Origin of the sequence: Polynucleobacter sp. GWA2_45_21 (assembly GCF_001830325.1) — a bacterium.
Lineage (GTDB): Bacteria > Pseudomonadota > Gammaproteobacteria > Burkholderiales > Burkholderiaceae > Polynucleobacter.
This window is the reverse complement of the sequence record NZ_MHZG01000011.1, coordinates 112,793-170,463: the sequence shown is the minus strand read 5'-3', so window position 1 is coordinate 170,463 and position 57,671 is coordinate 112,793. Positions and strand designations below refer to the sequence as shown.

Here is a 57,671-nt window from a genome sequence, read left to right as displayed (position 1 = left end):
TATTTTGACCCTCTTGGTATTACCAGTAATATATGGGTGGTTCAGAGGTCGAGCGTTGACCCAGATGGCAAAGGCCTAAGGCTATATAGAAAGCAGTGAAATTCATGAGTGAAAATACAAAACAGCCACACATTCTGATTTCGAATGATGATGGCTATCTTGCTCCTGGTCTTTTGGCTCTAGTCAACGCCATTCGCCCATTGGGGCGGGTCACTGTAATTGCTCCCGAGCAAAATCATAGTGGCGCATCAAACTCTTTAACACTCTCACGACCACTATCGATTCATCGCGTAGCTGGTGGTGAGCGAGACGGCTTTTTATTCATTAATGGCACCCCAACTGATTGCGTTCATATCGCGATGACTGGGTTCTTAGATGAAAAACCAGACCTCGTAGTTTCTGGGATTAATCAAGGCGAGAACATGGGTGAAGATACTTTGTACTCAGGCACTGTAGCTGCCGCAATTGAAGGCGTCATGTTTGGTGTTCCTGGTATTGCATTCTCACAAATTGATAAGGGCTGGAATCGCATTGAAGATGCTGCAAAAGCTGCGCACGATATCGTCGCGCAAATGCTGGCGTCTAAGATGGCGCACAGTGAAGGCCCTGCAACTTTGCTGAACGTGAACATCCCAAATCGTCCTTATGCTGATTTATATCGTTGGCGTGTCACTCGCTTGGGTAATCGCCATCACTCACAACCAGTGGTTATGCAAAAAAGTCCACGTGGTGATGACATTTATTGGATCGGTGCTGCCGGACATGCAAAAGATAGTTCTGAGGGCACTGACTTTCATGCAATTGATGAGGGTTGCATCTCGATCACGCCAATGCAATTGGATTTAACGCATCATGCCCGTTTGGCTGCCATGCGAGCTAACGGCTGGACTCGCGGTTGAGGTCATCGGCAGAACGTAATGCCGGTCATCGGCAAGCGCTAGCTGCGAAGGTCCTCGCTGCAGGGGTCAAACACGGCAAAACCTTGGAAGCGATTGCTACGGTTCCTCGCCATGCATTTATGGATGCAGGGATGCATCCCCAGGCCTATGAAGATACTGCTTTGCCCATCGGTCACTCACAGACGATTTCGAAGCCGTCGGTAGTTGCTCGCATGATTGAGCTTTTACATAAGCCAAAACAACAGTTGGGCAAAGTATTAGAAATCGGTACTGGTTGTGGATATCAAGCAGCGGTACTCAGTTTGCTATCTGATGAAGTCTATTCAATTGAGCGCATTCGTCCTTTGCACGATATGGCCAGAGAGAAGCTGCGCCCATTTCGGATTAAAAACCTGCGCCTCATTTATGGGGATGGGATCTTAGGTCTACCCCAGGCTGCCCCTTTTGACGGAATTATCCTGGCTGCAGCTGGATTAGGTATTCCTGACGCCTTATTGGACCAATTGGCTATTGGCGGCCGCCTTGTGGCCCCGGTTGCCAAGAATGAGAAAGAACAGCAATTGATTATGGTTGAGCGGATGAGCTCCCAGCGCTATCAAAGAACGGTTCTGGACGAGGTCTTTTTTGTCCCCTTACAATCAGGGGTAGTATGAAAATTCCTATGAAAATGCTATCTAAATATCTCTTATTGCTTCTTGCAATGACTTCTTTGCTGCTCAATGTGGGTTGCTCAACCACCCCTAGGGCTAAGCCGGCGAATGTTGTTGATCGAAGTGGTGGTGGAAATGAACCAGCTCCACCTGGCTACTATCGCGTTAAGCGTGGCGACACCTTAGCCCGCATTGCTTTAGATAATGGGCAGTCCCCACGTGATTTAGCGCAGTGGAATAACTTATCTAATCCCAACTTAATTGAGGTGGGCGATCTTATTTTGGTTAAGCCTCCAGCTAATAGCAGAATGACTGTTAAGCCAATTCCGAAAACGGCTAGTGATGCCCCAAAAGCGGATGCACCAAAGGTCGATGCTGCCAAAGAAGCTCCCAAAGAAGTCGTTGCAGAGCCAGGCATTCGTTTGTCATGGCCAGCTAAGGGCAAAGTCACTGAAGAGTTCAGTGAAAAAACCAAAGGGATTGATATTGCTGGTAAGTTAGGTGAGCCGATTACCGCAGCATCAGACGGTAAGGTGGTCTATGCAGGCAATAGCTTGCGTGGTTATGGCAACTTGGTCATCATCAAACACGACAACACCTATCTCACAGCCTACGCCCATAATCGAACACTCTCAGTAAAAGAAGGTGATCCGGTGAAGAAGGGTCAGAAGATTGCCGAGATGGGTGATACCGATACGAATTCAGTAAAACTCCACTTTGAATTACGTGTGAATGGCAAGCCAGTAAACCCAACGCCATACTTGCAGTAATTGCTCGTGATCAATTGCTAGTAATTTAAGTATGGCAACGGTTCTCGTCTTCGATATTGAAACCATTCCTGATGTAGCAGGATTGCGTCGCCTCAATGACTATCCCGATACCTTATCTGACAGTGAAGTTGCAGCTAAAGCAATGGCAGAGCGGGCCGAGAAAACTGGTAGTGAGTTTCTGCCGCTGTATCTGCAGCGTATCTGCGCGATCTCCTGCGTCATCCGTAGAACCACCAAGGATGGCTCACCCCAAATTAAGGTCGGCACACTAGGCAATGCGCAAGATGATGAGAAGGTATTGATTCAGACCTTCTTTGAGCTTGTTGAAAAATACACTCCTCAGTTAGTGTCTTGGAATGGCAGTGGTTTTGACCTGCCAGTTTTGCACTACCGCGCATTAGCAAATCATGTACAAGCTCCTCGCTATTGGGAGATGGGAGAGAGCCAAGAAAACGATAGCCGTGAATTTAAGTGGAACAACTACATCAGTCGTTATCACATGCGCCATCTCGACTTGATGGATCTCTTGGCTAAATTTAATGGTCGTGCCAATGCGCCTTTAGATGGATTAGCAAAACTTTGTGGTTTTCCAGGCAAGATGGGCATGGATGGCAGTCAAGTATGGCCGGCCTATCAAGAAGGCAGGATTGACGAGATTCGCCGCTATTGTGAAACCGATGTGGTGAACACCTATCTGATGTACTGCCGCTTTCAGTTGATGCGTGGCGGCTTCTCATTAGAAGAGTACAAAGAAGAAATCACTTTCGTTAAAGCCTATTTAGAAAAAGAATCTAAAGAGCCACATGGTGAGCAGTGGCAGGAGTATCTCTTGGATTTCGCCCCCGATGCGTAGAGGTGAAAAGCCAGTCCACATCGTTGTGACTGAGCCCGTACGAGTTGACTCCCTTGATCTAGATGCCCAAGGCATTGCGCGCTTAGCGCCCAATGAGGAAGAGCTCAATCAAGGTCAAAGTGGCAAGGTCATTTTTATTCAGGGGGCACTGCCAACTGAGCTTGTCACTTATGTCATCACGCGTGACAAAGTCCGCTTTAGTAAAGCCAAAGTACTCGATATCCTCAAGCCTGCTGTATTTAGAGCGGAACCTAAATGTAAAGCCTTTGGTGTTTGCGGTGGTTGCACGATGCAGCACTTGGATATCAGGGCGCAGGTTGCCATGAAGCAGCGCGTGCTTGAGGATGATCTCAAGCACATAGCTAAAGTAGCCCCTGAAGAAATTCTTCGACCCATGGGTGGGCCTGCCTGGGAGTACCGTCATCGCGCGCGCTTAAGTGCGGTTAATCGCTCTATCAAAAAAGGCACCGTGCTGATTGGATTTCATGAGGGTAAGAGTGGCTATGTTGCTGACATGACTGCTTGTGAGATTTTGCCTAAGCATGTATCTGATTTATTGCCCGAGATGCGTAAATTGGTAATGGCTCTTTCCATTGTCGATCGTATGCCACAAATCGAGATTGCTGTAGGTGAGCCTGAAGATCCCAATTCAGAAGACCCTAAAAAGTTAAAGCCAGTCACTGCATTGGTATTCAGGAATCTTCTGCCACTAACGCCTGCAGATGAACAGTTGCTCAGAGATTTTGCAGATGCGCATCAAGTCTGGATATGGCTACAACCCAAGGGTATAGAAACGGTTGCGCCGTTCTATCCTTTAACGGGCAAGCTTTGCTACCGTCTGCCTGAGTTTGAAATCGAGATGCCATTTAAGCCAGCGGATTTCACGCAGGTGAATCATATGATGAACCGGGCTTTGGTCAGTAGGGCGATTCGCTTGCTGGAAGTGAAGTCAAGTGATTGTGTGCTCGACTTATTCTGTGGCATTGGTAATTTCACATTACCGCTGGCAAGAAGGGCAAGCAAAGTTCTAGGTATTGAGGGTTTAGAAAGTCTCACAACTAGGGCTAAGGCTAACGCTGAGCATAATCAGCTCGCAGATAAAGTCAGTTTCATGCAAAGCAATTTATTCGAAGTGAGCACGGAAACGATCGCTTCATGGGGCAAAGCTGAGCGCTGGCTAATGGATCCCCCGCGTGAGGGCGCTATGGAGATTTGCCAGGCCCTAGCTCAACTCCATGAGCAAGGCAGTGATCTGCCGCCGCAACGCATTGTGTATGTCTCCTGTAATCCCAAGACCTTAGCTAGAGATACGGACATTCTCTGTCATCAGGCAGGCTATGTTCTCAAGAGTGCGGGCATCGTTAATATGTTTCCCCATACCTCCCATGTAGAGTCAATGGCAGTGTTTGAAAGATCCCAGTAATTCAATGATTTAAAAGATTGGCAAATCAACATATTGAAGCAAAGAAAAAGGCACCCGCAGGTGCCTTTTTTATTAAAACTAATTTCTTAGTCTCTGTCGCCGCCCATAATGCCCAATAGTGCGAGCAAGTTGGTGAAGACGTTGTATACGTCAAGGTAGATAGCTAAAGTAGCCATCACGTAGTTAGTTTCACCACCGTTGATGATGCGCTGAACATCAACCAAGATAAAGGCAGAGAAGATTCCGATGGCTAAGACCATCACAGTCAACATCAAGGCTGGTAACTGCAACCAGATATTGGCTAATGAGGCTACGATCAAGAGCAGTACACCTACCATCAACCATTTACCCATGCCAGAGAAGTCGCTTTTGCTCACGGTAGCAATGGAGGCCATTACGGCAAAAATCGCCGCAGTGCCGCCAAAGGCCAGCATGATCAAAGTAGCGCCATTGCTGTAGCTATTGAGTGTGTAACCCACTAGACCGGACATCATGATGCCCATAAAGAAGGTGAAACCTAGTAGGAGCAGAACACCTAAGCCGCTGTCCTTATTTTTCTGAATAGCCCAGAAAAAACCAAAAGCGATTGCCATGAAGACGATGAAACCCATGAAAGGGTTGCTCGCCATAAAGTTGAGTCCAAAAGCAACGCCAAGCCATGCGCCAATGACGGTAGGAACCATTGAGAGCGCCAATAGGGCGTAGGTATTGCGCAGAACGCGGTTGCGTATCTGTGGTGTGCTGATCGAGCTTGTTTGCCCAAAGCCGTAAGAGTTGAGATCACTCATATTGACTCCTTTTTGATAGTAAATACACGAGCCCACAAGGGGCTGTTGACAGTAAGTATAGACAAAATGGGGTAATTTCAAGCCCCCCATGAAAGAGACTACAAATCAAAGGGTTATGCCCTGTAAATTCAAGGGCTTAGCAAGGCTAGGATCAGGGTAAATACGGTCAGCCGATGTATAATTCGGGGGTCGCTGAATTCCTGGCGCCTTGTAGGAATTGGGGAGAGGCTTCTCTCTGGGTCCAAATTGGCAGTAATTCAGCAAAATCTTTGAAATCACTATTGGAGTTTTACATGGCTATTGAACGCACCCTTTCTATTATCAAACCTGATGCTGTTGCAAAAAACGTGATCGGTAAGATCTACGACCGTTTCGAATCTGCTGGTTTGAAGATTGTTGCGTCCAGAATGGCGCATTTGTCACAAGCTGAAGCTGAGCAGTTCTACGCTGTGCACGCTGCACGTCCTTTCTTTAAGGATTTGGTGAGCTTCATGATTTCTGGTCCTGTCATGATTCAGGTATTGGAAGGCGAAGGCGCGATTGCTAAGAACCGCGACTTGATGGGTGCTACTGATCCTAAGAAGGCCGACAAAGGCACTATCCGTGCTGATTTTGCTGACAGCATTGATGCAAACGCTGTTCATGGCTCTGATGCTCCTGAAACTGCTGCTGTCGAAGTTGCATTCTTCTTCGCTGGCATGAACGTTTTCAATCGTTAATTCACGATTGCTAACGAACAACCTATTTAATACATAAGTAGGCGCATTGACCTCCCCGCGCGTAAATCTCTTAGATTTTGACGCTGACCAAATGGCAGCGTATGTCGCGGGGTTGAATGAAAAGCCCTTTAGGGCCAAGCAGCTCATGCAGTGGATACACCAGCGTGGTGTTTCTGACATCAATGACATGAGTGACTTAGCAAAAAGCTTTAGAGCAACCCTGCTCGATAAAGCAGAAGTCCTTTCTCTCCCAGTAATTAAAGATGAGCATGCAGCAGACGGCACCCGCAAGTGGTTGCTGGACGTTGGTGCTGGTAATGCTGTGGAGTCTGTATTTATTCCTGAGGATGATCGTGGCACCTTGTGCATTTCATCTCAGGCTGGTTGTGCGGTTAATTGCCGCTTTTGCTCAACAGGGCATCAAGGCTTCTCCCGCAATCTCACCGCCGGCGAAATCATTGGTCAACTCTGGTTTGCTGAACATTTACTCCGCACAGATCCGAATGCCGTTCGTCGTATTGAAAAATATCCAACGCCTGGCTGGGAACACACAGGTCGTGTGATTTCCAATGTGGTCTTAATGGGTATGGGTGAGCCATTACTCAACTACGACAACGTTGTCACTGCTTTGCGTTTAATGCTTGATGACAGAGCCTACGGTTTATCGCGTCGCCGTGTGACCGTATCCACTTCTGGCGTTGTGCCGATGATTGATCGCTTGGCACAAGATTGTCCAGTGGCATTGGCAGTGTCGCTACATGCACCGAATGACAAACTGCGCGATCAGCTTGTTCCGCTCAATCAAAAATATCCTTTAAGAGAATTGCTTGCTGCCTGTGAACGGTATTTGCCGTTTGCCCCAAGGGATTTCTTAACCTTTGAATACTGCATGCTCGATGGTGTGAATGACTCGGATATTCAGGCCAAAGAGTTGGTGCGCTTATTGGCAAACATCAAATGCAAGATTAATCTCATTCCATTTAATCCATTCCCAGAATCTGGATTGAAGCGTTCAACTGCTCAACGTGTTCATGCATTCGCCAGCATTTTGTTAGATGCAGGCATGGTAGCTACAGTTCGTAAAACCCGTGGTGATGATATTGCTGCAGCTTGTGGCCAGTTAGCTGGTGATGTAGTTGATCGCACTAGAGTGCGCGAGCGTGCAGTGCATGACAAGCAGATTAATCTCGATCAAGATGGTGATATTGAAAGTCTTGATGATGAAGAAGATGAACAAGAGTATCAGCCTGAGCACTCAGTACAGTGGCTCAAAAGATTAGACGACTGATTTCATCAAACAAGTCCAATGAGTAATTCATCTAATAATCTTCCAAAGCTGCCCTTAGGCCCATCGCCTAAGAGAGCTACACGTCAGGCAAATATTGCCTGGAAAACGAACATCATTACTGTAGGTGGCGATGCGCCAGTACGCGTTCAATCCATGACCAACACCGATACTGCTGATGCGCTTGCTACTGCAATTCAGGTGAAAGAGTTGGCACGTGCCGGCTCAGAGATGGTACGCATTACGGTAGACACACCGGCCGCAGCAGAAGCAGTGCCCTATATTCGTGAGCAGTTGGATAAGATGGATGTCTTGGTGCCATTGATTGGTGACTTCCATTACAACGGCCACACTTTGTTAAATGACTACCCAGAGTGCGCTAAAGCTTTATCTAAGTACCGCATTAATCCCGGCAACGTCGGTAAAGGTGCCAAACGCGACCCGCAATTTGCGCAAATGATCGAAGCTGCTTGTAAATATGACAAGCCAATTCGGATTGGCGTGAACTGGGGCAGCTTAGATCAAGACTTACTAGCCAGCATCATGGATGCCAACGCGGCATTACCGGTTCCCAAAACTGCGCAGGAAGTCATGATTGAGGCATTGATTCAGTCGGCATTGCAGTCAGCTGAAAAAGCTGTGGAGTTCGGCATGAACCCCAATCAAATTTTGTTGTCTTGCAAGGTCAGCAATGTGCAAGATTTAGTGGCCGTGTATCGCGATCTCTCTCGTCGTTCAGATTACCCTTTACATTTAGGTCTCACCGAAGCAGGGATGGGAAGCAAAGGTATTGTGTCTTCAACGGCAGCTATGGGAATCTTGTTGCAAGAGGGTATTGGTGACACGATTCGAGTCTCACTCACTCCTGATCCAGGGGCGCCACGTGAGAATGAAATTATTGTTGCGCAAGAAATATTGCAAACCATGGGATTGCGTAATTTCACGCCGATGGTGATTGCATGTCCTGGTTGCGGAAGAACAACCAGCACCACCTTCCAAGAATTGGCTGCCAATATTCAATCCTATCTGCGTCAGCAAATGCCAGTCTGGAAAAAAACCCATCCTGGTGTTGAGGCAATGAACGTCGCGGTTATGGGTTGTATCGTGAATGGCCCAGGCGAAAGTAAGCACGCTAATATCGGCATCTCATTACCTGGAACTGGAGAGACGCCTGCTGCACCTGTCTTTGTTGATGGCGTCAAAGTAAAGACTCTGCGTGGCGATAACATTGCCCAAGAATTTCAGGTGATTGTGGATGAGTACGTGAATCAGAATTACACCCCTAAGTAAGAGCAAAACCCAGTAAGAATAAAAAACAAGAACAATAAAAAGAACTACAAAGCAAACGTACAACATGACAGACCAGATCAACTCCTCTAAAGCTCAAAAGATCCAAAAAATTAATGGCGTTCGCGGCATGAATGATCTCTTGCCAGCCGATGCTGCGCAGTGGACGCATCTTGAGCATGTTTTACGTGACCTCACTCGCGCCTATGGGTATGAGTTTTTGCGCACACCGATTGTTGAGGCAACTGCAGTGTTTCAGCGTGGCATTGGTGAGGTAACTGATATCGTTGAAAAAGAAATGTATTCCTTTGAGGATCGCCTCAATGGTGAGCAACTCACATTGCGACCAGAAGGTACTGCTGCTGTAGTTCGTTCTGTAGTTGAAAACAATTTGCTGTACGAAGGACCAAAGCGTCTTTGGTATACAGGGCCGATGTTTCGTCATGAGCGCCCACAACGCGGCCGCTATCGCCAGTTTCATCAATTTGGTATTGAGGCGATGGGTTTTGCCGGACCGGATATTGATGCAGAAATTATTTTGATGGGTCAACGTCTGTGGGACGAGCTTGGATTGAAGGGCGTTCGTCTAGAGATCAATTCTTTAGGGCAAGCCCCTGAGCGTGCTGAGCATCGTGCTGCTTTGGTGATGTACTTTGAAAAAAACAAAGAACAGCTTGATGAAGATTCACAGCGTCGCTTACTCACTAATCCCTTACGCATCTTGGATTCTAAGAATCCAGCAATGCAAGATTTGATTGAGGGTGCTCCGAAATTATTGGATTTCTTGGGTGAAGAGTCACTGAAGCATTTCGAGGCGGTTCAGGCTTTGCTCAGGGCAAATAACATTCCTTGCAAGATCAATCCTCGCTTAGTGCGTGGCTTGGATTACTACAACCTGACTGTTTTTGAGTGGATCACCGAAGAGTTGGGTGCGCAGGGCACGATTGCTGGCGGTGGTCGTTACGACCCCTTAATTGAGCGCATGGGTGGTAAAGCTACCCCGGCCTGTGGATGGGCAATGGGGATGGAACGTGTCCTTGAACTCATGAAGGTATCTGATTCATTGCCAGAGCCTCAGGCTCAATGCGATGTCTTTATGATTCACCAAGGCGGTGAGACCCTGACATCGGCCATGATTATTGCCGAACGCTTGCGCAATGCCGGTATCGACGTCATCCTCTTTTGCCCTCCAGATGGTCAAACTGCCAGCTTTAAGTCCCAAATGAAGAAAGCGGATGTCAGCGGGGCGGCCTATGCAGTCATTATTGGGCCAGATGAACTGGTTAAGAATGAGGCTCAGCTCAAGGACTTACGAGGTACTGGCGAGCAGAAGGCAGTAGCCCTGGATAGCGTGGTCGAAGCGGTAATTGATGCCATAGTTGGCGCCACCGAATAGAATTAAGACATTAATGATTAATACTGTATTTATTAGCCTGGATTGACATGCCTTTAGACCTAGAAGAACAAGAACAATTAGATCAACTTAAAGCATTTTGGCAAAAGTATCGCAACCTGATTACTGCTGTAATCACCGCTGCCTTATTTGCCTACGCAGCCTATAGTGGATATCAATGGTGGCGCACAAGTCAGGCCGCTTCTGCATCTCAACTTTACGAAACGATGGTGACTGCAATTGGTAAGGGCGATAAAGATCAAACCTTACGTGCCGCTGATGATTTGCAAAAACAGTATTCAGGTACGCCTTATGCGGCAATGTCGAGTTTAGTGGCTGCAAAGATTGCTTCTGATGCTGGCGATTCTGCCAAAGCGACGGAGTATTTGCGCTGGGCTGCCAAGAACTCATCTGACCAGGGCTACTTAGCTTTAGCTAAGTTACGCTTAAGCGCTCAATTAATTGAGCTGGGTACAGAAAAAGATCTTGCTGAAGCCGATGCGATTCTAAAGGATAAGCCTGTCGCAGGCTTTGAGGCATTGTGGCTAGAGCGACGTGGCGACTGGTATTTGGCGCAGAAGAATACCGCTGATGCACGTAAGAGTTATGAAGCTGCATGGAAGCAGTTGAATGATGCAAAAGAATTCCCTGAAGAGGCTCGCCGCCTTTTGAAGGTTAAATTAGACGCCGTCGGAGGAGTTGCTCAGTGATGATGGATTGCAAACGCGTCGCAAAACTAGCAAGTACAGCCCTTGTATTGGGTTCTGTAGCAGTTGCTTTGGTAGCCTGCTCTGGTAGCTCGCGTGTACGCAAACCGGCTGAGCTTGTAACAGTGAGTAACCAGTTTGAATTGGCGCCAGTATGGTCAACCAGTGTTGGCTCATCTGAGCCATTTAACTTTGACCCTGCGGTGGTGGGTGATGCAGTCTATGCAGCATCTCATCGCGGCAATCTTGTCAAAATTGATTTAATGACTGGCAACAAGCTCTGGGAAGTCTCTGTACCTGATCGCCTTTCTATCGGACCTGGGTCTGATGGACGCACTACTGCAGTTGTCACTACTAAAGGTGTTGTCTACGCTTATGACGATACTGGCAAGCCAAGCTGGAATGTCAATGTTGCTAGTGAAGTACTCTCCGAGCCAGTTGTTGCCGGTGGAGTTGTCATCATTCGTACCTTGGATAACCGTTTTATTGGTCTAGATGCCCAGACTGGTGCAAGGAAGTGGACTTATCAACGTCAACAATCAGCCTTATCTTTGCGTGTTGGGTATGGCATGCTCGCAATTGGCAATGAGGTAATCGTGACTGGATTTGCTGGCGGTCGTTTCGGCATGATTGCAATTGCCAATGGCGGTTTAGTTTGGGAGACTCCGGTTTCATTTCCTAAAGGGTTTTCTGAAATTGAACGTCTGAATGACGTGACTTCCAAGCCGAGCATGGTAGGGGAGACTATTTGCGCTGTCTCTTATCAGGGCCGTATTGGTTGCGCTCAGGCACGTACGGGTAATTTATTATGGTTTAAAGATTACTCAAGCTTTACCGGTACAGCACAAAGTCCCGACCTTGTTTTTTCTTCGAATGAAAAATCCTATGTCACTGCATTTGCTGTAAAGGATGGCTCTCAGCTTTGGGAAAACACACAGCTAACTTTTAGAGATGTTGGCGAACCTTTGGCCGTTGGCAAGGTTCTCCTCTTAGGTGATGCACAAGGCTATGTGCATGCACTATCACAAGCGAGTGGTGAAATGCTGGCACGCATTCGTCATGACAGCAGTCCAATCACAGCTGCACCGATTGCGGTGAACGGCCTCATCTTGGTTCAGTCTCAAGGTGGAAAACTAGCGGCGTACAGTCCAAAATGAATCCAGTAATTACTATTGTCGGTCGTCCTAACGTTGGTAAATCGACGCTCTTTAATCGCTTAACGCGTTCACGCGATGCCTTGGTTGCGGACTTCTCGGGTTTAACTCGCGATCGTCACTACGGCAAAGGTCGCATCGGTGAGCGCGCATTTATTTGCGTAGACACCGGTGGTTTTGAGCCAGTAGCGAAAACCGGCATTGTTGCCGAGATGGCTAAGCAAACTAAACAAGCGGTTGCTGAATCTGACATCGTGATTTTCTTGGTGGATGGTCGTTTGGGTATGGCGCCTCAAGACCGCGTGATTGCTGATTTCTTGCGCAAGACTGGTAGACCAGTCATTCTTGCGGTTAACAAAACAGAAGGTATGCAAGCTGGCGTGGTCACGGCAGACTTTCATGAATTAGGTTTAGGTGAGCCATTCCCGATTTCATCTGCTCATGGTGATGGTGTGCGTGGTTTGATTGATGACGCCTTGGATTCTTTAGACGTTCCAGAGCCTGAGCCAGAAGAGCTAGAAAACGATCCTAATCGTCCAATGAAAATTGCGGTAGTGGGTCGTCCTAACGTTGGTAAATCCACTCTGATTAATAAATTGATCGGTGAAGAACGTGTTATTGCATTTGATATGCCAGGCACTACACGTGATGCGATTGAGGTTCCTTTTGAGCGTAACGGTAAGCCATACATCCTGGTGGATACCGCTGGTTTGCGCCGTCGTGGCAAAGTATTTGAAGCGATCGAGAAGTTCTCGGTTGTTAAAACATTGCAAGCGATTGCTGATTGCAATGTCGTGATCTTGATGCTTGATGCTCAGCAAGATATTTCAGAGCAAGATGCGCATATCGCTGGATTTATTGTGGAAGCAGGGCGTGCATTGGTTGTCGCCGTGAATAAGTGGGATGGTTTAGATGCTTACGTTAAAGAGCGTGCACGTTTAGAGATTGCTCAAAAACTGCGCTTCCTCGATTTTGCAAACGTACACCCCATCTCTGCGAAAAAAGGCACTGGCCTTAAAGAGTTATTTAAAGACGTTGATCTTGCCTATGCTGCAGCCATGGCGAAATTACCAACTCCAAAACTCACTCGTATTTTGCAAGAGGCAATTGAGCATCAACAGCCTAAGCGAGTTGGTATGGGTCGTCCAAAATTACGTTATGCCCACCAGGGCGGTATGAATCCTCCAATTGTGGTGATTCATGGAACATCCTTGAGCGGTGTCACTGATAGCTATAAACGTTACTTAGAAGGCCGCTTTAGGGATGTTTTCAAGTTACGCGGCACGCCATTGCGTATTCAGATGAATACCGCCAAAAACCCCTACGTTGATGCGGACAAAGGTAAAAAAGGCAAAAAGAAGTAAAAAGTTAAAAATAGCGGTACAGTTTTGATATGGTTTTAGTTGGGGGCTTGATTTTTCAATATCAGACCCCTTATGTAGGAGGTAGACAGTAGTAGTGTGCAGTAGAGAATTTAATAAAAAAGCAAGACTCCCAAAAAAGAAGCAGCGAATAAAAATCAATAAGGAGCAGTATGAATAACAGCAAAATCCAATTACTACAGGATCCATTTCTGAATGCCTTGCGCAAAGAGCATGTCCCCGTATCCATCTATCTTGTTAATGGCATCAAGCTGCAAGGCAATATTGAATCATTTGATCAGTATGTAGTCTTGTTGCGTAATACCGTAACGCAGATGGTCTACAAGCACGCCATTTCTACAATCGTCCCTGCACGTGCAGTGGAGTTCCGTACGGAAGAAGTTAGCTCTGTATAAAACAGGTGTAGATGCGGCGCGTGCCGTTCTGGTTGGGGTTGATACGGGCCGCGAGGATTTTGCGGACAGCATGGCTGAACTCAGCCTACTTGCCGATAGTGCCGGCTCTATACCTACTGCTAGTGTGATTGCTCGGAAGGGCAAAACAGATCCCGCTTTATTTATTGGATCTGGCAAAGCAAATGAAGTCAAAAAAGTGATGGAAGAGCAAGGTGCTGAATTAGTCATCTTTAACCATCCCTTATCCCCAACTCAGCAACGCAACCTTGAGCGTCATATTGGTTTTCATGTGATGGACCGTACGGGCCTGATCTTGGATATCTTTAGCCAAAGAGCACAAAGCCATATTGGTAAAACGCAGGTAGAGCTAGCCCAAGTACGTTATCGCATGTCTAGATTGGTGCGAGCTTGGAGCCACCTGGAGCGTCAACGGGGCGGTATTGGTGTTCGTGGCGGCCCTGGCGAAACCCAGATGGAGCTCGATAGACGTATGTTGGCAACCAAAGCTAAGCGCTTGGAAACGGAGTTGGAGAAGCTCCAGCGCCAGCAAAGAACCCAAAGAAGAGCCCGTAATCGCAAAGATGTCTTTTCAGTATCTTTAGTTGGATATACCAATGCGGGTAAATCTACGCTATTTAATGCCCTTACAAAAGCAGGGACTTATGCCGCCGACCAGCTGTTTGCGACGCTAGATACCACCTCCCGGAAAGTGCATTTGGATGGAGTGGGGTCTATTGTGGTCTCCGATACGGTCGGCTTTATCCGTGAATTACCCCATCAATTGGTGGAGGCATTCAGGGCTACTTTGGATGAAACCATCCATGCGGACTTGATTTTGCATGTTATTGACGCCTGCAGCCCCGTAGCTAGGGAGCAAAAGGCTGAAGTAGAGGCGGTTTTGAGGGAGATTGGGGCCGATGACATCCCTCGAATTGAGGTCATGAACAAGATTGACCAGATGCCCCAGACCTTTACGGAAGGGGCTGTCTTAGTCCGAGATTCTGAGGGAATCCCGAGCCAGGTTTTCCTTTCCGCCAAGACTGGCCTTGGCCTTGATTTATTGCGTTCAGCACTGGCTGAATACTCCCAAATGACTGATAGAATAAGGGTCGAGCAGAATCGCGCTAAGGTCCAAATGGATCCAGACGAGTTTTTAGCTCCTTTACCCGAACGACCAGAGACTTCCGAATTTAACCCTATTCCTAACCGAAAATATTCACCAAACGATGCGTAAATTTCTTGAGCTGTTCTCGGTCAATGATCCAGGCTGGGGCAATAGTCACCCAGGTAGCGGATCTAAAGATGCGAAAGAGGGTCAAAGCTCTGACCAAAACCCTAAAGTCGATCCGGCCAATTCGGAGGCTGATAAGCCCGTTGAAACTCAACCGCAGAATCGGCCTGCACGACCAGATGGTCCTCCAGACTTAGATGAGCTATGGCGTGACTTTAATGATCGTCTAGGTGGTTTATTTGGTGGCAAGAAAAAGCCGGGCTCATCTAACAGGCCTGCAAATAAACCAAATAGCAGCGATATTCCTCCTCCATCTCAGCGTGGTAATGGTGGTGGCAATAACGGTGGCGGTGGCATGAGTGCGCCTAATTTCAATTTCAGCAATCCCTTTGGCTCTAGATCTAGTGTGATTCTGATTGCTGGTGGCGTAGGATTAGTATGGCTTTTGAGTGGCTTTTACATGATCCAAGAGGGTCAGTCTGGGGTAGTGACTACCTTCGGGAAGTACTCTTACACGGCTGGTCCCGGTATTAACTGGCGCATGCCTTGGCCTGTGCAGGCTGAGCAAACTGTCAATGTCTCAGGAGTCCGCTCTGTAGAAGTGGGGCGCTCAATTTTGATTAAAGCAACTAATCAAAAAGACACCTCAATGCTGACTGAAGACGAAAACATCATTGATGTGCGTTTTGCAGTTCAGTACCGCTTAAAAGATCCAACAGATTATTTATTTAATAATCGTGATCCTGATATGACTGTAGTCCAGGCTGCAGAAACTGCAGTCCGTGAAATTGTTGCGCGTAGCAAGATGGATACTGTGTTGTACGAAGGTCGTGAAAAGATTGCGATTGATTTGGCTGCCTCGATACAAAAAATTCTAGATAGCTACAAAACGGGTATCTACGTTACGAGTGTGACCGTGCAAAACGTTCAACCTCCAGAGCAAGTACAAGCAGCATTTGATGATGCTGTAAAAGCAGGGCAAGACCAAGAGCGTCTTAAGAGTGAAGGTCAGGCATACGCCAATGACATCATTCCTCGCGCAAAGGGTACTGCTGATCGACTCATTCAAGAGGCTGAAGGTTATAAGGCTAGAGTGGTTGCAACCGCAGAGGGTGATGCGAATCGCTTTAAGCAAGTCTTGACTGAGTATGCAAAGGCGCCTGGTGTGACTCGTGACCGTATGTACATAGATAGCATGCGTGAGATGTACAACAATGTTTCCAAAGTGTTGGTCGATACCACTAAGAGCAATAGCATGCTCTATCTACCCTTAGATAAGATCATTGCGCAAGTGAGCGCTGAAAGCGCACAAGTTGCTGCTGGTCAGGCCTCATCTTCTACGCCTACCGGATCAGTAACAGTGGGTGGCGCGACAGGTAACCCAGCCGCCCCATTTAGTAACAACGCAACTAGCCCAAGCTCAAGTAATACACCGAGCATTGGTGCTGCCGAAAAACGCGACGGCTTAAGAAGCCGTGATAGAGGGGATGCAAGATAATGAACGCAAATCGTCTCTTAGCTGCTATTGCAGGCCTCATTGCTCTCGGGTATTTGCTAGCTTCCAGTATTTTTGTAGTTGATCAGCGCAACTTTGCTGTGGTGTTTGCTTTCGGGCAAATTGTTAGGGTGATTGAGCAGCCTGGTCTGCAATTGAAATACCCAGCACCATTTGAAAATGTACGCTTCTTTGATCGTCGCATTTTGACGATTGACACCCCTGAAGCAGAGCGCTTTATTACTTCTGAAAAGAAAAACCTCCTAGTTGATTCTTACGTCAAATGGCGAATTGTTGATCCTCGTAAATTCTTCGTTAGCTTTAAAGGTGACGAACGTTTAGCGCAAGATCGCCTTACGCAATTGGTGCGTTCAGCACTAAACGAAGAGTTCACCAAGCGAACTGTCAGAGAAATTATCTCGGATCAACGCGAGCAGGTAATGCAGGGCATTCGTAAAAAAGTAGCTGATGATGCTTCTGATATTGGCGTTGAAATCGTCGATGTTCGCCTCAAGCGTGTTGACCTCTTGGCTGAAATTAGCGACTCTGTATACAGACGTATGGAAGCTGAGCGTAAACGCGTCGCCAACGAGTTACGTTCAACTGGTGCTGCTGAGTCTGACAAGATTCGAGCAAACGCCGAGCGTCAACGTGACACCATTTTGGCTGAAGCTTATCGTGAAGCGCAAAAGATTAAGGGTTCTGGTGATGCAAGAGCAACTGCGCTATACGCAGAGGCATTTGGACGCGATCCACAGTTCGCACAGTTCTACCAAAGTCTTCAGGCTTACCGTAGCTCCTTCAAGGATAAGAAGGATGTCATGGTTGTTGAGCCCAATGGTGAGTTCTTTAAGTTCTTGCACAAGAAAAATTGAGAGTGAATATTTCAGATTATGAATCGTTGGTTGCTTCCTGAAGATATTGCTGATGTTTTACCGGCTGAGGCTCGAAAAGTAGAGTCTCTGCGTCATGCCATTCTGGATTTGTATCAGTCTTATGGCTATGAGCTTGTTGCCCCTCCGATTCTGGAGTTTTTAGATTCACTGCTCACTGGTACGGGTTCAGACCTCAACTTACAAACTTTTAAGTTGGTTGATCAGCTGTCTGGTCGTACATTGGGTCTACGTGCTGACATGACTCCACAAGTTGCTCGAATTGATGCGCATTTACTGAATCGCCAAGGTGTAACCCGTCTTTGTTATGCAGGCTCAGTTGCACATGCTCGTACACCTGTTGGCAGCTCTGCTCGTGAAGAGTTGCAAATTGGCGCTGAGATTTATGGCTGTGCAGGATGGGAGGCTGACTTTGAGGCGGTCACCTTGCTCTTGCAGACTCTGGCTGTTGCTGGTCTAAATAAAGTGTATCTAGATCTTTCTCATGCAGGTGTGCTCGAGGGCATTCTTGATGGGCAAAACTTGGATAAGGGTGATATCGAAACTCTTTATGGCTTATTGCAAAGTAAGGATCGTCCTCGTTTAGCGATTTGGGCTAAAGCTTTACCCGCTAAATCAGCCGAAGCCTTGATGGTGCTTACTGAGTTGAATGGCCCTTGTGCGCAAGTAATGGCGAGCGCTAAAAATGCACTGCCGAAACACCCTCTCATTGACGATGCCTTAGCTCAATTAGAAAAGCTAGTTGCTTCAATTGCCGCACTACCCAATGATGTTGAGCTTAGTATTGATCTAGCAGACTTACGCGGTTATCAATATCACAGCGGTGTGATGTTCGCAGCTTATGTAGATAAGTTGCCTCAACCTATCGCTCGTGGTGGTAGATACGATCACGTTGGTCAAGCATTTGGACGTCCTCGTCCTGCCACTGGTTTTTCAATGGATTTATTGACGCTGGCTAATCTAGCGCCTGCTGCGCAAAGAAAGTCTGCCATCGTAGCGCCCTGGATTGTCGATGCAAGCTTAGCTAGCAAGATTGCTGAGCTGCGTCAGGCTGGTGAAGTGGTTATTCAGGCAATGAATGGTGATGCCGTAGAAACCGCTGAATATCTTTGTGATCGAGAGCTAGTAAAGCAGGGCAGCTCATGGGAAGTAAAAAAGAAATAAAGCTTCATTAATAACGTACTAATTCTGTAATTACCTTTTGGATTTTATTATGTCTTCAAAGCAACAAGCTCATGGTCGTAACGTCGTTGTCATCGGCACCCAATGGGGTGATGAGGGCAAAGGCAAACTAGTAGATTGGTTAACTGATCATGCTCAAGCAGTTGTACGTTTTCAGGGTGGACATAATGCTGGTCATACCTTGATCATTGGAGACAAGAAAACTATTCTGCGTTTGATTCCATCTGGAATCATGCATAAGAATGTGATTTGCTACATTGGCAATGGTGTAGTGCTTTCTCCAGAAGCGCTCTTTAAAGAAATCAGTGAGCTAGAGGGTGCTGGATTAGATGTGCAGTCTCGTTTAAAAATTTCTGAAGCAACGACATTGATCCTTCCATATCACGTAGCGATTGATCATGCTCGTGAGAAAAAGCGTGGTAACGCTAAGATTGGTACGACCGGTCGTGGAATCGGACCAGCTTACGAAGACAAAGTAGCTCGTCGCGCTTTACGAGTTCAAGATTTGTTTTACCCGGAAAAATTTGCAGCGCAATTGCGTGAGAACCTGGAATATCACAACTTCATGCTCACCAACTACTACGGCGCTGAACCAGTAGACTTCCAAAAGACTTTAGAAGAAGCCATGTCCTATGCCGAGCGCATTAAGCCCATGGTGGTTGATGTCTCTAGCGCTTTATATGCAGCAGAGCAGGCGGGTCAAAATTTATTGTTCGAAGGTGCGCAAGGTACTTTGCTTGATATTGATCATGGCACTTATCCGTATGTGACTTCAAGCAACTGCGTAGCAGGTAATGCAGCCGCTGGATCTGGCGTTGGCCCAGATTCATTGCAATACATCTTGGGTATTACTAAAGCCTATTGCACACGTGTTGGTGCTGGCCCATTCCCAAGCGAGTTGTATGATTTTGATAATCCAGCTAAGCAAGATCCTGTTGGTATTCGTTTGGCGGAAGTCGGTAAAGAGTTCGGCTCTGTTACTGGTCGCCCGCGCCGCACCGGTTGGTTAGACGCTGCCGCACTCAAGCGCTCAATTCAAATCAATGGTCTGTCTGGCCTATGTATCACCAAGTTAGATGTATTGGATGGCTTTGAGACTATTCGTCTGTGTGTTGGCTATACGCTTGATGGTCAAAAATTAGATGTATTGCCGCGCGGTGCTGAAGCCGTTGCGCGCTGTGAACCGATTTATGAGGATTTCCCAGGTTGGAAGGGAACTACTTTTGGTATTCGTGAATGGGACAAACTCCCAGTAGAGGCACAGAAGTTCCTGCGTCGTATCGAGGAAGTTGCAGGAAAGCCGATTGCTATGGTCTCAACAGGACCAGAACGTGATGAAACGATTCTTCTGCAACATCCATTCAAAGGTTAATAAGCTATTAGCAATTAACTTTTATATATTTAACTTACCTATTTGCTCCGGAGTTTATAGATGACTGCACGTACACAATGCAATAGCCTACAAGTGGCTACACCCTTATATCGCTTTATTGAAGATCAAGTTTTGCCTGGTACTGGTATTAAGAGTGCTGATTTTTGGAAGGGCTTTGACGAGATCGTTAAAGACCTCACTCCAAAAAATGACGCATTACTGGCAAAACGTGATCGCATACAGGTGGATTTAGATAAATGGCATCAGGCTAATCCTGGTCCAATTAAAGATATGCCCGCTTATCGCAAGCATCTTAAGGAAATTGGCTATCTAGATGAAGTGCCAGGAAAAGTTTTAGGCACTACCAAGAATGTTGATGATGAGCTAGCTCTCCAGGCTGGCCCACAATTGGTGGTTCCAGTCCTCAATGCACGTTACGCACTAAATGCCGCAAATGCGCGTTGGGGCTCTTTGTATGATGCGCTCTACGGTACTGACGTTATCTCTGAAGAAGATGGCGCTACTAAAGCAGGTGCTTACAACCCAATTCGTGGGGCTAAGGTCGTTGCTTTTGCTCGTCAATTCTTAGATCAAGCTGCACCGCTAGCCAAGGGATCCCATGCAGACGCTACTGCATACACTGTTGATGGCAATAAGTTAGTTGTTAGCCTTAAAGATGGCAGCAAAACAGGTCTTGCTGATGAAAAGCAATTTGTTGGCTATCGAGTCGATGCTGCTGCCCCTTCATCAGTGCTCCTGCGCAATAACGGTGTGCACATTGATATCGAAATCGATAAGACTAAAACGATTGGTGCAAGCGATGCTGCTGGCGTCAACGATGTTGTGCTCGAAGCCGCTCTTTCTACTATTTTGGACTTGGAAGATTCGATTGCTGCCGTTGATGGTGACGACAAAGTTGTTGCCTATGAAAACTGGTTAGGCATTCTCAAGGGCACCTTGGTTGAAGAAGTGAACAAAGGTGGAAAAACTTTTACTCGCACCCTCAATCCAGATCGCAAATACAAGGCTGGCATTGGTGCAGTTGATGCAAAAGATGGCGTAGTCACCTTGCATGGCCGTTCTTTATTATTCCTTCGTAACGTTGGTCACTTGATGACTAATCCAGCGATCATTACTGGCGATGGTAAAGAGATTTATGAAGGCATCTTGGATGCAGTAGTTACTGTACTAATTGCCTTGTACGACATCAATCGCCCAGCAACTCAAGCAATCGGCAATACCCGTAAAGGCTCTGTTTATATTGTTAAGCCAAAAATGCACAGCCCTGAAGAAGTTGCCTTTGCTGGCGAACTCTTTGGCCGTGTTGAGAAGTTACTTGGCTTACCTGCAGACACTGTGAAGCTTGGCATCATGGATGAAGAGCGTCGTATGAGCGCCAATATCAAGGCGGCAATTGCAGCTGCTGGTGCCCGCGTAGCCTTTATTAATACTGGCTTCTTAGACCGCACCGGTGACGAAATGCATACAGCAATGCATGCAGGCCCAATGATGCGTAAGGGTGATATGAAGACCAGTAAGTGGTTGTCTGCTTATGAGCGTCGTAACGTTCTGGCTGGTTTAGATTGCGGCTTGCGTGGTCGCGCTCAAATTGGTAAAGGTATGTGGGCAATGCCAGACCTGATGAAGGCGATGGTTGAGCAAAAGATTGTTCATCCAAAGGCGGGTGCAAACACTGCTTGGGTACCTTCACCTACCGCAGCAACATTGCATGCCTTGCACTACCATCAGGTCAACGTAGCGCAATTGCAAAAAGAGATGGAGCAGTTAGATACAGCTGCCGAAGCTGAGGCATTGATCAATGATTTATTGACGATTCCGGTAGTAGAAAAAGCCAACTGGTCTAAAGAAGAGATTCAGCAAGAATTGGATAACAATTGCCAAGGTATCTTAGGTTATGTGGTGCGTTGGATTGACCAAGGTGTTGGTTGTTCTAAAGTGCCGGATATTCACAACGTTGGCTTGATGGAAGATCGTGCAACATTGCGTATTTCTAGTCAGCATATCGCCAACTGGTTATTGCATGGCATTGTCACTGAAGCTCAAGTAAATGAGACTTTGCAGCGTATGGCTAAAGTAGTTGACGGCCAAAATGCTGGTGATCCTTTGTATCAGCCGATGATGCCAAATTACAAAGACTCTTATGCCTATAAAGCAGCAAGCGATCTCATTTTCAAAGGTCTAGAGCAGCCCAACGGCTACACGGAGCCTTTGCTTCATGCATGGCGCTTAGAAGTGAAGAAGGCTCACGCTTAAATCTTCATTTTTTGCCTCAAATAGAAATGGATTTGTCGCAAGGCAAGTCCATTTTTCTTTTACTCAATGCTTATTTAAGGCCTCAGCCATCCCATGTTTAGTTTTTTAAATCCCTTTGCCAAACTGGCCACTACTCGTGGGCAAGCACTGGGCTTTGAATTTAATGATGGGGGCAGGGAAGCGGCAGGCTTTAAGGGTGGAGCTGGAGACTGCGTTGTGCGCGCCATCGCGATTGCAGCAGAATTGCCATATATGCAGGTCTATGAAGATCTTCGTATTGCCAATGCAGCCTATGCGGAACTCCGAAATGATAAGTTGGCTAGAAGGCTTGCCGAGAAGGGTTCTTCACCACGCAACGGCAATCATCGCAATGTCTTTCATGACTATATTCTGGGTCATGGCTTTGATTGGGTTCCGACGATGAAGATTGGGGCTGGCTGCCAGGTTCATTTATTGGCTAGCGAGCTGCCTGAAGGTAGATTAATTGTGAAGGTTTCCAAGCACTTAAGCGCTGTAGTTGATGGAATAATTCAAGATACGCACAACCCCTCGCGAGGTGGTTCGCGCTGTGTTTATGGTTATTACATTAAACGCTAATCACTTGGGCTGGAAAAGAAAAAGCCCCTGAAAATTCAGAGGCGTATTTCTCAAAAATGACCAAAAATGGTCAAAAAACAGGCTAAATCAGTAATAAATTACCAATTTCCGCTAGTTTTACGTGTTTTGTATTCCATTGCTTTAGCTTCGACAAATGCGGCTGCCAATATGGCAAAGAAGTTCTTAACTGCCACTAAAGGCTTCAAACTAAAGGTGGGTGCTTGATGAAACTGTACTGATTTTGCATGCGCCATGGTGAGCTCCTTAAGGGTTAACCCTAATGATACACCCGATCTTCCTGCATTGCAGCAATTAATTCAAAATATTTAGTACGAGCTGGTATGACGGTACTTTTGGTCCCAGGCATTTTTATAGGCGGTAGTCATGCCAATCATGATTGAAGTAGTCCACGCCAATGAAAATAGGCCGCTGAGCGAAATGAAGAAGGCAAAGGTTTTCCAGCCATTAATCAAGGTATCAGACTCAAAACCCACAGTTGTATAGCAGCTGCCTGCCAGGAGGATTGCGGCAAGGGGGGTTGCCATGATTCCAAGGAAAAGAATGAAGACCGCCCAAAAGAGAATTTCTAACAAGTGAATTAAGGCAAGAAATACGAAGGTTGCATAGAAATGAAAGAAAACCCGGTTGTATTGATGTACAGCTAGATTTTGGCGAGTGAGCCGCTCAAAGCGCATATAGACATGGTTAATGGCGCTGCCATGGAATATCAGTATGACAATCAGACAAGCGATTCCCCAGACAGTATCCCGAGCTAGTAGTGCAAAAGGAAAATCTATTAGGGCGGTGATAGTGTTGTTCATGGGGCTTATATTAAGTGGGCTCAGGCATTGATTTCTTGGTGGGTTGATAATGGCACATCTCTAATTTCATGTAAAGAAACCCCTTTGGTCGAGCATCGTATGCCAGGCGGAAAAAAGAAAGAGCAATTTTTCTTATTCTCTCTGGCCGGAATTCAGTTCACACATATCCTGGACTTCATGATCATGATGCCTTTGGGTCCTGAATTCATTCGAGAACTCAATATCAATACACATGAGTTCGGCCTACTGCTCTCTTCATATACTTTTGCAGCAGCCATTGCCGGCATTTTTGCTACCTACTTTGTAGATCGTTTTGAAAGACGAGTTCTACTTCTGAGTTTGTATGCCTGCTTCATTATTGCTACCTTGGTTTGCGGCTTAGCTCCCGATTACCATTCACTCTTTATTGCTCGAGCATTTGCAGGGGCTTTTGGTGGCATCCTAGGCTCATTGGTTCAAACAATCGTCGCCGATTCAATTCCATTTGAGCGGAGAGGAAGGGCATTGGGTACTGTGATGTCAGCATTCTCAATTTCCACAGTAGCTGGAGTTCCCCTAAGTTTATTTCTAGCCAACAACATCCCATACTTAGGTTGGCGTGCACCATTTATCTTTATTGCTTTGATATCAGGCCTGATTTTGTACGTGGGCTATCTCAATATTCCTAAGATCACTGGACATCTTGGTCAGACCCATGAGGGAAGTCGCCTGAGTCAAATCTGGAATATCTTCTTTGCTCATCAACACTTGCGTGCATTTGTCTTTATGGCTCTGATTATGTTGACTGGATTTTCTGTTATTCCTTATATTGCACTCTATTTAACTTCGAACGTTGGTATTGATAACTCCTACATTTCATTGATATACCTTTGCGGCGGTATTGCGACACTGATGAGTTCTCGGGTAATTGGTCATATGGCTGACCGTTACGGTAAGGTCAAGGTATTCAGAGTGCTTGCTGTGATTAGCTTAATTCCTTTGGTGGTAACAACTAACCTCATGCCGGTACCACTTTGGGTAGTGTTGATTAACTCCACCGCCTTTTTTGTTCTCGTTTCTGGACGCATGATTCCGGCGATGGCCATTGTGAGTCAAGTGGTCGAAGCCAAAGTCCGCGGTACCTTCATGAGTCTCGTGGGTTCGGTACAGATGCTGGCATCTGGGCTAGCCTCGGTTATTGCGGGTATGGTCGTCACTATTGGGGTTGATGGGAAGATGGAGCATTACAACCTTGTTGGCTATGGAGCAGCTCTGTGCGGCTTGCTTACCTTTTGCTTAGTGGGATATATTCATACTGATAAGCAGGCGAAATAAGCCTAATTCATTTTTAAAAGAGAGATTGGAGATAGTCATGATTACATTTCAAAGACCTGACGGCGCTTCAGTGGGAGGCTATTTAGTTGAGCCCGACAATCCAAAAAATGCTCCTGGCATAGTGGTGATTCAGGAGTGGTGGGGCTTGGATGATGAAATTAAAAATGTCGCCAATCGTTTGGCGAAAGCAGGTTACCGTGCCTTGGTGCCAGATCTTTATCGAGGCAAGTTGGCTTTAGAGGCAAATGAGGCAGAGCACCTCATGAATGATTTGAATTTTGGTGATGCGGCTAGTCAAGACGTCCGCGGTGCCGTTCAATATCTCAAGGCAACTGGTAGCGCCAAAGTAGCTGTTACAGGTTTTTGTATGGGCGGAGCTCTCACAGTATTGTCTGCTGGGCTCGTTCCAGAATGTGATGGCACCGTAGTTTGGTATGGCTATCCGCCACTCGAGTATGTTGATGCGTCAGCCATCAAAAACCCCATGCTAGGGCACTGGGCGCTTCACGATGAATTTTTCTCGATTGCCGGCGTTGATCAACTTGAAGAAAAGCTCAAAGCTGCTGGAGCTAAATATGATTTCCAGCGTTATGACGCTAAGCATGCCTTTGCTAATCCTAAGTCAGACTCCAGACATCTGCCACCTTTGCAATACAACTCTGCTGCTGCGGATTTGGCATGGGAGCGCACGATGACCTTCTTAGGAAGTGCGCTTGGTAATTAATTAGCCACTCATCATCTTTACTGAATAACTCATCTCAATTTTTTATTGCCCATGCATCTTTTTGCCGAAAACCTCGCTGTTGAAATTTCTTCCTATTATCGAAATCTTGCTCTAGCTCATGGTGTCATCCCTAAGGTTTTTACTTTAGTGAATGGTTCGGGCGATCAATATCTCTTTTTTATTGATGATCTACGCATGGAGAAGGCCGAGGAAGATCAGTTCTTGGCTTATATCGTGCAAGAGCATGAGGCGGTTTGTTACGCGCGAGGAACTCTAGTGATTCTGGATCAATCTCAGCAGTTGATCGAGTTTGCGGTAATCGACCAAGATGACGATGAGGCTATAGTCTGCTCCGCCCAATTAACGCGCGACATTGACGATAAGCCGGTTGGACTTAGTGAATTTGAAAAGACCCTGGCACCCAAAAAGACGATCTTTTTTAGCGACCTCTTTAATCCAATCAAGTTATCAGAGGATAGGGCGGAGGAGTTTGAAAGTCTTTGGGAGGAAATGAAACCCAAGATTCTGCATCGAACCATGGGCATTTGATCGCCTATTGAAAAGAGGCTGTTTAGTCCCCATATAGGTCTTTGTAGGTGTATTTGGTGCCCAGGAAGGGACTCGAACCCCCACAACCTTACGATCGCCAGCACCTGAAGCTGGTGCGTCTACCAATTTCGCCACCTGGGCATGCCGTTATTATAAAGGTATGCGCCTTTTGGCCCACTTTCTAACCCCTTTTGGCTTTTTCCCTTCAGACTTAGTGGTTTGATACAGTAGCCTAAGCAAGAATAATCATTGATATATAAGGCATGGATTGCCGAAGGAATTAAATGCGTAAAGCAAAAAACTTGGTGCCACGAGAGGCTGACCGTTTAGGTACAGTCCAAGGTCACCGAGATGGATTTGGATTTGTCATCCCGGATGACGGTGGTGAAGATATTTTTCTTTCTGAAAGAGAAATGTCCCGCGTCATGCACGGCGATAGAGTCAACGTCAGAGTATTAGGAACAGATCGTCGTGGTCGACCAGAGGGTCAGATCGTCGATATGATTTTGCACGCCAATAAAGTAGTGATCGGACGCCTCTTAAATGAGAATGGTGTGTTGATTGTTGCGCCGGAAGATAAACGTATCGGCCACGATATTTTGATTCCGCCAAAAGGTCAGGGTAATGCTAAATTAGGCCAAGTAGTCAGCGTTGAGATCATCGACTATCCAGATAGCTATCGTCAGGCCGTTGGTCGTGTTGTTGAGGTGCTGGGCGAGATCGATGATCCTGGCATGGAAATTGAAATCGCTGTTCGCAAGTATGGGGTTCCTCATGAATTTTCAGCGGCTGTTAAAAAAGAAGCGGCCGCCTTGCCCGATACAGTTCAGCAATCTGATCTTGAAGGCCGTGTTGATCTGCGTGATGTCCCTTTAGTTACCATCGATGGTGCTGATGCTCGTGACTTTGATGATGCGGTGTACTGCGAGCCAGTCATGTATGGCAAGAGTAAGGCTTGGCGCCTGATTGTTGCCATTGCTGACGTATCCCATTACGTCAAGCCGGGCCAGCCTTTGGATGATGAAGGTCTCCTGCGCGCAACCTCAGTGTATTTCCCAAGACGTGTGATACCCATGTTGCCGGAGAAGATCTCTAATGGCCTTTGCTCTTTGAATCCTGGTGTTGATCGACTTTGTATGGTGTGTGACTCCGTTGTGGATAACAACGGGGTAGTGTTGGCTTATCAGTTCTATCCAGCGGTGATGCATTCTGCTCAACGTTTCACATACGATACGGTGTGGGAGATTCTTTCGAATAGCAAAGGTCCTGAGGCAACACGTTTTGCTGAGTTCAGGCCTTTACTGACCAATCTCTATTCCCTATACAAAATTCTATTAGACGCACGTCAAAAACGTGGCGCTATCGAATTTGAAACTACTGAAACTCAAATTATCAGTAACGAGCTTGGCAAGATCCTGCGTATTGAGCCACGCTTGCGTAATGATGCGCATCGCTTAATTGAAGAGTGCATGTTGACGGCTAACGTGTGTGCTGCTGACTTTATTGATCAGAACAAGCATCTCAGCTTGTATCGTGTTCACGGCGAGCCCTCTGAAGAAAAATTAGTTACCTTGCGCCAAGTATTACGTACCTCAGGCTTGTCATTGGGTGGTGGTGAAAAGCCAAAACCAAAAGACTATGCCAAGCTCATGCGTGAAATCAAAGAGCGTCCTGATGCCAATATGCTTCAGTCCGTTGTTTTGCGCTCTATGCAACAGGCAATGTATCAGCCGGATAACGAAGGCCACTTTGGACTTGCCTATCCTGCCTATTCTCATTTCACTAGCCCGATTCGACGCTATCCCGATCTATTGACCCATCGAGTTATTAAAGCGATTCTGGCCAAGAAACCTTATACGCCGGTATTGCCACCTACGGTTCCACTCAACTTAACTTTGCCGCGCAAAGGTAAGGGTCGTGAGAATGCGGTGAATGCCAAGAAGTCTCATAGCGACGCCAAGGAAGCTGCCGCTAAAGGTACGCGCTTACCCAAATTACCAAAGGGTGCCAATGCTGCTTTGCCTATTTGGGGTCAACTGGGTGTGCATTGCTCCTCTAATGAACGTCGTGCCGATGAGGCATCTCGTGATGTAGACGCATGGCTGAAGTGTTATTACATGCGGGATCATTTGGGCCAGGAGTATGCGGGCACAGTTACTAGTGTAGCTTCATTTGGTTTATTTGTACAGTTAGAAAACCTCTTTGTTGAGGGCATGATTCATGTCACAGAATTGGGTGGCGATTACTTCCAGTATGACGAAGCCCGACAAGAGTTGCGTGGCGAAAGAACCGGTATTCGTTATCGTTTAGGCGATCGTGTACATGTATTAGTGAGCCGCGTTGATCTAGACGCTCGTAAGATTGAATTTAGTCTCGTCAAGTCCGTTGGCTTGGAACCAGGCGGAACTACGAATCGCCGTCAAATTATTTTGGCTAGCGACACTGGCAGACCCAATAAAAAGGCTGCCCCAAAAAAAGGTCGCCCTGGTAGTAAAGAGCCGCAGAAGCACTCCGGCATCAACGTCAATGCCGCTAAGTCTGCTGGCAATCTTGGGGCCAATCAATCAAAGAATCAAGCTGGGCGAACTGCAAGTAAGGTCGCTAAGTCTGGCAAGCCTGGAAAGTCCTCTAGACCGACTGGCAAACCGGCTGGTACAAAGCCACCCGTTCGCAGCACTAAAGCGCGTCGTAAATAATGAGCAATACAGAATCGAGATAAGTAAAGATGAAGCAAATATTGGTAGGTTTTCATGCAGTACAAGCGCGCTTACGAGTGGATGCGGCAAGTCTGAAGTCAGTTTATTTTGATCCGAGTCGTCGTGATCGCCGAATGGGTGACTTTCTCAAGCAGGCCGAAGAGATCTTAGGCGAAAGATTGCATGCCGCTGATGCTGAGCGCCTTCATAAGCTCGCAGGCCATGATCGCCATCAAGGCGTAGTAGCTTTGGCGGAAAAGATGACGATTGCCCGCACTATTACCGAAGTGGTAGAGGACGCTGAAAGCAATCAAAGCAAAGTGATGTTCTTGGTATTGGATGGTGTTACTGACCCTCATAACTTCGGTGCATGCTTGCGTGTGGCTGATGGTGCCGGTGTTGATGCGGTAGTCATCCCTAAGGATCGTTCAGCTTCAATCAATGCGACTGTGAGCAAGGTATCCAGTGGTGCTTCCGAAGTGATGCCCGTGATTACCGTTACTAACTTAGTTCGTAGCATGAAAGAAATGCAAGAGGCTGGTGTTTGGCTAATTGGTACAGACGACGAAGCTGAAAAATCAATTTATGACCTCGATCTCACTGGCCCTATTGGCATTGTCATGGGTGCGGAGGGTGAGGGCATGCGCCGCTTAACTCGTGAGACTTGTGATGAGTTGGTGCGTATTCCAATGAAGGGTGTAGTCGAGAGTTTGAATGTTTCTGTAGCCAGTGGCGTATGCTTGTATGAAGCACTAAGACAGCGTTTAGCTAAAGAAGTTAAATAATACGTATCCCTTCATCCACTCAGGAGGCTTCTATGAAATGCAATATCGGACATACTGACCGCGTTCTTCGAATGACCATTGGCGTCACCTTGATGGGTCTTGCAGGTTTTGGAATTACTGGCCCATGGGCTTGGATCGGCATCATCCCCTTGCTGACTGGGATGATTGGAAATTGTCCTGCCTATAGTATTTTGGGTATCAGTACCGCTAAGAAGTAATCAGCAATGCTTTAAGCAAGCAGTTGTTGCACAAACTGCTCTAGCTGCGCTGGAGGCAGTGCGCCGCTAATACGGTGAACTTCTTTACCATTCCTAAATCCTGCTAGCGTTGGTATCGAGCGGATATTCCACTGGGATCCGAGTAATTGTTCTGCTTCGGTATTCACTTTCACAAACAGAACTTGATTTGCGTGGCTGATAGCACTTGCCTGAAAAGTTGGTCCAAACATCTTGCATGGCCCGCACCAGGGTGCCCAAAAATCCACCATTACCGGCATTGTTGATTGAGTCACTAGTTCGCTAAAGTTTGCGGCAGTCGCATTGATGGGGAGAGAAAGAAGCTCCTGTTTGCAGGCGCCACAAACTGGAGTCTGATTGAGTTTTTCAGCGGGAACACGATTGCCTTTATGGCAATGCGGACAATGAATGATCATTTTGACTCCTTAGTGACTTAGCTTAGAACTTATCTGCTTAATAAGGTCTCTAGTTTCTCGGTATCGATACAGAAATTGCGTATGCCTTCTGCGAGCTTTTCTGTGGTCATAGCATCATTATTCAACTGCAATCTAAAGTGAGGTTCATCTAACTTAAGGGCTGAGATATTTTCGCTGGCAAGCGCGCTTGCTGCATTGCTGGAATTAAGCTTCTTCTCAACTACTGTCGTGCTGTTCTGAAGATCACCCAAAAGCTCTGGACTAATAGTGAGTAAGTCGCATCCAGCCAGCTCTAATATTTGGCTGGTGTTGCGAAAGCTCGCTCCCATAATTTCGGTGGCAATACCAAAGTGCTTGTAATAGTGGAATATGCGCTTGACGGAGGTAACGCCAGGGTCATTTGCACCACCATTATTGACATCGTTCCAATTGCTGCCAAGTTTGGCTTTGTACCAATCGGTGATGCGTCCCACAAAGGGTGAAATTAATTTCGCATTGACTGCGCCGCAGGCTGCAGCTTGCACCAAAGAGAAAAGCAGCGTCATATTGCAATGAATGCCTTCCGCCTCTAACGCTTTGGCTGCTTGAATACCTTCCCAAGTGCCGGCTAATTTAATCAAGATGCGCTTGCGATCAACCCCATGAGACTCATACAGGGCGATGAGGTGTTTTGCTTTGTGAATGGTTGCCTGAGTATCAAAAGACAGGCGGGCATCGACTTCGGTCGAAACCCGACCTGGGACGATTTTCAAAATCTCAAGGCCAAAAGCCACCAGGATATGGTCAACCAAATCGACTGGTTTCATGCCAGGATGGGCTGATTTGACCTGGTTTACCAAGGCCTGATAGTTAGCTTGCTGTGCAGCCTTCAGTATCAGAGATGGATTAGTAGTCGCATCCTGAGGCTGATATTCCTGCATGCGCTCAAAGTCGCCGGTATCGGCTACGACGGTAGTCAGTTGCTTGAGTTGGCTCAGCGCGGTAAGGGAGGAAGTCATGAGGATCTTGAATGCTCTTATTTAATTAATCAGTAAAACAGATTGAATATCATATGATAGATGCATAAATAAGGCTGTTCCAGTTTAGATAAGGATATCGGGCAAGATCATGAATCAAGATCAACTAAAGCAATTAGTGGGTGAGGCGGCGCGGGATGAGGTGCTAAAGCTGCCTGCTGGTCAGATCCTGGGTATTGGAACTGGATCAACCGCTAACTGCTTTATTGATGCTTTGGCACCCCATAAGGATCATTTTGCCGGAACAGTATCGAGCTCTAATGCTACAACTGAGCGCTTGTTAAAGCACGGCTTTAAGGTCTTGGATCCGAATGAGGTGGATCAACTGCCCGCTTATGTCGATGGTGCTGATGAAATTGATCCTTCTGGTCACATGATTAAGGGTGGAGGCGGAGCTCTCACTCGCGAAAAGATTATTGCCTCGATGGCAAAGCAATTCATCTGCATTTGTGACTCGTCAAAACAGGTTCCCGTTTTAGGCGGTTTTGCCTTGCCAGTCGAGATCATCCCTTTGTCTAAAGGAATTGTTGCTCGGGAGTTGGCTAAGTTGGGTGGAGCCGTAACGCTCAGGATGGCTAAAGATACTCGTGCCGACTTGGGACAGACGCCAAGCCAGCCTTTTGTCACAGATAACGGCGGGTGGATTCTGGATGTAGCAGGCCTGAAGATTGCAGATCCAATTGCACTTGAGGCACAAATCAATCAAATCGCTGGTGTGATCACTGTTGGCCTATTTGCAAAAGAGAAGGCGGATATTTTGCTTGTGAGCAATGCTTCTGGCGTGAGCAGAATCACTTTCTAAATTAAAAAAACCCGACGGGGCAGCGAGCTGATCCATCGGGTTTGTTTGCCATGACTCATCATGGCGCAGGCAAAGGGAAGAGATTTAGTTCCCAAAGCCCATAAGCACATAGATATGCTTACAAGTAGTGGCTTTCGCCAATGTAACCAATCACAATATCTGACCGACTACGCTTCAATCCTATGCCTCTGGATTTGACTCGTCAAGAGATACTTAAAAAAATTACTCAGCAGGCGGTACATAGCCCTGAGCTGTGTCTGCACCACCTTCAAAGAAGTATTTCTCAACTTGCTTTAGTAGGTATTGGCGAGCACGAGGATCAGCCATATTCAGGCGATTCTCATTGATCAACATGGTTTGTTGCTTTAACCAGGCAGCCCAAGCTTCTTTAGAGACTTGATTCCAAATCTTCTTACCCAGCTCGCCTGGCAGTGGAGCAAAGTCCATACCTTCAGCTTCTTTATTGAGTTTGATGCATTGAACCATGCGTGCCATTTGTAATGCCTTTCAAATACGGTGTACTAAATACAAATAATGAAAAATAACTATAAAAGCTTATAGATCTTTGGTGAGAACCATGGATTTGCGATCCCAGTTATAGATCTGCTTTCTTTCTTCAGGAAGATCGTCAACAGAGGCGCGCTTAAATCCGCGCTTTAAAAACCAGTGCTCTGTTCTGGTGGTTAAAACGAACAATTTTTTTATGCCTTCCCGCTTTGCCCGCATCTCAACGCGCTTGAGTAAACGCTCTCCGTCGCCGGAGCCCTGAACACCAGGATCTACTGCGAGACAAGCAAGTTCACCAACACCATTAGGGAAGGGGAAGAGGGCTGCACAACCAAAGAGAACGCGATCATGCTCGATAACAGAGAAACGCTGAATATCACGCTCAATCACATCTTGTCCACGGGCAGCCAAAATGCCTTCTTCTTCGAGTGGGCTAGTGAGCTGCAAGATGCCGCCAACGTCATCCTGATTCGCTTCGCGTAAATTCTCAATATCTGATGAGGCCAACATCATGCCGATACCGTCATGGGTAAAGAGCTCTTCCAAGAGTGCGCCATCTTGATTGCACGGTAAGAAGTGCACGCGGCTCACGCCAGCACGAATGGCTCTACCAGAGATGTTGAGTAAGCTCTTCATGCCTAGATCAAGCTCGGGATGCTGGGTTATATATTCATGTAGCTGGGGCATCGAGAGCTCGGTAATGTAATCACCTTCTTCATCTTTAAGGCCGGTGTAGGGGCTGAGGAAAATTAACTTATCCGCTTTGAGTGCAGCAGCAGTCGACGCAGCAACATCTTCAAAGGCAAGATTAAATGCTTGCCCTGTCGGCGAGAAGCCTAGCGGTGAGAGCAAGACAATTTTGTTGCTATCGAGCGAGAGCTTAATGGAGGTGGAGTCCACCTTACGCACCAAGCCAGTATGAATGTAATCAATACCTTCAACCACGCCTACAGGCATTGCTGTGATAAAGTTACCCGAGATCACTGAAATACGTGAGCCTGCCATCGGGGTATTTGGTAAGCCGCGACTAAATGCTGCTTCGATGTCGAGGCGTAATTCACCAGCAGCTTCTTTAACGCATTCCAAGGCTGCGGCATCGGTGATCCGATAACTGTGCATTGTGCTTTTGCCAAACTGACTCTTGATATTGCGGAGCATGAGTTGCTCTTCAATTTGAGGGCGGATACCGTGAACTAGAACAATGCGCATCCCCATGGCATGCAACATGGCGATATCTTCGATGAGGTTCTCGAGGCCGATTTCTTGGACAAGTTCACCAGCAAAGGCAATAACAAAGGTCTTCTCGCGGAAGCTATGGATATAGGGCGCAACATCACGCAGCCATCCTACAAAAGGAAAGTTGGAGCTTGATTCTTCGGCGTTTGAGCCGGGGTTTGGTGCATTTGTTGGCATAGTGAGAAAATTATAGGGTGCAAGAGCCTATAAACCAACAAAAACCCAAAGCAAGCCCTACGACTGTGCCTGCTTCCAACACCTCGCGACGGCTAGAAATTCGCTTTCCGGAGGAGTTACCAGTATCAGGCCAGCGCCAAATCATTAAGGATGCCTTGAGCTCTCACCAAGTGGTGATTGTCTGTGGTGAGACCGGGTCAGGTAAAACAACCCAATTACCCAAGATCTGTCTAGACTTGGGTAGGGGCACCATCAATGGCGGCCGGCTGATTGGACATACTCAGCCTCGCCGTATCGCTGCGACAGCGACAGCGAAGCGTATAGCCCAGGAGCTGGGCACGCCAATCGGTCAAGACGTCGGGTATCAAGTCCGTTTTGCTGATAAGACCGGTCAGGGCGCCTCCATCAAACTAATGACTGATGGCATCTTGCTCACAGAAACCCAGCGAGACCCTCAGCTCCGCGCCTATGACACGCTCATCATCGATGAGGCCCATGAACGCAGTCTCAATATTGATTTTCTATTGGGCTATCTCCGCCAGTTATTGCCTAAGCGCCCAGATCTCAAGCTCATCATCACCTCAGCGACTATCGATGCTAAGCGTTTTTCAGATCATTTCGCCTTAAATGGGAAGCCTGCCCCAGTAATTGAGGTCAGTGGGCGTCTCTTTCCCGTAGAGCAGCGCTATGAACCTCTGGAGCCTGATGCAAAACCAGATGGCAAAAAAGAATCTAAAGAGGCTAAGGAAATTCCTGATGCAGTAGCAGAAGCAATCGCCAATGTATGGCGAGAGGGTGCCTCAGGTGCTGGAGATGTCTTGGTGTTCTTGCCAGGGGAGCGAGAGATTCGGGATTGCGCTGAAGCACTTCGCAAAGATCATGTTCTGCAGCAACGGTTTCATCCGGAGATATTGAGTCTCTTTGCTCGCCAATCCGTTGCAGAGCAAGAGCGTGTGTTCAATCCGGGTAATGGTCGACGCATCATCCTGACAACCAACGTTGCCGAGACTTCATTAACTGTTCCCAATATTCGGTATGTTGTCGATAGTGGTTTAGCGCGGGTGAAGCGCTATTCCTATCGCAACAAAGTAGAGCAGCTACAAATTGAGCCAATTTCTCAGGCTGCAGCCAATCAGAGGGCAGGTCGTTGTGGTCGTGTATCGGATGGTATTTGTATTCGTCTGTATAGCGAGCAAGACTATTTAAATCGACCCAAATTTACCGACCCTGAAATCCTGCGAAGTTCACTAGCAGCGGTATTACTTCGTATGAGTTCTCTACGCTTACCTCGCGTTCAAGAATTCCCATTTATTGATAAGCCCTTGGGTCGAGCAATTGCCGATGGCGTGCAGCTTCTGGATGAATTAGGTGCCATCGTCTATGACGAGAGTTCTGTAGGTGACAACCAAGACATTAACAATAGCTTTAAGTTGACTCCCACGGGCAAGCAATTAGCAGATCTTCCGCTAGATCCCCGCATCGGACGCATGCTCTTAGCTGCTAAAGAACAAAACGCACTACGTGAAGTCACCATCATTGCCTCCGCTCTAGCCACGCAAGACCCGCGCGATCGACCAATGGATCAGGTTGCTGCCGCCGATCAAGCTCACCTGCAGTTTGCGGACGAGCGTTCCGAGTTTCTGAGTTTTGTGAAGCTTTGGGATTGGTATCAAGACGCTCTGCAGCATAAGCACAGCAATCGCCAATTAGAAAATCTGTGCCGCAGTAAGTTTTTATCACCAAGACGCTTGCGTGAATGGCGCGATGTTCATGGACAGCTACATACGATGCTTGGTGAAAAGGGTTGGAAAGAAAACGCCTCCGCTGCTACCTATGAACAAGTTCACTTATCTTTGTTAACCGGCTTATTAGGTTATGTTGCTAAAAAAGAAGAAGATGAAAAATCTCAAGAACGCGGAAGCAAGACGGGTGGGTACATTGGCGCTCGCGGGATTCGACCCTTTATTTGGCCAGGTTCAACTATTGGCAAGAAAGCCGGCGCTTGGATTTTGGCGGGCGAGCTTCTAGAAACCAATCGCATGTATGCTCGCACGATTGCCAAGATTGAGCCTCAGTGGGTTGAGAAGGTTGCAGCTCAGCGGCTGATTAAATCCTTAAGCGATCCCTTTTGGGATAGTCGTCAAGGTGAAGTCATGGCATTTGAGCGTGGCACTTTGTATGGCTTGCCGATATATCACGGTCGCCGAGTGCGCTACGAGTCTCATAACCCAGAAGAAGCTCGTGAGTTATTTATTAAGCAAGCCTTGGTTCAGGAGGAAATGTTCGGGCGCATGGATACCCCGGCATTGATGCGAGAGACTGAGGCTGATGCAAGAAAAAAATACCCGGGTAGTTTTGAATTCTTTTGGCATAACCGCAGACTGATTAAAGAGATCGAGGCTCTAGAGCATCGTTCACGTCGCCCCGATGTTTTGGTGGATGATGATCTCCTGTTTGCTTTCTATGATTCACGAATTCCAAAAGATGTTCTCAGTAGAGACAGCATGAAAGCTTGGCTCAAAAATGCAGCAAAGAGCAAGGATTCTGAAGATCAGAGTGCGGACTCTCTGTTGCGTTTGGCTAAAGCAGACTTAATGCGCCATGAAGCTGCAGGCATTACCGTCGATCGCTACCCCAAAAAGATGATTGTTGGTGGAACTGAGTTAAGTCTGACATATCACTTTGAGCCCGGTAGCCCCAAAGATGGAGTCACTCTCGTTGTTCCCTTGACGCTATTAAACCAGGTCGATGGGCGTCGTTGTGAATGGCTAGTGCCAGGTATGTGTGAGGAAAAAATCCATCTGCTACTGAAATCACTTCCCCAGAAATTACGGCGTCACTGTGTGCCTTTGCCTGAGTACGCAAAATCCTTCTTAGAGCGCATGCTGGCAGAAAAACAGTTTGGAGTAGGCGACTTTTTAGATAGCTTAATTACGGATATTCGTAAAGAGCGTGGTTTGGAGATTAAGCGCACGGATTTCAGGCCTGAATCTCTGCCGCTTCATTCATCTATGAATTTCCGACTGGTGGATGAGCATGGCCGCCAGCTTGAATTGGAGCGCAATTTATCTCGATTGCGTGCCGAGCATGGAGAAACTGCTCGAACTGCATTCCAGGCGATTGCCCAGCAGGCAGTTCAAGAGGAGCTTGGCGCCGAAGCTCCTGCAAGCGCCTCAAATACTCCCAGCAATGTCAATCAGAGTGGTAATAACTCGTCAGTAAAAAATGTAGAGCAGGGTGGTTATCGAAGCTGGGATTTTGGAGAGTTACCCGAAACTCTAGAGATTCAGAAAGGTAATCGCACTTTATTCGGTTATCCAGCTTTAGTGGATCGAACTGAGTCATGTGATCTTGAGGTTTTTGATGATTTACTCGAGGCCAGGAAATATCATTGGCAAGGATTGCGAAGACTTTTCGCTTTATCAAATAAAGATACGCTGAAGGCTCTTCAGAAGCAGCTTCCTGGAATTCGGGAGATCGGCTTACTATTTATTAATGTAGGCTCAGTAGATAGCTTGATTGAGCAAATTTTGAATCTTGCTCTTGAGCGGGCATTTATGAATGATCCGTTACCAGTAAATGCAGAGCAATTTGCTGAGCGTCTGCAAGCGGGTAAGCCTCGATTGGCTTTAATTGCTCAAGAGATTTCTAAGCATGCCTTGGGTGCCTTGCAGGCTCACGCAGACCTCCAAAAGAAGTTGGCTCAAGCTAAGGCTGCTTCTGCTAGCGCATATGCAGATATTCAAGCGCAAGTTCAGGGTTTGATTTTCCCGAAATTTGTATCAGACACCCCATACGGCCAGTTAGTGCATTTCCCTCGATATCTCAAGGCGATTGCAATGCGAATTGATAAGTTACGCGCCAATCCTGCTAGAGATGCCCAGTGTCAAAAAGACTGGGAGTCGGTTGCTAGACCATGGCAAAAGTTGGTTCAAGGCAGTCGCGGGTCCGCGACCTACGCTATGGCCGAAGACCAAGCATTAACGGATTTTCGTTGGCAGCTTGAGGAGTTGAGGGTGGCCTTATACGCCCAGGAACTAAAGACCCCAACCCCAATGTCTTTAAAACGACTAGAAAAGGTCTTGGCTAGCTTGCGTTAGGTCAAATTGACCGAATTAGGCGCGCTGCATTGGTGCGTCAATTGCTTACAATGTCAGCTATGCATACTTATATTAGTAAGGCCAAAGTTGGCACTATTTCAGCCCTCACGGTGCTAACCCTTTTTGGGTTAGTTACTTCCGCCTATGCTCAAACTTCGGTTCCTATGGACTCCAAGGCAGAGCCTAAGTTAGCAGTTATTTTGAACTCAGGCGAGGCAACGGTGAGTTTGATTGATATGCCAAGTCGAAAAGTGATTAAGGCGGTTCCTGTTGGTAAGGAACCTCATCACTTGATGATGACCCCAGATCAAAAGACCTTGCTGATTGCCAATGCTGCAGGTAATGATGTGGTGCTGATGAATCCCACTACTGGTGAGTTGACTGGCAGGATCCCTGACATCATTGATCCATACCAAATTGGCTATTCACCAAATCATAAGTGGTTTGTTGCTAACGGCAACCGCCTGGATAGGGTGGATGTCTATCACGCTCAGGGCGCAGATTTAAAATTGGCTAAATCAATTAAGCTAGGCAAGACACCAAGTCACGTAGCATTTACGGCTGATAGCAAGATCGCATTTATCACGCTGCAAGATTCCAATGAATTGGCCGCAATTGATTTAGACACGCAGACTGTCATTTGGAAAATGACTACGGGCAAAGTGCCTGCTGGTGTTTGGATGACTCCTGGTGACCAATATCTTTTAGTGGGTATCACCGGAGAAGATAACGTCCAAGTAATCGATTGGAAGAATCGCAAAGAAGTGAAGCGCATCTTTACTGGCAAGGGCGCCCATAATTTCCGTCCATTAGGCGATAAAAAACATGTTTTTGTGAGTAACCGTATTGCCTCCACTATCAGCATGATTAATATGCAGACCTTGGAAAAGACTGGGGATATTACTGGCTTGCCTGCGGGTCCTGATGATATGGAAATCACTCCCGACGGTAAAACTATGTGGGTTACTCTCCGTTTCTCTAAAAAGGTGGGGGTGATTGATATCCCATCCATGAAGCTAATGACCGTCATCCCAGTTGGAAAATCTCCGCATGGTGTTTTCTTTGCACCACGTGCTGGCTGGGAGTAACTAGCTTAGATGTATTTGCATAGCACTCTGGCTCGGATCACGGCGCTATTTTTTTTAGCGACATTCTCTTCGTTTGGATTTTCTCAAGAGACGCAATGTAAAAAAACGATTTATCTAACATTTGATACTGGCAACATGTCTGTTGCTCAGACTGTTGCGGACATCTTGAATCGTCAAAAAATCAAAGCCACTTTTTTTCTGGCAAACGAAAAAACTAACCGCGGCGATTTTTCTCTTGATGATTCTTGGAAGTCCTATTGGCAAGACCGCTTACGTGAAGGTCATCACTTTGGCAGCCATACCTATGACCATTTGTACTTTGTCAAAGATGGGCCCAGTGGAGAGATCTTTGCAAAGCCACAGTTTGGCCCCAAGGCGGGCGTGATGAGTTTGTATAACGAAGCGAGCTATTGCCGAGAAATCAGAAGGGTTGATGATCGTTTTAAAGAACTCACTGGTAGTCATATTCATAAAATCTGGCGTGCCCCCGGTGGAAAAACCTCTCCTCGATCAATTCGGATGGGATCACAGTGCGGTTACCAACACATTGGCTGGGATCCTGCAGGATTTCTGGGGGATGAGCTCAGTTCGCAGACCCATCCCAATCAGATGCTCCTCGATAAAGCGAGTAGTCAACTCCAAGACGGCGATATCACTATGGCCCATTTAGGGATTTGGTCGCGTAAAGACCCTTGGGCTCCAGTAGTTTTAGAGCAGTTGATTATTAATTTAAAGGGTCGAGGATTTTGTTTTGCAACTCTGCCAAAACAAGATAAATAAGTCACAATTGACTATATGGATTCCAATCCTTTAATAGCCGCCATCTCTTCTGCCTATGCTAGCACTCAAGAATTCTTGTTTGCTAATGTAGCTGGACCCATTCTGTATCAATTCGATCTCATGTCGATGGCAGAGGATGTATTTGATGGAATCGATTGGTTCTTATTTGGTTGTATTCAGATCTTGCTGATTGCCATCATTTTGCGCACCTGGGAAAGATTTGCGCCGGCGGAGGTTCAGGAGCGTTTCGCCAAGAGCTCCAAAGCAGATATTTTTTACACCTTGTTTCATCGGCTGGGTATTTTTCACGGATTGATTTTTCTCGCTTTGTCGGGATTTTTCTTTCAAATTGATTCAGTGCTCCATGATTTCCGTTTTAGTAGGTTGAATGTTGAGTCATGGTGGCCGCCAATGACATCCATCCCATTAGTGAGTTTTTTCATCTACTTCGTCTTATTGGATTTTGTTGAGTACTTGTATCACCGCGCTTCACATACATTTAACTGGTGGTGGCAATTGCACGCTTTGCACCATAGTCAAACCGTCATGACTGCTTGGTCTGATGATCGCAATCACATACTCGATAGCATCTTGCATGCAGTGGTGTTTTCTTTCTTTGCCTTACTGTTTGGTGTGTCCCCAAGCCAATTTATTTTGCTGGTGGTCCTGAGTCAATTTATTCAGAGCTGGCAGCATGCTAATCTGAAAATTCATCTTGGTGCTTTTAAGTATCTTTTGGTTTCTCCGATGTACCACCGCATGCATCACGCAGTAGGCTATGGCCACGAAGCTAAAGGTAAGCCTGGTGTTTTAGGTGGCTGCAATTTTGGTGTTTTGTTCCCGTGGTGGGACATGATGTTCAACACTGCTATTTTTCCGAAGGAAGTTCATCCCACTGGCGTTAGGGGTTTAGCTATTTCTCCCAATGTATTTCAGCAGCAGTGGCAGGGTATTGTCCACTCAGTTCGAGAAATTTTCCCGAAGATAAAGTAAAACCAGCAGTTCATTTGTTGATAATGGAAATCTATGGATAGCATGCAGCAAGTATTCAAGTCTTTTGGCTTGGCTTTAGTAGGAACAATGCATCCTAGAATGCTGTGGTTAAGTCTGCGCCCATTTCTGATTGTTTCAATTTTATGGGGTAGCTTAATTTGGCTGACTTGGACTCCGGCCCTCGAGATGCTCAGCATCTTTTTGACAACTTCTATCTTTACGAGTTGGATTCAGGACGGCTTAATTTGGGCCGGCTTTGAAAATGCGCGTGCTTGGATTGCGCCACTATTTTTTGTGATGCTGTTGATTCCTTTGATTGCCATCAGTCTATTGGTATTCATCGCCTTCACAACTGTCCCCACTATTGTCAAGGTAGTGACTCGTCAGCATGCCTATAAAGACATCGAGAGAAAGCGGGGCGGGGGTTTATTTGGAAGCCTTGTTTATACGATTTGGTCTGCTTTAATCTGTCTTGCATTGGTGATGTTGACCTTGCCAGTGTGGTGGATTCCGCCCCTAGTTGCGGTCTTGCCACCATTGATATGGGGTTGGCTGACGATGCGACTCATGTCCTACGATGTCTTGGCACAACATGCCACAGCAGAGGAGCGTGACACGCTCTTGCATCAGCATCGCTGGTCGCTCTTGGCCATGGGGATTGTTTCAGGCATGCTCGGTGCTGTGCCTACTTTCTTTTGGGCAACCTCGGCATTGGCTTTAGTCTTATTTCCGATTGTGAGTTTTGTTGCTCTTTGGATTTACTCTTTAATTTTTGTATTTGCTGCGCTGTGGTTTACGCATTATTTGCTCGATGCACTAAAAGAGTTGCGCAGGTCTGAGATGGAGAAGACTTTAAATATTGAGGCGCGTGTAATTGATATGGAGCTCCCGTACCATGGTTGAAGCATCAAAACAGGCCAGTATTGATTTGCCTGAGACTAAGTCACGCCGCTTTGGTTTGATTGTGATCGGCGATGAAATTTTGTCAGGTCGTCGTCAAGATAAGCACCTTAGCAAACTCATTGAGTTGCTCAATGAGCGTGGCTTGAGTTTGTCTTGGGCTAAATATGTAGCAGATGATCCTGAGCAAATTACGGCCACCCTTAAGGATAGTTTTGCCAGCGGTGACGTGGTTTTCAGTACTGGTGGTATTGGCGCCACTCCTGACGACCATACTAGGCAGTGTGCTGCTTTGGCGCTCGGAACTAAAACCGAGTTGCATCCAACTGCGCAGGAATTAATTGCGGGTCGCATTCAGTCTATGGCAGAGGGTGATCCCATTAAGGCAGATCTCAATACGCCTGAGAATCAACATCGATTCAAGATGGGGGAGTTTCCCCTGGGCAGTGACATTATTCCGAATCCCTATAACCAGATTCCAGGCTTTTCTATTCGAGAGCACTACTTTGTTCCTGGCTTTCCGGTGATGGCAGCCCCAATGATGTCCTGGTGCCTAGATAACTACTATCAAGACCTCTTTCATCGTGACAATTGGGCTGAGCAAAGTTTTATCGTTCCCAAGGGTGTTGAATCAACTCTAACGCCATTAATGGAGCGTATTGAAGCTTCTTTTCCTGGGGTAAAGGTCTTTAGCCTCCCATCTGTCGGCGACTCCTCTAAGGGTGGCGTTTACGCTGAGCGCCATATCGAATTAGGTATCAAAGGCAATGCAAACCTGCTTGAAAGTGCTTGGATTGCTCTGCGAGCTGGCACTGAGGCCCTGGGATATGTAATTCACGATATTGCTAAGTCTAATTAAGCACTAATTTGGTGCAAATATAGCAATTTTTAGACTTTTGACCGATATTTGAGCACTTAATTAGTGCAATAATGATTGTTCCCATTTGTTTGCTTCAGTAAATTAGATGCATCCCAAGGGCATGTTTGATGCCTGGAATGAACAAGGGTGTACACCTTAAGTTTGTATTCCGAATTTAGTTAATAGAGGAGATTTGCATGACGAAGACCGTCGCTGATGTGATGAAGTTAGTTAAAGAGAAAGAATGTACTTTTGTTGATTTCCGCTTTGTAGATACAAAGGGTAAAGAGCAGCACACTACAGTACCTATTTCCCATTTTGACGAAGACAAATTTGAGAGCGGTCATGCGTTTGACGGTTCATCTATTGCTGGTTGGAAAGGTATTGAAGCTTCTGACATGTTGTTGATGCCAGATCCAACAGCTTGCTATATCGACCCATTCTATGAAGAGCCAACATTGGTGATCACATGTGATGTGATCGAGCCTTCAGACGGCAAAGGTTACGATCGTGACCCACGTTCGATTGCAAAGCGTGCTGAGTCTTATTTGAAGAGCACCGGCTTAGGCGATACAGCTTATTTTGGTCCAGAGCCAGAATTCTTTATTTTTGATGGCGTCCGTTGGGGTGCTGATATGCAGGGTTGTTTCGTTAAGGTAGATTCTGAAGAGGCTCCATGGTCTTCAGCTGCTGAAATCGAAGGTGGTAACACTGGTCACCGTCCAGGTAAAAAAGGCGGTTACTTCCCAGTTGCTCCAGTAGATACATTCCAGGACATGCGTTCTGAAATGTGTTTGATCCTCGAATCTTTAGGCATTCCTGTCGAAGTTCATCACCATGAAGTTGCTGGTCAAGGCCAAAACGAATTGGGTACCAAGTTCAGCACATTGGTTGAGCGTGCTGACTGGACTATCTGGCAGAAGTACGTTGTTCAAAACGTAGCCCATGCTTATGGCAAGACAGCCACATTTATGCCTAAGCCTATCGTTGGTGACAATGGTTCTGGTATGCACGTTCACCAATCTATTTGGAAGAACGGCGAGAACTTGTTTGCTGGTAACGGCTATGCAGGTTTGTCAGAGTTCGCATTGTTTTACATCGGCGGCATCATTAAGCACGCTAAAGCATTGAATGCGATTACCAACCCAGGTACAAACTCATACAAGCGTTTGGTTCCAGGCTTTGAGGCTCCAGTGAAATTGGCTTACTCTGCTCGTAACCGTTCTGCTTCGATTCGTATTCCACACGTTTCAAGCCCTAAAGGTCGTCGTATTGAGACTCGCTTCCCTGATCCATTGGCTAACCCATACCTCTGCTTCTCAGCTTTGATGATGGCCGGTTTAGATGGTGTTCAGAATAAGATTCATCCAGGTGAAGCTGCTGACAAGAACTTGTATGACTTGCCACCAGAAGAAGATGCAAAGATCCCAACCGTTTGTGCAAGCTTGGAAGAAGCATTAGAGGCTTTGAACAAAGACCGTGAGTTCTTGACTCGTGGTGGTGTCTTTACAGACTCTATGATCGACGCATATATCGCTTTGAAGATGGAAGATGTCACACGTTTCCGTATGACGACTCATCCAATCGAATTCGATATGTACTACTCCCTGTAAGCGAAGGAGAAATGTTGAGCGCAGGTCTGTTGCGCAATTCGTTCAAAGGGGCAGCTTCGGCTGCTCCTTTTTTTCCGACATTGCTTGATCAGATGCCCAATGCCATAGTGGTATTTGAGGCTGAGACCCAACAATTGGTTTACGTGAATCCCGCCGCAGAGTCTGCACTGGATCTGTCACGAAAATCACTTGAGGGTCAGTCTGTGCACAACCTCTTTGGGGATAATGCCTCCATTAAGCGCATGATCGAAGAGGTCAAAGCGGGGCATGTATCTGCACAACGCCAAGAGATGGTATTGCATTCTTTACCAGGTAGCATTCATCAGGAGTCAATTCCTGCGCACGTAGTCGTAGCTAGTCTTGAAGGCCCGACACTAATCATGATGGAATGGTTTCCAATTGATCAGCAGCTACGCAGTGAGCGTGATGAGCGTGTCACGCAGCAGGTAGAGGCAAATAAACAGTTAATGCGTAACTTAGCACATGAGATTAAAAATCCTTTGGGCGGCATTAGAGGTGCCGCGCAATTACTAGAGTTTGAGCTTCCAGAGAAGGGCTTGCGTGAATACACCCAAGTCATTATTAAAGAATCGGACCGCTTGCAGAACTTAGTTGATAGATTACTTGCGCCACATCGTAAAGCGCACGCTATGGAATCATTTAATGTCCATGAGGCATTGGAGAGAGTTCGTAGCCTAGTTTTAGCTGAGTTTCCAAAAGGATTGCGGATTATTCGTAACTACGACACTAGTCTTCCTGAGGTTCTGGGTGATCGCGAGCAATTGATTCAGGCAGTCCTCAATATTGCTCACAATGCTGCTCAGGCTTTATCAGAGGAAATACAGCAAGGCATTGCTCAAATTGAATTGAAGACAAGGGTGGCTCGTTCGGTCACCATCTCCAAGCAACGTTACAAAATGGCCATGGACTTGCATGTGATTGATAACGGCCCAGGTATCCCTGAGGATATCCGTGAGCGTATTTTCTTTCCACTAGTCTCTGGCAGGGATGGTGGCAGCGGTCTTGGCCTCACCCTCGCACAAACTTTTGTACAGCAACACCAAGGCTTTATTGCCTGTGACAGTCGTCCTGGACGGACTGACTTCCATATTCAAATTCCTTATCGTAGGCAGGAGAAAGCATTATGAAACCCGTTTGGATCGTGGACGATGACCAATCTATTCGTTGGGTGCTAGAAAAGGCATTGACTCGCGAGAACATTCCTCACAAGAGCTTTTCTAATCCGAATGATGTGCTCGATGCCTTGGAGAAAGAAGTTCCTCAAGTATTAATTTCTGATATTCGGATGCCGCGTGGTAATGGTTTAGATCTTTTGCAAAGTGTAAAAGAAAGCCATCCAATGCTTCCAGTCATCATCATGACTGCATACTCGGATCTAGATTCAGCAGTCTCATCATTTCAGGGTGGCGCATTTGAATACCTTACTAAGCCATTTGATATCGATAAGGCTGTAGAGTTGATTCGTCGTGCGATGGAGCAAAGTGAGCGTAATCTTTCCGGCAATAAAGAGATGAATGGCTGGAGACAGGATTCCACTGAGATTATTGGTCAGGCACCTGCAATGCAGGAGGTTTTTAGAGCAATTGGACGATTAGCTCAGTCCCATTCCACAGTATTAATTACTGGTGAATCCGGTACTGGTAAAGAGTTGGTCGCGCAAGCGTTGCACAAGCATAGTCCTCGTGCTAAAGGTCCATTTATTGCCTTTAGCACTGCTGCAGTACCTAAGGATTTATTAGAGTCTGAACTGTTTGGTCATGAGCGTGGCGCTTTCCCCGGTGCTTTGACTTTGCGTCGTGGCCGCTTTGAGCAGGCTGATGGTGGTACTTTATTTTTAGATGAGATTGGCGACATTCCATTTGATCTTCAAACTCGCCTATTGCGCGCTTTAAGCGATGGTCATTTCTATCGAGTTGGTGGGCAAGACCCCATTAAGGCCAATGTTCGAATTATTGCTTCAACCTACCAAAATCTAGAGGCCCGAGTTGCTGCAGGTGCTTTCCGCGAGGATTTATTACATCGCTTGAATGTTATTCGCTTGCGGATGCCAGCCTTACGTGAGCGCGCCGAAGATATTCCAGTGCTGGCACGACATTTTATGTTGTCATGCGCCAAATCTCTGGGTGTCGAAGCTAAAAAGCTATCTGATGAAGTATTAAAGGACATTAGCGTTATGCCATTTCCTGGCAATGTCCGACAGCTGGAAAATCTTTGCCATTGGCTAACAGTAATGACGCCGTCCAATGTCATTGGTGTCAGTGATTTACCTGCTGATATTTTGGCTGAAGCGGGTGAGCAGCCCGTCTTATTGCAGGGTGAATCTAGTCCTTCGGCCCAAGTAGTGCTGAGAGGTGCTTCCATAGATTGGGAGAGTGGTTTGGGTCGCCTGGCTGCCAAAATGCTTCAGGATGGCGATGCGGAAGTGTATGACGTACTATGCTCAAAATTTGAAAAGGCGGTGTTGCAGGCAGCTCTTGAAGTAACCCGCGGAAGACGCGTCGAGGCTGCGCAGCGTCTTGGAATTGGTCGCAATACGATTACTCGTAAATTGCAGGAGCTTGGTATTGATGGCTGAGTCAGTAAGAATAGCTGCTTGGAATGTGAATTCACTGAAGGTACGTTTACCTCATGTACTCAAGTGGCTGCAGGACCAAGAGAAGGCTAAGAAGCCGATTGATGCTCTTTGTCTTCAAGAGCTCAAGCTCACTGATGATAAGTATCCGCACAAGGAACTTGAAGATGCGGGCTACCTCAGCATCGCTGCTGGTCAGAAGACTTATAACGGTGTGGCCATTATTGTTCGCAAAGCTGCATTAGCTCCGATTGCCAGTAATCATGAAACAACTTTTTTAAAGCCCATTAGAAATATCCCTGGCAACACGGATGAACAACAGCGTATTTTGGCAGCTACAGTGTGCTTTAAAGGGATGCAACCCATTCGCTTGGTATCTGCTTACTTCCCTAATGGACAATCGCCCGATAGCGATAAGTTTGCCTACAAATTAGCTTGGCTCAAAGCTTTAGAAGATTGGTTAAGCGATGAGTTGGCTCAGAATAGTCGCTTAGCACTTTTGGGCGATTTCAATATCGCACCTACGGATGATGATGTGCATGATCCCGCTAAGTGGATTGGTCAAAACCTCGTTTCCCCGCCTGAGAGAGAGGCGTTTCAGCAGCTTTTAAATCTAGGGCTTATCGATTCTTATCGGATGTTTGAACAGGCGCCTAAATCCTTTAGCTGGTGGGATTACCGCATGATGGGCTTCAGAAGAAATGCTGGAATGCGGATTGATCACATTCTATTAAGCGAGGCCCTTAAAGATAAATGCACAGAAAGCATTATCGATAAAGAGCCTCGTACTTGGGAGCAACCTTCGGATCACGCCCCCGTCATTGCAAAGATTTCAGCCTAGAACTTTTAGCTTCACTGGGTGACCAGGCCGCCGTGACGAAGTAGGGCATCAATACTGGGTTCTCTGCCTCTAAATGCCTTGAATGACTCAGCTGCCGGACGACTGCCGCCTACCTCCAAGATCTCTTGGCGATAACGAGCCCCCGTTTTTTCATCCAGAACACTGCCAGTGAGTTTTGCTGCTTCTTCAAAGGCAGAGTAAACATCCGCAGAAAGTACTTCAGCCCATTTATAGCTGTAATAGCCTGCTGCGTAACCTCCTGCAAAAATATGGCTAAAGGTATTGATCCATCGGGAGATAGCTGGTTGCGGAATAACATTGAATTCATCTGCAATGCTTTTAGATAGCTCCAACACCGCCTGACCTTTTGCATTTACAGCATCAAAATTAGCATGCAGGCGCCAATCAGTCAGAGACATCACCACTTGGCGCAATGTCATATAGCCATTTTGGAAGTTCTTTGCAGCTAGTATTTTTTCATAAAGCTCTCGGGGGAGAGGTTTTTCAGTCTCAGCATGTGAGGTCATCTTTTCTAAGACCTCCCACTCCCAGCAGAAGTTTTCCATGAACTGGCTCGGTAATTCAACCGCATCCCATTCCACACCATTGATACCGGATACACCTAAAGCGCTTACCTGGGTTAAGAGGTGATGCAGGCCATGACCACTCTCGTGGAATAGGGTGATGACATCATCATGCGTAATGGTGGGTTGACGCAGCACGCCATCTACTTTTACTGGAGGTGCAAAATTGCAAACCAAATACGCTACTGGCACTTGAATCTCACCATTAGGCAATTCTCTGCGACCACGCGCATCATCCATCCAGGCGCCACCGCGCTTACCAGGGCGAGCATATGGGTCTAAATAGAAGTAGGCTACAACCCTGTCTTCAGCATTCTTAACCGAGAAGGATTGGACATCCCCATGCCAAGTTGGCAGATTGGCGCTCTCAATTTTCACACCAAACAAAGTCTGGATGACTTGAAAGAGTCCATCTAGCACTTTGGGTAGCGGGAAATATTGCTTGAGTTCATTCTCGGAGAAAGAGTAGCGTTCTTGTTTAAGTCTTTCAGAGGCAAAAGCAATATCCCATGGCTCCAGTCCATCGCCAATATTCAATTCAGCTTTGGCAAAGTTAGAAAGCTCTTGCCAATCTTTCAGTGCAAATGGTTTCGCTTTTTGTGCAAAGGTAGTGAGGAACCCATCTACCTCACTGACACTGCTGGCCATTTTGGGGGCTAGACTCAGAGCAGCATAGTTCTCAAACCCTAGCATGCGTGCTTCTTCATCACGCAACTTGAGTTGCTCCAGCATATTTGCAGTGTTGTCCCAATCTAGCTTTCCTTTTGAATACTGGGGAGCCAATTCTGAGGCTCGCGTTACGTAAGCTTCATACATCAAGCGACGTAGTGAGCGATTCTCTGAGTACTGCATGACTGGGTAGTAAGAGGGGAAGTGGAGGGTAAAAGCCCAACCTTGCAAACCTTTTTGCTGTGCTGTATCTGCAGCTGCGGCAATGGCGTCTTCAGGTAACCCTGCCAACTCAGACTTGTCTGTAACGAGATGGACAAAGCTGTCAGTCGCATCTAATACATGGTCTGAAAATGCTTTTCCTAGCAATGCTTGCTCATCCTGAATTTGGGAAAAACGTGGCTTATCACCATCACTCAGTTCTGCTCCGCCGAGACGAAAATCCCTTAAAGAATTTTCAATCACTTTTTTCTGCGAAGTACTTAGATTGGCATAGCTAGAGCTTTGACTAAGCTCTTTGAATCTCTGGTAAAGCGCTAAGTTTTGACCTAGGCTTGAGAAGAACGCGGTAACTTTGGGGATCATTTCACCATAAGCTGCTCTCAGTTCTGGCGTATCTGCAACACTATTGAGGTGTGAAATCACTCCCCATGATCTGCTGAGAGATTCGGTGGCATCTTCGAGAGGCTCAACCAACTCATTCCAGCTTGCTGGCGTCTTTGGGTCGACCGCTTGAGCCACTGCTTTCTCCGCTTGTGCCAGTAGAAAATCTATCGCAGGTTTAATGTCCGAAGACTTGACCTGAGAGTAGTCGCAAATACCTCGGCCGAATGAAATGAGTGGATTTTGTTGTAGGTCAGCAGAGGCTTGTAAAGGGGTAGATGTAGTCATCCCTCTAGCTTAATGGACTGCAGGCAATTTTGCCAAAAGTCCCAATCAATTCCCTAGCGTTTTGCTGCCTTTTCTGCCGCTTCTAAGGTATTCATGAGGAGCATGGTGATCGTCATGGGGCCTACGCCACCAGGCACAGGTGTGATCCAGCCAGCAATATACTGGGCGGCATCAAAATCAACATCACCACAAAGCTTGCCATCAGGCATGCGATTGATGCCAACATCAATCACAACGGCACCATTCTTGACCATATCGCCCGTAATCATTTTGGGTTTGCCGGTGGCAACCACCAAGATGTCAGCATCCTTAGTGTGGTGCGCCAGGTCACGCGTTTTGCTATTGCAAATGGTGACAGTTGCACCTGCTTGCAGTAATAGCATCGCCATCGGCTTTCCAACGATATTGGAAGCGCCCACAATCACTGCGCGAGCACCGCGAATAGGGTATTCAATGCTCTCGAGGATCTTCATGCAGCCATAGGGGGTACAGGGCTTAAATTCAGGCTGGCCCACCATTAAGGCGCCAGCATTAGCCACATGAAAGCCATCCACATCTTTTTCTGGGGCAATTGCTTCTAGAACGCGTTCTGCTGCAATATGTTCTGGAAGGGGAAGTTGAACCAAAATACCGTGAATAGATGGGTCAGCATTCAGGGTAGCAATGCGAGCCAGCAATTCCTCTTCACCTAACTCGACTGAATAGCGCTCGAGCACAGAATGAAAGCCGACATCTTCACAAGCCTTTACTTTATTGCGGACATAAACCTGGCTTGCCGGATTTTCTCCAACAACAATTACTGCTAGGCCTGGTCTAACGCCTTTGGCGGTAACGATTGCGCCGCGGGCAGCAATTTCAGTACGTAGTTTTTTGGATAAGGCAACGCCGTCGAGTAGCTGTGCAGGCATAAGAAATTAATTAGGTTGTGGATCTGATAGTGCTAAGCGGAGTAAATCTGCAACGGTATTTACGTTGAGCTTTTCCATAATGTTGGCGCGGTGTGCTTCAACAGTTTTGATGGAAATACTCAGATCATCTGCAATCTGCTTATTCAAGCGGCCAGCCACAATGCGCTCGAGAACTTGGCGCTCACGACCAGTCAGTTTGCTTAAGAGGCTCTGAGTGATTTTGCGTTGACTTGCTTGAGAATAATCAACACGTGCTTTTGCAAGCATGCGATCAACCAAACCGCAGAGATCATTTTCTTTGAAGGGCTTTTCAATGAAATCAACTGCGCCACGCTTCATTGTTGAAACTGCCATCGACACATCACCATGACCAGTGATAAATGCAACGGGCATTGGTAGATTTTCACTAATTAAACGTTCTTGTAATTCAAGGCCTGACATGCCTGACATTCGAACATCTAAGATTGCGCAAGAGATCGTAGATTTGTCGGTGCTTTGAAGAGACTGTAAGAATCGTTCAGCGCTTGCATGACAGCGAACAACATACCCATTACTTTCTAGTAACCAGGTGAGGGAGTCGCGAACCGCCTCGTCGTCATCTACAACATAAACCACTTCAGCTTGGTTTGGTTTGGTAGTAGCACTGATATTCATATTAGCTCTCACAGATAAATCTAAAAATACATAAATTAACTATTTGCCATTGAGCCCGGAGACTCTAGAGGTAATAGTATTGTAAAGGTGCAGCCCGACAGCTTTGTATGTTCTGCATCCATCTGATTTTTTGCCCAAAGTCGGCCCTGATGGGACTCGATTACAGATCGGCAAATATTCAGACCCATGCCCATTCCATCGTTTTTAGTGCTAAAAAAGGGCTCAAACATCCGTTCAATAACGGATTCAGCGATTCCGGCACCTGTATCGGCTACTTGGATGCGTAGCATTGCAGGAAAGGTGCTGGTATCTAGGTCGGCCGAAATTTTGACTGGAGGGGCAGACCAGCGTGATGAGAGGGGGTAGACTTCCCTCATACTATCCAGTGAATTCTTAAGAAGGTTCACTAGGACCTGCAAAATTAAAACCGGATCCACATCCACTGGCGGGAGATTTTCGGCAATTTGAGTGGCAATGTTCATGCGGTGTCGATGTGCTTCGATCTCAACTAAGCCAACCGCATCATTAATAATTTCACTGATGTCGCAAGATTTTCGTTGCGGTTCGCTACGCTTCACAAAGCCTTTAATGCGCTGAATGATTGTTCCGGCTCTATGCGCTTGATCCGAAGCTTTTTCTAGTGCGGGAAGAATGTCTTTTTGTAGAGCAGGCTCAAGTTGTCCTTGCAGGCGTTTGGCTACACCCATACAGTAGTTTGAAATTGCAGCAAGCGGTTGGTTTAACTCATGCGCCAGAGAGGACGCCATTTCACCCATAGTAGTTAAGCGGCTAGAGAATTGCATGCGCTCTTCTTGTTGGCGCGCTAAATCCTCTGCCTCAATACGAATCGTGATATCTGTAGCAATCAATAGCTGTGCTAACTGTCCATCAACCCATGGCACAAATCGTCTGCGTACTTCATACCATTTTGAAGTTCCCGTTGATACATCGAGCAATTGAATTTCTTCTGACTCTGTTTCTTGATGCAAGGAGGTGGCCATACTGGCTTCAATAGGAGCTTGCAATACGTTTTGCTTAATATCGCCACCGGCTAAATCACGATGACCTTTAGCAGAGCTACCAAAACGTTCGCGATAGAAGCGATTTGCAAACAATAACTCACCCGTTTCATTAGAGACCACTGAAACTGATGCATCTAAACCTTCTAAAACAGTAATGAATCGTTCTTGTGACGCAGCTAATTCCTCGCGAATTTTCTTTGGCTCAGAAATATCAATTAATGAGGTGATCCAACCAGTTTGTTTGCCCTTTTCATCAATCAGTGGAGCAATGAATGTTCGGGTCTGGATGACTGAGCCGTTACGGTGGAGGATTGAGCCCTCGACCCCAATCTTCTTATCTTGATTCAAGGTCATCTGGAGAGCTTGATTCATTTTTTTGGTGAGCCCCTCCTTTTGATCCTCAGGCCAGAAGGCAAAAGGGGGGCTAAGTCCTATCAGCTCTTCCGCAGACCAACCAGTCATCTCGCAAAAAGCAGGGTTGACATAGGTGATCGCCCGATTCATATCATGTGCGCGAATTCCAACTGGCGTGGAATTTTCCATCGCACTACGAAAATTTGTCTCAGCCCGAAGATTCGCCTCTACTTCTTGTCTAACTTGCATCTGCTTTAAAACAGACCACAAACTCCAAATCACGAAGGCACTTAAACCCAGAACAACGCCAATCAACATCCTGAACGTTAAATTGGTTTCTGGAGGGTAGGTATCGATCCTGAGGCTAAGGTTTGGACTTAGGACGCCAATATCTAAGCTGGTTTGATTGCTAAATGCGCGTTTCGGCGTATTTTTATCAGATGAGATTGCCAAGACCTGATCATCACCTGTAATTAGAGTGAATCGATATTGGGCTTTGAGTTCCGCGGGGATCATTTCTAGTATCCCCTGGGTTGTATACAGAGCGGCAACCATGCCTTTAATTTCGTTACCAGAAAGTAGAGGCACTGTTTGCCAAAACACATTGCGAATTTCTTTGGAGATGACCTCGTCGCTTGGAACTTCAAGTGAGATGAAATTGCTAAACGCCGGCCTATTAGTGGCGGCGCTAAGCTCAAGCGTTCTCTGTAGCATCTTATTTATGACGTTCGCATTGTTTACTTTATTAAACCAATCGGTTTTTAAGTTGTGCGGAGGTACCTTCCATTCACTCTGGTATGTTTCATTAATCCAGGCAATTTTCGCAATCTCATGATTGTTTTGCAGAAGATTTTCTGCCTGAAGAAGCGCGTTATCTTTTAACTTTATGGAATCTCCGGCGCTGACATAATCCCGCCCAATGGATTGCAACACATCGGTATTGTTTGCAAAACGCAATTGAATGCGTTGCTTTGCAAAAGAGAGTTCTCTAAATAGTGCCGCTTCTTGCTGACTTTTTTCCTGGAGCTGAAGCGTGCCCATTATGACGCCCATCACCACGGTAAACAGCACAATCGCAATTAAAGGCGTGTAGACAAGCTTAAATCCCCGTATTCGACGGATCCATCTCACAGGCTTGAGTTGCCATATCGAAAATGCGATTTTTTTCATGTAATAGGGCTATTTTGCCTTACTAGCACCGCTTTCTCGCCCATTGTGGCCGCTCTGGCTTTTTGGATTGCGTTGCAACAAAATATCACATTGTGATAAATATTATCATTATGTGGAAAATTGCTTGTTTACACCCATGGACCTTCCTAGAATATTGCCTATAGAGTGAATAAATCAGACCGATGTGACTAATGGAGGCAGTTTATGGCAGCAGTTCCAGATCAAATTTTGGGTAGCGCAGGAAAGCAAGATGCGGATCCAGGTGAAACTCAAGAGTGGTTACAGGCCTTAGATGGCGTCATTCGTAATGAAGGTCCGGAACGTGCGGCCTATCTTATAGATCAGCAAATCTCTCATGCTCGAGTCAATGGAGTAAATCAACCATTCCATGCTGAAACTCCCTACATCAATACGATTCCGGTAGAGCAGCAAGCGCGCTTGCCTGGCGATCAAAATGTGGAGCATCGGATTCGTTCATATACTCGCTGGAATGCGATGGCCATGGTTCTTCGTGCAAACAAAGACACCAACGTTGGTGGCCATATTTCATCCTTCCAATCGGCCGCTACTTTATATGACGTTGGCTTTAATCATTTTTGGCATGCGCCATCTCCAGAGCATGGTGGTGACCTGATTTTTGTTCAGGGGCATTCAGCTCCTGGTGTTTACGCACGAGCTTATATGCTGGGCCGATTATCAGACGAGCAGTTGAATAACTTCCGTCAAGAAGTTGGCGGTAAGGGTATCTCCAGTTATCCGCATCCTTGGTTGATGCCTGATTTCTGGCAGTTCCCTACAGTCTCAATGGGCCTTGGCCCGATCATGGCTATTTATCAAGCACGCTTTATGCGCTACATGCAAGATCGCGGGTTTATCAAGGCAGAAGGTCGCAAAGTCTGGGCTTTCCTCGGTGACGGTGAAACGGATGAGCCAGAATCACTCGGCGCAATTGGTATGGCTGGCCGTGAAAAATTAGATAACCTGATTTTCGTTGTGAACTGTAACTTGCAACGCCTTGATGGTCCTGTACGTGGTAACGGCAAAATTATTCAAGAGCTCGAAAGTGAATTCCGTGGCGCTGGCTGGAATGTAATTAAAGTAGTTTGGGGTGGTCATTGGGATGCTCTGTTCGCACGCGATAAAAAAGGCATCTTGATGCAACGTCTTGGCGAAATCGTGGACGGCGAGTACCAAACCATGAAAGCGAAGAGTGGTGCCTATGTTCGTGAGATCGTATTCAATACTCCCGAATTAAAGTCGCTAGTGAGTGACTGGAGTGATGATGAGATTTGGCAGCTGAATCGTGGTGGTCATGATCCTCATAAAGTATTTGCAGCCTTTCATTCAGCCGTGAATCACAAAAATCAACCAACAGTTATCTTGGCTCACACCATTAAGGGTTACGGTATGGGTGGATCGGGTGAGGCGATGAATATTGCTCACCAAGCAAAGAAGATGAATGCCGATGATGTACGTCGTTTCCGTGATCGCTTTGAGATTCCGGTGAAGGATGAGCAATTGGATGAAATGCCTTTAGTCAAGTTTGCTGAAGGCAGTCCAGAGCTCGAGTACATGAAAGCTCGACGTCAAGAGTTGGGTGGCTACTTGCCACAGCGTCGTATGAAAGCAGAGAGCCTGCCTGTGCCTGCGCTGGATGTATTTGCGCCCTTACTAGAGGCGACATCAGAAGGTCGCGAGATTTCCACAACCATGGCTTTTGTTCGGATGCTCAATACGATTGTGCGCGACAAAGTTCTTGGCAAGCGTGTGGTTCCAATTGTTCCTGACGAGTCTCGTACCTTTGGTATGGAGGGCATGTTCCGCCAACTCGGCATTTGGAATCAACTAGGCCAGCTCTACACCCCAGAAGATCATGATCAATTGATGTTCTATAAAGAGGATAAGACTGGGCAGATCTTGCAAGAGGGTATTAATGAAGCGGGTGGTATGTGCGACTGGATCGCTGCTGCAACTTCATACTCGACTCATGGCGTGCCGATGTTGCCTTTCTACATCTTCTACTCGATGTTTGGTTTCCAGCGTATTGGTGACCTTTGTTGGGCTGCTGGCGATATGCGTAGCCGTGGGTTCTTATTGGGTGGCACTGCCGGTAGAACCACTTTGAATGGCGAAGGCCTTCAGCATGAAGACGGCCACAGCCAAGTATGGAGTGCTGCCATTCCAAACTGTATTAGCTATGACCCTTCATTCTCATTTGAAGTGGCGGTAGTTATTCAAGATGGTATGCGTCGCATGTTGGCCGAGCAAGAAGATGTCTATTACTACATCACCTTGATGAATGAGAACTATGCTCACCCAGCAATGCCAAAGGGTGCAGAACAAGACATTATTAAAGGCATGTACAAGCTCGACTCCGTTGGTGATGCCAATGCTAAATTGCGCGTTCAGCTTTTGGGTTCAGGCACGATTTTCCGTGAAGTGATTGAAGCTGCTGAGATCTTGCATAAAGATTGGGGTATCGCATCTGATCTGTGGGGTTGCCCAAGCTTTACCGAGTTAGGCCGTGATTGGAATGCAGTACATCGCAACAATCTATTAAACCCAACGGCAGCACCTTCTTTGTCTCACGTAGAGAAGTGCTTGAAAGATACTACTGGCCCAATTATTGCAGCTACTGACTATGTGCGTTTATTTGCGGAACAAATTCGTCCAGCAATTCAGCATATGGGTCGTCGCTTCGAAGTTTTGGGTACTGATGGCTTTGGTCGTTCAGACACACGAGAAAAGTTGCGCGACTTCTTTGAAGTAGATCGTCGCTGGGTTGTATTAACAGCATTACGTTCTTTGGTGGATGCTGGTCAACTTGATCGTCAAAAGCTAGCGGAAGCAATTAAGAAGTACGAAATCGATACCACCAAACCAAACCCAATGATGGTTTGATTAGAGACAGATACTATGAGCCAACTAATTGATATTAAAGTCCCGGATATTGGGGATTACAAAGATGTGCCTGTCATCGAGGTATTGGTGAAAGCCGGTGATCGTGTTGAGAAAGAGCAGTCTATTGTTGTCTTAGAATCCGATAAGGCAACCATGGATGTTCCATCATCACATTCTGGTGTGGTGAAAGAGGTCAAGGTTAAAGTGGGTGACTCCATTTCAGAAGGTGCCATTGTTCTGGTGCTTGAGGAAAGTGGTGCCGCAGCTGCTACCCCGACTCAAGCTGCTGCAGCCCCAGTGGCTGCAAAAGCTGAACCGATTGCTGCCCCAACTCCAAAAGTAGAGCCGCCGATTGTGCGTGCACCTGCACCACCACCTGTCATCAATACGCCAGTTGTAGTTGATCCCACTGCAAGTCACGCTAGTCCTTCCGTGCGTAAGTTTGCGCGTGAACTTGGTGTCACTGTTCATCAAGTTAAAGGATCTGGTCCAAAAGGCAGAATTACTCAGGAAGATGTACAGGCATTTGTTAAGGCCGCTATGAGTGGTGGAGCTGCAAGTTCATCAAATGCATCTGGTGGTAGCTTAGGTGGCCTGAATTTAATTCCTTGGCCTAAAGTGGATTTCTCTAAATTTGGAGAGACTGAGCGTCAGCCACTTAATCGTATTAAGAAATTGACTGCTGCGAACTTAGGTCGTAACTGGGTCATGATTCCTGCTGTG

50 protein-coding genes, 1 tRNA gene and 1 pseudogene (2 of these 52 running past the window's edge) are annotated in these 57,671 nt (G+C 46.7%); 40 read left to right on the top strand and 12 right to left on the bottom strand.

Features of this window, described 5'->3' with window-relative positions; translation table 11 throughout:
- From A2X74_RS08995 to rlmD, 6 genes and pseudogenes are all read left to right on the top strand, one after another.
- Positions 1 to 79: the 3' portion of a CusA/CzcA family heavy metal efflux RND transporter gene (locus A2X74_RS08995; protein ID WP_293626801.1), read on the top strand. It extends 2,999 nt beyond the left edge of the window; the window shows 79 of its 3,078 coding nt (coding positions 3,000–3,078); its start codon lies beyond the left edge, outside the window; it ends in the stop codon at positions 77 to 79.
- A gap of 25 nt (positions 80 to 104) precedes the next feature.
- Positions 105 to 899 carry a 5'/3'-nucleotidase SurE gene (gene surE / locus A2X74_RS08990; protein ID WP_293626803.1) on the top strand — a complete coding sequence of 265 codons (795 nt, stop codon included), beginning with the start codon at positions 105 to 107 and terminating at the stop codon, positions 897 to 899.
- Positions 900 to 928: 29 nt separating this feature from the next.
- A pseudogene (locus A2X74_RS08985) lies at positions 929 to 1,552 on the top strand (protein-L-isoaspartate(D-aspartate) O-methyltransferase); the annotation flags it as partial.
- Positions 1,553 to 1,560: 8 nt separating this feature from the next.
- Positions 1,561 to 2,319 (top strand): peptidoglycan DD-metalloendopeptidase family protein, encoded by a 759-nt coding sequence (locus A2X74_RS08980; protein ID WP_293626805.1) that lies wholly within the window; start codon positions 1,561 to 1,563, stop codon positions 2,317 to 2,319.
- Between the two features lie 31 nt (positions 2,320 to 2,350).
- A complete protein-coding gene (locus tag A2X74_RS08975; RefSeq protein WP_293626807.1) occupies positions 2,351 to 3,172 on the top strand; it encodes a 3'-5' exonuclease in 822 nt (273 codons plus the stop codon).
- Entirely contained in the window at positions 3,165 to 4,595 is a 1,431-nt protein-coding gene (gene rlmD, locus A2X74_RS08970; protein ID WP_293626809.1) for a 23S rRNA (uracil(1939)-C(5))-methyltransferase RlmD, read from the top strand. Before A2X74_RS08975 ends, rlmD begins: the two co-directional genes overlap by 8 nt.
- Before the next feature lie 86 nt (positions 4,596 to 4,681).
- On the opposite strand, the gene A2X74_RS08965 is transcribed toward rlmD, so the two are convergent.
- Positions 4,682 to 5,383, bottom strand: coding sequence for a Bax inhibitor-1 family protein (locus tag A2X74_RS08965; protein WP_293626811.1), 702 nt, complete (start codon positions 5,381 to 5,383; stop codon positions 4,682 to 4,684).
- 293 nt (positions 5,384 to 5,676) lie between these two features.
- Here A2X74_RS08965 and ndk point away from each other — a divergent pair, with 293 nt between their 5' ends.
- The 15 genes from ndk (at position 5,677) to A2X74_RS08890 (ending at position 22,749) form a co-directional block, all read left to right on the top strand.
- Positions 5,677 to 6,102: a nucleoside-diphosphate kinase gene (gene ndk / locus A2X74_RS08960; protein WP_046330292.1), complete on the top strand. Its 426-nt coding sequence runs from the start codon at positions 5,677 to 5,679 to the stop codon at positions 6,100 to 6,102.
- 46 nt (positions 6,103 to 6,148) lie between these two features.
- The gene (gene rlmN / locus A2X74_RS08955; protein WP_293626813.1) at positions 6,149 to 7,390 is read left to right on the top strand and encodes a 23S rRNA (adenine(2503)-C(2))-methyltransferase RlmN; all 1,242 of its coding nucleotides are present in this window, start codon (positions 6,149 to 6,151) and stop codon (positions 7,388 to 7,390) included.
- An 18-nt stretch (positions 7,391 to 7,408) separates the two neighbouring features.
- On the top strand, positions 7,409 to 8,677 hold the full coding sequence (ispG, locus tag A2X74_RS08950; protein WP_293626815.1) for a flavodoxin-dependent (E)-4-hydroxy-3-methylbut-2-enyl-diphosphate synthase: 1,269 nt from the start codon (positions 7,409 to 7,411) through the stop codon (positions 8,675 to 8,677).
- 64 nt (positions 8,678 to 8,741) lie between these two features.
- A complete protein-coding gene (hisS, locus tag A2X74_RS08945) occupies positions 8,742 to 10,070 on the top strand; it encodes a histidine--tRNA ligase (protein ID WP_293626817.1) in 1,329 nt (442 codons plus the stop codon).
- A 47-nt stretch (positions 10,071 to 10,117) separates the two neighbouring features.
- Positions 10,118 to 10,777 (top strand): tetratricopeptide repeat protein, encoded by a 660-nt coding sequence (locus A2X74_RS08940; protein WP_293626819.1) that lies wholly within the window; start codon positions 10,118 to 10,120, stop codon positions 10,775 to 10,777.
- Positions 10,777 to 11,931 (top strand): outer membrane protein assembly factor BamB, encoded by a 1,155-nt coding sequence (gene bamB / locus A2X74_RS08935; RefSeq protein ID WP_293626821.1) that lies wholly within the window; start codon positions 10,777 to 10,779, stop codon positions 11,929 to 11,931. The genes A2X74_RS08940 and bamB overlap by 1 nt, the downstream gene beginning before the upstream one ends.
- Entirely contained in the window at positions 11,928 to 13,292 is a 1,365-nt protein-coding gene (gene der, locus A2X74_RS08930) for a ribosome biogenesis GTPase Der (RefSeq protein WP_293626823.1), read from the top strand. The genes bamB and der overlap by 4 nt, the downstream gene beginning before the upstream one ends.
- 170 nt (positions 13,293 to 13,462) lie before the next feature.
- Complete coding sequence (hfq, locus tag A2X74_RS08925; RefSeq protein WP_114653200.1) at positions 13,463 to 13,705, top strand: RNA chaperone Hfq; 243 nt, start codon at positions 13,463 to 13,465, stop codon at positions 13,703 to 13,705.
- Complete coding sequence (gene hflX / locus A2X74_RS08920) at positions 13,665 to 14,939, top strand: GTPase HflX (RefSeq protein ID WP_293626829.1); 1,275 nt, start codon at positions 13,665 to 13,667, stop codon at positions 14,937 to 14,939. The genes hfq and hflX overlap by 41 nt, the downstream gene beginning before the upstream one ends.
- Entirely contained in the window at positions 14,932 to 16,434 is a 1,503-nt protein-coding gene (gene hflK / locus A2X74_RS08915; protein ID WP_293626831.1) for an FtsH protease activity modulator HflK, read from the top strand. Before hflX ends, hflK begins: the two co-directional genes overlap by 8 nt.
- Positions 16,434 to 17,306, top strand: coding sequence for a protease modulator HflC (gene hflC / locus A2X74_RS08910; RefSeq protein WP_293626833.1), 873 nt, complete (start codon positions 16,434 to 16,436; stop codon positions 17,304 to 17,306). Before hflK ends, hflC begins: the two co-directional genes overlap by 1 nt.
- An 18-nt stretch (positions 17,307 to 17,324) precedes the next feature.
- Positions 17,325 to 18,488, top strand: a complete 1,164-nt coding sequence (locus A2X74_RS08905) for an ATP phosphoribosyltransferase regulatory subunit (RefSeq protein ID WP_293626835.1) — start codon at positions 17,325 to 17,327, stop codon at positions 18,486 to 18,488.
- A gap of 49 nt (positions 18,489 to 18,537) precedes the next feature.
- On the top strand, positions 18,538 to 19,878 hold the full coding sequence (locus tag A2X74_RS08900) for an adenylosuccinate synthase (RefSeq protein WP_293626837.1): 1,341 nt from the start codon (positions 18,538 to 18,540) through the stop codon (positions 19,876 to 19,878).
- A 60-nt stretch (positions 19,879 to 19,938) separates the two neighbouring features.
- Positions 19,939 to 22,152, top strand: a complete 2,214-nt coding sequence (locus A2X74_RS08895; RefSeq protein WP_293626839.1) for a malate synthase G — start codon at positions 19,939 to 19,941, stop codon at positions 22,150 to 22,152.
- A gap of 93 nt (positions 22,153 to 22,245) precedes the next feature.
- Positions 22,246 to 22,749, top strand: a complete 504-nt coding sequence (locus A2X74_RS08890) for a hypothetical protein (RefSeq protein WP_293626841.1) — start codon at positions 22,246 to 22,248, stop codon at positions 22,747 to 22,749.
- Positions 22,750 to 22,847: 98 nt separating this feature from the next.
- Here A2X74_RS08890 and A2X74_RS08885 read toward each other — a convergent pair whose 3' ends face one another.
- Both A2X74_RS08885 and A2X74_RS08880 read right to left on the bottom strand, forming a co-directional pair.
- The gene (locus A2X74_RS08885) at positions 22,848 to 23,003 is read right to left on the bottom strand and encodes a hypothetical protein (RefSeq protein ID WP_293626843.1); all 156 of its coding nucleotides are present in this window, start codon (positions 23,001 to 23,003) and stop codon (positions 22,848 to 22,850) included.
- A 72-nt stretch (positions 23,004 to 23,075) separates the two neighbouring features.
- Positions 23,076 to 23,570, bottom strand: coding sequence for a hypothetical protein (locus A2X74_RS08880; RefSeq protein ID WP_293626845.1), 495 nt, complete (start codon positions 23,568 to 23,570; stop codon positions 23,076 to 23,078).
- 99 nt (positions 23,571 to 23,669) lie between these two features.
- Between A2X74_RS08880 and A2X74_RS08875 the strand changes: the two genes are divergently transcribed.
- Genes A2X74_RS08875 through A2X74_RS08865 form a run of 3 tightly spaced genes read left to right on the top strand, consistent with a single transcriptional unit; the run spans position 23,670 to position 26,157 of the window.
- Positions 23,670 to 24,884: an MFS transporter gene (locus A2X74_RS08875; protein ID WP_299765343.1), complete on the top strand. Its 1,215-nt coding sequence runs from the start codon at positions 23,670 to 23,672 to the stop codon at positions 24,882 to 24,884.
- 37 nt (positions 24,885 to 24,921) lie between these two features.
- The gene (locus A2X74_RS08870) at positions 24,922 to 25,608 is read left to right on the top strand and encodes a dienelactone hydrolase family protein (RefSeq protein WP_293626849.1); all 687 of its coding nucleotides are present in this window, start codon (positions 24,922 to 24,924) and stop codon (positions 25,606 to 25,608) included.
- Positions 25,609 to 25,659: 51 nt separating this feature from the next.
- Entirely contained in the window at positions 25,660 to 26,157 is a 498-nt protein-coding gene (locus A2X74_RS08865; RefSeq protein WP_293626851.1) for a hypothetical protein, read from the top strand.
- Positions 26,158 to 26,211: 54 nt separating this feature from the next.
- Here the strand turns inward: A2X74_RS08865 and A2X74_RS08860 are convergent.
- Positions 26,212 to 26,298 (bottom strand) — tRNA-Leu (locus tag A2X74_RS08860).
- Positions 26,299 to 26,441: 143 nt separating this feature from the next.
- On the opposite strand from A2X74_RS08860, the gene rnr reads away from it, so the two are divergent.
- From rnr to A2X74_RS08845, 3 genes are read left to right on the top strand one after another with little or no spacing between them, the layout of a single operon-like run.
- On the top strand, positions 26,442 to 28,853 hold the full coding sequence (gene rnr / locus A2X74_RS08855; RefSeq protein ID WP_293626853.1) for a ribonuclease R: 2,412 nt from the start codon (positions 26,442 to 26,444) through the stop codon (positions 28,851 to 28,853).
- A gap of 29 nt (positions 28,854 to 28,882) precedes the next feature.
- Complete coding sequence (gene rlmB / locus A2X74_RS08850) at positions 28,883 to 29,638, top strand: 23S rRNA (guanosine(2251)-2'-O)-methyltransferase RlmB (protein WP_293626855.1); 756 nt, start codon at positions 28,883 to 28,885, stop codon at positions 29,636 to 29,638.
- A 32-nt stretch (positions 29,639 to 29,670) separates the two neighbouring features.
- Positions 29,671 to 29,856: a DUF2892 domain-containing protein gene (locus A2X74_RS08845; RefSeq protein ID WP_293626857.1), complete on the top strand. Its 186-nt coding sequence runs from the start codon at positions 29,671 to 29,673 to the stop codon at positions 29,854 to 29,856.
- 11 nt (positions 29,857 to 29,867) lie between these two features.
- Here A2X74_RS08845 and trxC read toward each other — a convergent pair whose 3' ends face one another.
- Complete coding sequence (gene trxC, locus A2X74_RS08840) at positions 29,868 to 30,290, bottom strand: thioredoxin TrxC (protein WP_293626859.1); 423 nt, start codon at positions 30,288 to 30,290, stop codon at positions 29,868 to 29,870.
- Positions 30,291 to 30,319: 29 nt separating this feature from the next.
- Positions 30,320 to 31,288, bottom strand: a complete 969-nt coding sequence (gene tal / locus A2X74_RS08835) for a transaldolase (protein ID WP_293626861.1) — start codon at positions 31,286 to 31,288, stop codon at positions 30,320 to 30,322.
- Between the two features lie 109 nt (positions 31,289 to 31,397).
- On the opposite strand from tal, the gene rpiA reads away from it, so the two are divergent.
- Positions 31,398 to 32,108, top strand: a complete 711-nt coding sequence (rpiA, locus tag A2X74_RS08830; protein ID WP_293626863.1) for a ribose-5-phosphate isomerase RpiA — start codon at positions 31,398 to 31,400, stop codon at positions 32,106 to 32,108.
- Between the two features lie 222 nt (positions 32,109 to 32,330).
- Here the strand turns inward: rpiA and A2X74_RS08825 are convergent, their stop codons facing one another.
- Positions 32,331 to 32,603 carry an oxidative damage protection protein gene (locus A2X74_RS08825; RefSeq protein WP_293626865.1) on the bottom strand — a complete coding sequence of 91 codons (273 nt, stop codon included), beginning with the start codon at positions 32,601 to 32,603 and terminating at the stop codon, positions 32,331 to 32,333.
- A gap of 60 nt (positions 32,604 to 32,663) precedes the next feature.
- Positions 32,664 to 34,028, bottom strand: coding sequence for an amino-acid N-acetyltransferase (gene argA / locus A2X74_RS08820; RefSeq protein ID WP_293626867.1), 1,365 nt, complete (start codon positions 34,026 to 34,028; stop codon positions 32,664 to 32,666).
- A gap of 17 nt (positions 34,029 to 34,045) precedes the next feature.
- Here argA and hrpA point away from each other — a divergent pair, with 17 nt between their 5' ends.
- From hrpA to xth, 10 genes are all read left to right on the top strand, one after another.
- A complete protein-coding gene (gene hrpA / locus A2X74_RS08815) occupies positions 34,046 to 38,128 on the top strand; it encodes an ATP-dependent RNA helicase HrpA (RefSeq protein ID WP_293626869.1) in 4,083 nt (1,360 codons plus the stop codon).
- A 32-nt stretch (positions 38,129 to 38,160) separates the two neighbouring features.
- A complete protein-coding gene (locus A2X74_RS08810; RefSeq protein WP_363925346.1) occupies positions 38,161 to 39,216 on the top strand; it encodes a cytochrome D1 domain-containing protein in 1,056 nt (351 codons plus the stop codon).
- 9 nt (positions 39,217 to 39,225) lie between these two features.
- Positions 39,226 to 39,996, top strand: coding sequence for a polysaccharide deacetylase family protein (locus A2X74_RS08805; RefSeq protein ID WP_293626871.1), 771 nt, complete (start codon positions 39,226 to 39,228; stop codon positions 39,994 to 39,996).
- A 15-nt stretch (positions 39,997 to 40,011) separates the two neighbouring features.
- The gene (locus A2X74_RS08800) at positions 40,012 to 40,989 is read left to right on the top strand and encodes a sterol desaturase family protein (protein WP_293626873.1); all 978 of its coding nucleotides are present in this window, start codon (positions 40,012 to 40,014) and stop codon (positions 40,987 to 40,989) included.
- Positions 40,990 to 41,031: 42 nt separating this feature from the next.
- The gene (locus A2X74_RS08795; protein ID WP_293626875.1) at positions 41,032 to 41,892 is read left to right on the top strand and encodes an EI24 domain-containing protein; all 861 of its coding nucleotides are present in this window, start codon (positions 41,032 to 41,034) and stop codon (positions 41,890 to 41,892) included.
- Positions 41,885 to 42,748 (top strand): molybdopterin-binding protein, encoded by an 864-nt coding sequence (locus A2X74_RS08790; RefSeq protein ID WP_293626877.1) that lies wholly within the window; start codon positions 41,885 to 41,887, stop codon positions 42,746 to 42,748. Before A2X74_RS08795 ends, A2X74_RS08790 begins: the two co-directional genes overlap by 8 nt.
- A 197-nt stretch (positions 42,749 to 42,945) precedes the next feature.
- On the top strand, positions 42,946 to 44,361 hold the full coding sequence (glnA, locus tag A2X74_RS08785; protein ID WP_216275440.1) for a type I glutamate--ammonia ligase: 1,416 nt from the start codon (positions 42,946 to 42,948) through the stop codon (positions 44,359 to 44,361).
- Positions 44,362 to 44,372: 11 nt separating this feature from the next.
- The gene (gene glnL / locus A2X74_RS08780; RefSeq protein WP_293626884.1) at positions 44,373 to 45,509 is read left to right on the top strand and encodes a nitrogen regulation protein NR(II); all 1,137 of its coding nucleotides are present in this window, start codon (positions 44,373 to 44,375) and stop codon (positions 45,507 to 45,509) included.
- Positions 45,506 to 46,957, top strand: coding sequence for a nitrogen regulation protein NR(I) (gene ntrC / locus A2X74_RS08775; protein WP_293626886.1), 1,452 nt, complete (start codon positions 45,506 to 45,508; stop codon positions 46,955 to 46,957). The genes glnL and ntrC overlap by 4 nt, the downstream gene beginning before the upstream one ends.
- On the top strand, positions 46,950 to 47,795 hold the full coding sequence (xth, locus tag A2X74_RS08770) for an exodeoxyribonuclease III (RefSeq protein WP_293626888.1): 846 nt from the start codon (positions 46,950 to 46,952) through the stop codon (positions 47,793 to 47,795). Before ntrC ends, xth begins: the two co-directional genes overlap by 8 nt.
- Positions 47,796 to 47,806: 11 nt before the next feature.
- Here the strand turns inward: xth and A2X74_RS08765 are convergent, their stop codons facing one another.
- The 4 genes from A2X74_RS08765 to A2X74_RS08750 are packed head-to-tail and all read right to left on the bottom strand — an operon-like array spanning position 47,807 to position 54,047.
- Positions 47,807 to 49,939 carry a M3 family metallopeptidase gene (locus A2X74_RS08765; RefSeq protein ID WP_293626890.1) on the bottom strand — a complete coding sequence of 711 codons (2,133 nt, stop codon included), beginning with the start codon at positions 49,937 to 49,939 and terminating at the stop codon, positions 47,807 to 47,809.
- Positions 49,940 to 49,992: 53 nt separating this feature from the next.
- A complete protein-coding gene (gene folD, locus A2X74_RS08760; protein WP_293626892.1) occupies positions 49,993 to 50,847 on the bottom strand; it encodes a bifunctional methylenetetrahydrofolate dehydrogenase/methenyltetrahydrofolate cyclohydrolase FolD in 855 nt (284 codons plus the stop codon).
- Between the two features lie 6 nt (positions 50,848 to 50,853).
- On the bottom strand, positions 50,854 to 51,501 hold the full coding sequence (locus A2X74_RS08755) for a response regulator (RefSeq protein ID WP_293626894.1): 648 nt from the start codon (positions 51,499 to 51,501) through the stop codon (positions 50,854 to 50,856).
- A 35-nt stretch (positions 51,502 to 51,536) separates the two neighbouring features.
- Complete coding sequence (locus A2X74_RS08750) at positions 51,537 to 54,047, bottom strand: PAS domain S-box protein (protein WP_293626896.1); 2,511 nt, start codon at positions 54,045 to 54,047, stop codon at positions 51,537 to 51,539.
- 204 nt (positions 54,048 to 54,251) lie between these two features.
- On the opposite strand from A2X74_RS08750, the gene aceE reads away from it, so the two are divergent.
- Together aceE and aceF are read left to right on the top strand one after the other, a co-directional pair.
- Positions 54,252 to 56,948, top strand: coding sequence for a pyruvate dehydrogenase (acetyl-transferring), homodimeric type (gene aceE, locus A2X74_RS08745; protein ID WP_293626898.1), 2,697 nt, complete (start codon positions 54,252 to 54,254; stop codon positions 56,946 to 56,948).
- Positions 56,949 to 56,963: 15 nt separating this feature from the next.
- Positions 56,964 to 57,671, top strand: partial view of a dihydrolipoyllysine-residue acetyltransferase gene (aceF, locus tag A2X74_RS08740; RefSeq protein WP_293626900.1) — the 5' portion only. The gene runs 603 nt beyond the window's last position; the window shows 708 of its 1,311 coding nt (coding positions 1–708); the start codon lies at positions 56,964 to 56,966; its stop codon lies off the right edge, out of view.

Excerpts from the sequence above, each read along its gene's own strand:
- surE (WP_293626803.1), top strand. The coding sequence starts at position 105 with ATGAGTGAAAATACAAAACAGCCACACATTCTGATTTCGAATGATGAT.
- A2X74_RS08980 (WP_293626805.1), top strand. The coding sequence starts at position 1,561 with ATGAAAATGCTATCTAAATATCTCTTATTGCTTCTTGCAATGACTTCT.
- A2X74_RS08975 (WP_293626807.1), top strand. The coding sequence starts at position 2,351 with ATGGCAACGGTTCTCGTCTTCGATATTGAAACCATTCCTGATGTAGCA.
- rlmD (WP_293626809.1), top strand. The coding sequence starts at position 3,165 with ATGCGTAGAGGTGAAAAGCCAGTCCACATCGTTGTGACTGAGCCCGTA.
- A2X74_RS08965 (WP_293626811.1), bottom strand. The coding sequence starts at position 5,383 with ATGAGTGATCTCAACTCTTACGGCTTTGGGCAAACAAGCTCGATCAGC.
- ndk (WP_046330292.1), top strand. The coding sequence starts at position 5,677 with ATGGCTATTGAACGCACCCTTTCTATTATCAAACCTGATGCTGTTGCA.
- ispG (WP_293626815.1), top strand. The coding sequence starts at position 7,409 with ATGAGTAATTCATCTAATAATCTTCCAAAGCTGCCCTTAGGCCCATCG.
- hisS (WP_293626817.1), top strand. The coding sequence starts at position 8,742 with ATGACAGACCAGATCAACTCCTCTAAAGCTCAAAAGATCCAAAAAATT.
- A2X74_RS08940 (WP_293626819.1), top strand. The coding sequence starts at position 10,118 with ATGCCTTTAGACCTAGAAGAACAAGAACAATTAGATCAACTTAAAGCA.
- bamB (WP_293626821.1), top strand. The coding sequence starts at position 10,777 with ATGATGGATTGCAAACGCGTCGCAAAACTAGCAAGTACAGCCCTTGTA.
- der (WP_293626823.1), top strand. The coding sequence starts at position 11,928 with ATGAATCCAGTAATTACTATTGTCGGTCGTCCTAACGTTGGTAAATCG.
- hfq (WP_114653200.1), top strand. The coding sequence starts at position 13,463 with ATGAATAACAGCAAAATCCAATTACTACAGGATCCATTTCTGAATGCC.
- hflK (WP_293626831.1), top strand. The coding sequence starts at position 14,932 with ATGCGTAAATTTCTTGAGCTGTTCTCGGTCAATGATCCAGGCTGGGGC.
- hflC (WP_293626833.1), top strand. The coding sequence starts at position 16,434 with ATGAACGCAAATCGTCTCTTAGCTGCTATTGCAGGCCTCATTGCTCTC.
- A2X74_RS08905 (WP_293626835.1), top strand. The coding sequence starts at position 17,325 with ATGAATCGTTGGTTGCTTCCTGAAGATATTGCTGATGTTTTACCGGCT.
- A2X74_RS08900 (WP_293626837.1), top strand. The coding sequence starts at position 18,538 with ATGTCTTCAAAGCAACAAGCTCATGGTCGTAACGTCGTTGTCATCGGC.
- A2X74_RS08895 (WP_293626839.1), top strand. The coding sequence starts at position 19,939 with ATGACTGCACGTACACAATGCAATAGCCTACAAGTGGCTACACCCTTA.
- A2X74_RS08890 (WP_293626841.1), top strand. The coding sequence starts at position 22,246 with ATGTTTAGTTTTTTAAATCCCTTTGCCAAACTGGCCACTACTCGTGGG.
- A2X74_RS08885 (WP_293626843.1), bottom strand. The coding sequence starts at position 23,003 with ATGGCGCATGCAAAATCAGTACAGTTTCATCAAGCACCCACCTTTAGT.
- A2X74_RS08880 (WP_293626845.1), bottom strand. The coding sequence starts at position 23,570 with ATGAACAACACTATCACCGCCCTAATAGATTTTCCTTTTGCACTACTA.
- A2X74_RS08875 (WP_299765343.1), top strand. The coding sequence starts at position 23,670 with ATGCCAGGCGGAAAAAAGAAAGAGCAATTTTTCTTATTCTCTCTGGCC.
- A2X74_RS08870 (WP_293626849.1), top strand. The coding sequence starts at position 24,922 with ATGATTACATTTCAAAGACCTGACGGCGCTTCAGTGGGAGGCTATTTA.
- A2X74_RS08865 (WP_293626851.1), top strand. The coding sequence starts at position 25,660 with ATGCATCTTTTTGCCGAAAACCTCGCTGTTGAAATTTCTTCCTATTAT.
- rnr (WP_293626853.1), top strand. The coding sequence starts at position 26,442 with ATGCGTAAAGCAAAAAACTTGGTGCCACGAGAGGCTGACCGTTTAGGT.
- rlmB (WP_293626855.1), top strand. The coding sequence starts at position 28,883 with ATGAAGCAAATATTGGTAGGTTTTCATGCAGTACAAGCGCGCTTACGA.
- A2X74_RS08845 (WP_293626857.1), top strand. The coding sequence starts at position 29,671 with ATGAAATGCAATATCGGACATACTGACCGCGTTCTTCGAATGACCATT.
- trxC (WP_293626859.1), bottom strand. The coding sequence starts at position 30,290 with ATGATCATTCATTGTCCGCATTGCCATAAAGGCAATCGTGTTCCCGCT.
- tal (WP_293626861.1), bottom strand. The coding sequence starts at position 31,288 with ATGACTTCCTCCCTTACCGCGCTGAGCCAACTCAAGCAACTGACTACC.
- rpiA (WP_293626863.1), top strand. The coding sequence starts at position 31,398 with ATGAATCAAGATCAACTAAAGCAATTAGTGGGTGAGGCGGCGCGGGAT.
- A2X74_RS08825 (WP_293626865.1), bottom strand. The coding sequence starts at position 32,603 with ATGGCACGCATGGTTCAATGCATCAAACTCAATAAAGAAGCTGAAGGT.
- argA (WP_293626867.1), bottom strand. The coding sequence starts at position 34,028 with ATGCCAACAAATGCACCAAACCCCGGCTCAAACGCCGAAGAATCAAGC.
- A2X74_RS08805 (WP_293626871.1), top strand. The coding sequence starts at position 39,226 with ATGTATTTGCATAGCACTCTGGCTCGGATCACGGCGCTATTTTTTTTA.
- A2X74_RS08800 (WP_293626873.1), top strand. The coding sequence starts at position 40,012 with ATGGATTCCAATCCTTTAATAGCCGCCATCTCTTCTGCCTATGCTAGC.
- A2X74_RS08795 (WP_293626875.1), top strand. The coding sequence starts at position 41,032 with ATGCAGCAAGTATTCAAGTCTTTTGGCTTGGCTTTAGTAGGAACAATG.
- A2X74_RS08790 (WP_293626877.1), top strand. The coding sequence starts at position 41,885 with ATGGTTGAAGCATCAAAACAGGCCAGTATTGATTTGCCTGAGACTAAG.
- glnA (WP_216275440.1), top strand. The coding sequence starts at position 42,946 with ATGACGAAGACCGTCGCTGATGTGATGAAGTTAGTTAAAGAGAAAGAA.
- glnL (WP_293626884.1), top strand. The coding sequence starts at position 44,373 with ATGTTGAGCGCAGGTCTGTTGCGCAATTCGTTCAAAGGGGCAGCTTCG.
- ntrC (WP_293626886.1), top strand. The coding sequence starts at position 45,506 with ATGAAACCCGTTTGGATCGTGGACGATGACCAATCTATTCGTTGGGTG.
- xth (WP_293626888.1), top strand. The coding sequence starts at position 46,950 with ATGGCTGAGTCAGTAAGAATAGCTGCTTGGAATGTGAATTCACTGAAG.
- A2X74_RS08765 (WP_293626890.1), bottom strand. The coding sequence starts at position 49,939 with ATGACTACATCTACCCCTTTACAAGCCTCTGCTGACCTACAACAAAAT.
- folD (WP_293626892.1), bottom strand. The coding sequence starts at position 50,847 with ATGCCTGCACAGCTACTCGACGGCGTTGCCTTATCCAAAAAACTACGT.
- A2X74_RS08755 (WP_293626894.1), bottom strand. The coding sequence starts at position 51,501 with ATGAATATCAGTGCTACTACCAAACCAAACCAAGCTGAAGTGGTTTAT.
- A2X74_RS08750 (WP_293626896.1), bottom strand. The coding sequence starts at position 54,047 with ATGAAAAAAATCGCATTTTCGATATGGCAACTCAAGCCTGTGAGATGG.
- aceE (WP_293626898.1), top strand. The coding sequence starts at position 54,252 with ATGGCAGCAGTTCCAGATCAAATTTTGGGTAGCGCAGGAAAGCAAGAT.